Origin of the sequence: Pyxidicoccus caerfyrddinensis (genome assembly GCF_010894405.1) — a bacterium.
In the GTDB taxonomy this organism is placed as follows: Bacteria; Myxococcota; Myxococcia; order Myxococcales; family Myxococcaceae; genus Myxococcus; species Myxococcus caerfyrddinensis.
In genome coordinates, this window is sequence record NZ_JAAIYA010000020.1 from 115,344 (window position 1) to 173,014 (window position 57,671).

Sequence of the window (57,671 nt, forward strand, 5' to 3'; positions counted from 1 at the left end):
CGGAGCACGAGATGGGTGAGCTCCACGGGCTGCGCGCTGAAATCGAGGAGAGGCTCCGTCGCATGGCCCGGTCCGGGACGGGGAAGAAATCCGGAGGGCGGCGCCGCGGCCCCAGGCGGTAGGTCCCTCCATGACGCACCGCGCTCGTACTTCAGTCCAGCCAGTGCTGGGCGGCGTCGCTCAGCATCGGCTCGTACGGAATGACGGTGTTTCTTCCGTAGCCCGGAGGGCCTTGGCGGTCATGATTCCAGCCAGCCGGGCCAGGGGGGCACGCCGACAGGCGGTGCAGCTCCCCCCTTCGTCACCTCCCGGACAGCGCTCCATCCTGCCCAGCCACCACGGGGAGCACGTGCACTCCATCGCGGTGCATGACTTGGAGTGCGGGAAGGACGATGTCTTCGGGGAAGAGCGTCACGGCGCGGGATCGGTGGGTCGTGCTCCGCCGCCCAATGCCCAGAGCAAGGCCGAGGCGTACTGGCAGGAGGGGACCCGGTTGGAGCTTGCGTGCGCCGGGCGGGACTGGCCGTCCAAGGAGCAGCATGTCGAGGCGCTCCTCGGCCTCAAGCCCGAGCCGTGGATGCAGTCCTGGATGTACGAAACGACGACCGCCAATCTGGAAAAGCAGCTCACCACCAGGTCCGGGAAGCCTGAGACGGTGAATCAGCTCCAGTCCCTCATCCAGAAGCTCATGCCGAAGAAGGACTGAACAGCAAGGACCGAGGGACTCGTGCTGGACACGCTGAGGCGGTTTCCCTAGAAGGCTCGGCATCCGACACAACCGCCCAGACCTGCCGGGCGGCATGGAGGTGCCGAATGTTGCGTGCGTTCGTCAGCTTTGCCTCCGAGGACATGTGGGCCCGGGACTTCCTCGTCCGTCAGAGCCAGTTCAACGCCACTCCGTGGACGTTCACAGACAACTCCCTCCGGGAGGATCTCGATGATGCGACCTGGAAGAAGCACGTCCGCCGGCTGATCCAGAACAGCGACCTGCTGGTCCTGCTCATCGGCGAGGAAACGCACCTTGCGCACGGTGCCAGCTGGGAGGTGGGGTGCGCCCGGAAGCTGAGTCTTCCCATCTTCGGGATGCAGATCCGCCGGGATTCGCCAGGACGCATTCCGGACTGCATGCGCCGCATCCCGGTCATCGACTGGGACTTCAACAGCATCAGCGCGGAGCTCGACAGGGCCTACGCGTGGCACGAGGAACAGCAGCTCAGGAACACCGGGACGCGTCGCTGAGCCGCTATCCCGGGACCCACCGATGCGCCTTCCCGCTTTCAGCCCCCTGAACGTGACGCGGGTGCCGCTGCGGCTGTCCGAGGCGCGCGCCCTTGGCGAGGAGCATGCTTTTCGGAAGCACGGGATCAAGCTCGCGTCAGACGTCTGCGCGGACCTCCTCATCAAGGAAGCGCAAGCTCCGAGGGACGAGGCTTTCGACATCTTTCTCTCGCATAGCTACAGCGACCAGGAGGCCATCCTGCGCATCAAGCGCCGACTCCAGTCGCTCGGCTACAAGGTCTACGTCGACTGGGTCGAAGATGATGCGGAGCTGAGCCGGCTGTCGGTTTCGCGCAAGACGGCGGAGCGTCTTCGCCTGCGAATCCGGAATAGCAGATGCCTCCTGCTGGCCACCTCCGAGCACACGGACGAGTCCTTCTGGATTCCGTGGGAGCTGGGTTGCGCAGACGGGCACCACGGCAAGGTCGCAATCCTCCCCTATCTGAGAGAGGACGCGACGAGCAGCCGGTTCCAGCGACTCGAGTTCCTTCAGCTCTATCCCGTGGTGGATGAGGCTCGGTTGGAGGGGTCAACCAAGCGTCGGCTCTGGGGCAATCGCGCAGGCGATGAGTACGTCACGTTCGATGATTGGCGATCAGGTCGTCGGCTCCAATGGCGGCGCATCGAAGAGTGAGGCCGGTAGAGACGGCTCCTCGTGGGCTGGCCCCGAGGGGCTCCGGTTCATCTCCACCACGGCAGGCCATCGAACGCACGGACGACCATCTTCCCGTCCTCGACGACGAGGTTGCTCCGGCCGGCGAGGAACCGCTGATAGCTGTCTTCCTGAATGGGAAATGGCTAGAGACGTACGGAGTCATCATCCGCGGTCGATGCGAGCAGCTCGCCGTCTGGCGACCGCGCGACCCCCACACCTGCCCGTGATGCCCCACCAGGGTCATCATCCGCCCTGAGACAACCTCCCAGACATGGACGGCTGAGCCGCCCTGTCTGTTGAACCACTCGGAGTCCTCGGTGCCGGCGGCGACAAAGGCTCCATCCGGACACCACGGCACAGCCGACGCCCGCTGTCCTCCAGGGCCGTTCAGCAGTCTGTGCAGCCACGGTGGGCGAGCAGCCGGCGTACCACCAGCGCCTCGGTGCGATCAGCCGACGAGTAGGAGATGAAGACCTTCACTGGCATCACGCTTCTCCGACATGGGCTTGCAGTGACTCTTCTCACCGTAAAGAAGAGACACTACAGGGGAGCGTGGGAATGGAAATCGCACCCTGGTCCGCCGCCTCATCGAAAAGCAGAGGCTTTACCGGACCTCAGGTCAGGCAGCCTTGGACCGGCTCATGGAGGACCGCAGCGCCTCAATGGACTTGCGCAACCTGGCCAAGCTCCACAGCAGCGGTAGCGACCGTGAAGCAGGCCCGTGATGCGTACGTAAGGTGGGCCGGATTCTGCGCCGTGCCGCGATACTAGGTACCTTCGACCAGTGCGAGTAGCTCCTCGGGCTCCAAGCCCTTCCACTCGTACCGGAGGCGCTGTTCGTCCGCTTGCTGCACTGCGAGCTTCAGTCCAGGCACCTCCGGCAGGGATTCCGCGATCCTCCGGACCGCTGAGACCGCGGCCTGGGTTCCTCGCTGTTTCAGATTGCCCAGCAGCGCGTTGCGTAGCCCGGTGATCTGGAAGTGCTGCACATTCCTATTGTCCGCGGGAGGGAAGCGCCGCCAGAGCCAGACATAGAGCTCCGCGATGGCGTTCTCGTCGAGTTCTCCCACCAGTTGCAGTTGCTGTTCCCGCCGCGCCCTATAGACCTCGGAGCGCGTGAGGAGTTGCTCCCCGAACGCCGGATTTGCCTGCATCAGGGGCCAGAGGTGTGGCCAGGCGGCCTGCAGGGACGTGTTGAGCAGCGAGCTGGCCGCTTCGAGCTTCTTCTCTCGCTCCGCTTCATCGACCGCAGCACTCGATGCCCACCGCAGCGCCTGCTCGAACGCCTTCGGGCTTCGGGGCACAAGCTCGTTCAGCAGCACTCCCAGAGCCGATGGCTCCAGCGGCACGCCAGTTCCCAGCCAGTCCACCAGTGCATCCACAAGGCGCGGGTCCCAAAGACTCGCCAACTTCTTGAGGAGCGTGTAGACGCTCAAATTCTTGCTGGCCTTGTCCAGCCACTCCAGCACGGCCGAGATGAACGCCTCGGGGGCCCTGACATAGGCGTGCGCAACGAGGGTTTCTTGGACTGCCTTTTCCTTCCCATCCTGCTCCCAGGGCCAATCGATGACGAGTGGCACCCATGGAGTCCATTGCTCCGTCGGCCAGCCAGCGAGTACCTCTCGTTTCTGTGCCAGCAACAGGCGAAGCGCCCGGTACCCGGCAGTGGCCCAACGGTGGGACTCCCCAGTACCGAACCACTCGGCTGTGCGTGGCTCTCCGTCTCGCAGGTAGCGTTCTGCAGCGGAGATGCAGCGGGCTCGGAGGTTCTCATCGAGAGCCTCCCAGCCCGGCAGTGCTGAGAGGTTGGCCTGCAATTCGTCGTCAGTCTGCCACCTGCGTTTCTTGATCCGGCTCCGAGCCAACTCCAGGCTGATGCGGTGCCAGGCAATCAGATCGCCGGCCTCGAACCTTCCGAGCAGGTGCCTCACGCGGTTCTGGCTCGGAGGCTGATGCGCTCGTTCATCGCCGCGCCTTTTATTCTGGCTCTCGCGCTGCTGCTGCCGGGCTCGCAGGCTGGCGGCTTGGGGAGACCCGAGTTCGACCGCGTCCAGGCACCATGCGAACTGTCGTGCGAGCGAGGGAATTCGTTGCCGTACCTCCAGGATGAGGTCGACATGTTCCAAGTCGTCCAATGAGAATATGCCTTCGATTAGCTTCAACCATCGTTCGTGAAGCTGAGGATCCGCGGTCTGCTCCAGCTGCTGGGTCAGCCAGCGAAGGTCGCCACTGGAGATAAACGGCTCCCTGTTGATCAACCAGAGTCTGGGGTGTTCAAGTTGGCCTAACAACTCCTGCACCAAAATTCGCCGCTTGTCAGGCTCAGCCAGTAGTGGGTCAGGCGCTCGCCTGCGGTGCGTTGCATCCCCGAACAAGGGCCTATGCAGCTTTAGCCGGCTCAGGACCGAAACACCGAACTCCCGCAACACGCCCGGCGCATCAAGATGTTCCCAGGATTTGCGGAGAATGGCCTCGACCAGTGGATCGAAATAGAAACCATTTCCCCGACTCTCCACCCATCGAAGTGCCACTGGCAGGTCCTCGGGTTTGAGATGCTCCGCCACGTCTCTGTAAAGAAAACCAGCATAGGTGCCGAAATGATGCGTATTCCTCGGCGCTGACAGGAGCTCGAATAGCCCTTCGGCGGAGAGGTACATGGGCCACAGTATATGCAGGACCCTCGCCGCCAATTCCTTCTCTGGATCACCTTCGGTACGTAGAAGTGGCCTGAGGCTCTCGAAAGCCTCTTGATTGCCCATGGCACCCATCGCTTCGATACTTGCGCATCGGATATCCAGATTTTCTGACTCATCCAACGCCAGCTGAAGCAGGTCTCCCAATAACGAAGATTCTCCACATTCTCCAGCGATGTTGATCGCAATCACGCGAGCCAGAAAGCTCTTGCTCCGATCCTTGATGATGGAGGCCAATTGTAAGCCGAGGGAAGGGTGCTTCAAGAAGTCATATCTGTGCCGTAGCATATCCTCGAAGTCGGCGACTTCCTGCCTGTTGAGTTGCTCCAGCAACGACTCGACCAGCCTGGCCTTCAATGCTGTGTCGATGGTGGTTGCGGTGCTACGGAGCAGGAACTCGGGGGCGATGGGGACGAGCTCCTGGAAGAACTCAGGACTCATGCCCGCAAGCCAGCCCACCATTTCCTGGAGCGGGGGAATGATACGGAGCTTCCCGCTTGTGTCCGGCCGTAGGAGAAGTTCCTTGAGCTTCGTTGTGGTCATCCGTCGGGTGACCAGGAATCGAGCCGCGAGGAACTCAGGGAAGGTCCAATGGCTCCAGGTGACGAGCCGCTCGCTCGTTCCTCCCGTGAACAACCCTGTCTGGAGGGTCTCCCGGATATGCTCAGGCATGACCGGGACTGGCTTCCCTCCAATCTTCTCGTAGCCGTAGCTCAGCGCATCGAGAGTGGCGGATTCTTCCGGGGCACGGCTTGCATCCTGTCCGAGGTACATGGCCGGACGCTTGCAAAGCAGGGTCACCGCCGCGATCCGTTCCGCCAGCCGCAGGCGATGCGTTGACGGAAGCTTGCCATCGGCCTTCGAGGCGGCTCGGTCCAGACTGAACTCTTCGCAAAGACGCAAGCAGCCCTTTTCATAGAGTGCGCGCAGGCTATCTGGCAGCCGCCGATCCTCTTTGAACGAGGAAAGCAGTAGCTTGAGCGTGATTGGTTTGATGGCCAATGGGACGGCGTCCCGCTGCGTGACTGCCTTCAAGAACGCCTCGGGGTCGAAACCCTCGATCAGAGCGGCCTCGGCGACATCGACCCGTCGCAACGGTGCGATTTCGTAGGCCCCGAAGTGTTCTTTGCCCCACAGCTCCGGCAGCTCATGACTCAGCAACTCGGGCCATTCCGCCGTACGACATGCGATCCGCAGCCGCAGCCGCTTCACGGGACAACGTCCGAGCTCCGTCAGCAGGTTCCGGGCAACAGCCTGTATATGAATCAGGCATTCATCCAGGCTGTCCAGGAACAAATTCAGAGTGCCTTCGGAGTTCCGCCACGCCAGGAACCCCGCTGACTGGAAGAGGTACTTGTCGAGCAGTGCTTCGGAAGTGCATTCCTTCAAGTCGACCAGCAGGTTCTGGGACGAGTCGTCGTCACTCCCCTGGAACAACCCGGCATCAATCGACTTCAGGGCCGTGCTCTTTCCGGTGCCGGGCTCGCCCAGGAGCACGAGGCAGGGCAACTTGGAGATGGATTCGAACGGGAAGATTTTCGGGTTCCAGCCCGTCCAATCGTCACTCTCCGGATCCGGAAGGAAGCCGTCGAACGAGAGTCGAATCGTTTCCCCCCGAGGGAGCCAGAAGCGCTTCCCCCTGTAGCGGATGTCTGACACCGGAGTGCGCCTGCGAGAGGGTAGCCCGAGCGCCACCGCCACCGAGTCGAGCTGGGTAATCGGGTCATCGTGACGGGGAACTTCCTGGAACAGGGAGAGGAAGTCCGCGCCCGCGAATGCTCCGGGTTCGCCCAGTCGGAGGGGGAGGATTCGGAGCGCACCTGACGCCGCGTAGCGCTTCCGGGCCAGCTCGACCTCCTTCAACACCCACTCCGATGTGACTGACGCAGCCGAGAGCAGCACTAGGAAGTGCGTGCTCTGCTCCATCAGTCCCTGAACAAGATGCGGCTCCCATTCCGCCCCTATGGGGATGCTACGGGGGGCAATCCAGACTTCGGCGCCACGCTCGCGAAGGCCCAGATCGAGACTGCGGGCAAGGGCCGCGTCGCGCGGATCGCGCGTCGTATGGGAAATGAAGACCTTCGGAGTCGGAGCCATGTTCGCCGGAGCCCGGGGATGAGCACTTCGGGCAAAAGGTACTCCACGATGCCAGGAGAGGGAGCCCCTGCTGGACAGGTTCGGGTCACTTTTCTCGAAGGCTTCAGTCCGCTGGGTACACAGGACACTCGGCGGTACTCAATAGAGTCGGGGGATGATGAACTCGGGAGTCCCCTCGGGGACCCGCAGCGGGGCCGCAGGGTGCGCGACCCCGGAGCATGAGCCCGGGAAGTGGGATAGCCTCCCAACGCATGGACGAAGCCAGACGCGCACGGCGGGGACTGTGGGTCTTCTTTGCGGTGCTCGTTGTCCTCTCGGCGGTCTTCGAGTGGATGATCATCTTCCGGGTGCCGTTCCTGGACAGGACATGGAAGGTCGTCCTGCTGATGTGGTCGCCCGCCGTCGCGTCCTTCGCCGCGAGAATCGCGACGCGTGAGGGGTGGGGCGACCTGTCTTTCCGCCTCGGCGGAGCCGCTGGTCGGCGTGCCCTGCTGTATGCCTTTGGCTTTCCGCTCGGCGTGGGCGCGCTGGCGCACGGCCTCGCCTGGGCCACGGGGCTCGCCCTCTTCGACCCGCCAATGCAGGACTCCCTCGTGCTGCCGCAATGGGGGTGGACGGTGGAGAGCACCGGCGAGCCCGTGGTCCGGTTTGCGAAGCAACTCGCGTTGCACCTGACAGTGGGCACGGTGGTGGGGTGCATCTGGGCGGCGGGAGAGGAGATCGGCTGGCGGGGCTACCTCGCGCCGCGCCTGCTCGATGCGCGCGTGCCGTGGGGATTGGCGCTGAGCGGGCTCGTGTGGGGCCTATGGCACCTGCCGCTCATCCTCCGCCCGGGCGGCGACTTCGGCCCGAGCCGGTTCCTGACGGCGCTGCTCTTCGTCGTCCTGTTGATGCCGCTGGGAGTGGCCATGGCACGCCTGCGAATGGAGACGGGAAGCATGTGGCCTCCCATCGTGCTCCACGGTGTATGGAATGAGGCGCTCTCGGCGTTCGGGGCGGCGACGAACCCCACCGACAGCATCTGGCTGGGCGAGTCCGGCCTCCTCCTGGTGCCCGTGAGCCTGCTGCTCCTCGCGCCATTGCTGCACGGAAACTGGAGCGCGAGGCGGGCACCGGAGACCGTGCCCTACGCTAGCTTCAGCGCACGCTCGTAGCCTTCAAGCGCGCACCGTGTGCCTTCATGGGCTCGCGAGCCCCACCTCCACCATGGGGTGAAGAGGGCCCAGGTCAGCCACCGTCCCAGGAATTCTCAACCGCGTCGATATGGACCCGGCGTACGTGCATTCCCCTTGATACCGAACTGCCTGAGCACGGCCTCCATGCCTGGCATTGAGGGGGACTCCATCATGTCGATACCAAGAGCGGCCGCTCCACGCGGCCTGCTGTGCATGTTGTGCGCGCTGTCCTTCCTGTTGTTGGCCAGTTCCTGCTCCGAGGGAAAGGGAGGCACCGGAGAGCGCTCCGCGCTGCTTCTCGAAGGCCCCTTCGTCGCGGTGCCGCGCGAGCTGAGCACCGAGTCATGGGAGCGCCTGCGCGTGGGGCTCGGCGTGACTCCGGCTGCGCGCCCCGCGGACGGGAACGGGACGTTCTACCTGGCGCTCCGCAAGAAGGAATTGGGCCAGCGCTGGTTCATGTCCGCCCACCTGATACAGGACACCCCGGCGGACGTCTTCGGCAACGTCGCCTACACGCTGGGCGTGCGCGTGGTGTCCTTCCAGGTACAGAACGGCAAGCTGTATGCGTTCAACGTGGATGACACGAAGGTGCGCAGCGACCTCTACAAGCCCGACGAGGTCGTCGAGGCGTGGCCCATCATCACCGACGCGCCCGACTTCAACCGGCTGCCAGGCTCGGAGGACTACATCCTCTTCGACCCGGCCGCGGGCCTGGACCGCTTCGTGGGGATGGACAACCTGGACCTGACCTACGGCGCTGGCTTCGAGGTGGAGCTGGCCTTCGCCCGGCGCTTCCGGCGGCTGGACACCGGCATCGCCTTCGAGAAGCTCGTCACTGGCCACGCGGTGCCCTTCCTGAGCGACATCTCCGCGTCGCGAGTCACAGCGACGCTCTCCCTGGAGCTGCGGCGCTATCAGGAGGGTGAGGGCTACACGGCGCCACCGGCACCGCCGCTCGCGCACTACTTCCTCGGCAACCACCGGCTCATCCCCAACACCGGGGGCCTTGGCGAGGAGGCGCCCATGAAGTGGAACCTCCGGCCGGGGATGAAGCCCATCACCTGGGTAATCACCGACACGCTGGTGAAGACGCAGCAGGACCCTCGCTACCGCGACTACGACCTCGTCGGCGCGGTGAAGCGGGGCGTGGAGCTCTGGAACGGAGCGTTCGGCTTTCAGGCGCTCTCCGTCCGGCTGGCGCAGCCGGGCGAGTCCGTGGGCGACCTGGACCGGAACTTCATCCTCTTCGACCCGGACCTGTTCTACTCCACCGCCTGGGCGGACTTCCGCACCAACCCGAACACCGGGGAGGTCCTCGGTGCCAATGTGTACTTCCCCGTCGCCTGGGTGAACGCGGCGGTGAAGGCGGGAGGGGCGGCGCTCGCGACACCGGAGGGGGTGACGGCGCCCGGCCCCCGGCGCGTGCTGGCGTGGAATGGCATGGCCTCCGAGCGGCTGTGCGAGCTGGACTCCTCGGAGGCGCTGGCGGGGCCCGAGGGGGACGTGTCCGCACTCACGCAGGCGCTGCCACCCCTGACGCCCAAGCAGATCGTGGAGGGCATCATCACGAACGTGGTGATGCACGAGATTGGCCACACGCTGGGCCTGCGCCACAACTTCAAGGGGTCGCTGACGTTCCCCACCTCCTCGGTGATGGACTACACGTACAGGCAGGAGCAGCCCTACCGGGCCGACTCGGTGGGGCCGTATGACGTATCCGCCATCCGCTACCTGTACGGCCTGTCCTCCAACCTTCCGGAGGAGGCGTTCTGCACCGACACCGACATCGGGTATGACGCGGACTGCAACCGCAATGACGCCACGCCCAACCCGCTCGAGCTCTTCTACGGTGTGGCCTGGAAGGCGCAGCTGCGCGCGGCGCTGGAGACGGGCGCCGCGGCTCCGGCCGACGCGCTCCTCAACAGCGTGCTGCAGTACGTGCGCTGGGGCCGCTCCAATCAGGAGAAGCTGCGCGCCTGGGACATCGCGATGGAGGGATTGCTCGCCCCCATTCCGCCGGAGACGCTGGCGGCCTTCCCGGGTTATGGCGCCAGGGCGGATGCCCAGGCCCGGCGTGTCCTCCAGCGGCTGTACCTGGACAACACCATCGCCCGGGGCTTCTACCTGGCGGCGGACCCGCGGCCGAATGCGCTCTTCACTCCGGCGCTGCTGGCGCAGCTGCGCGGCAACCTGCTCGACCTGGACGGCGTGCGCACCCGCGCCACGCGCCGCGTGGCCATCGACATCCTGAAGAAGCTCCAGACGTACGAAGCCTATGCCGTGCTGCGCGAGGCCCGCGACGCCGTGGACGCGTCCCTGCCTGGACTGTCCGGACAGGCGCGCATGGACGCGGAGGACCTGGCCAGCCGCCTGCACCTGGCCACCTCGCCGTACTTCAACTGAAGGGTGGGCCCGCTCCACGGCTGCTGGAGCGGGCCCGCCGGTGTTTCACCTCACGCCGCGCCTCAGGTGAGCGACGGAGGCAGGACCCCCGGCGGTTGGCGCACGTGCGGGCCGCCTGGACTGCGCGGCCCGCTGCCTTCAGCCTGTCATCGTTCCTCTCACTCCGTGCGGTCCAGGTTGCCCATCGAGAAGCGCTTGCCGTCGAGGAAGCGCACCTGGTCCGGCTGGAACCAGAAGATGGTGGCGTCCCCCAGGGAGACGCCGTCCGGGACCTTCACGCTGCCCAGGACCTTCTTGCCCGCGACCACGACGAGCTCGGACTGGGCGCGCGGGGCCCCCTTCCATCCCTCCTTCAGCTCCTTGAAGCCGAGCTCGTTCTGCGCGGCCCTCGGGAGCACGTAGACGGACTCCGACACCACGGCGACCCCGCCCTTCAGCGGGATGCGATCCGCAAGGCGATGGTCCACCACCGCGCCCAGCAGGGTCTGCGGATCCGTGCCGTGCTTCGCGGCGATGGCCGCCAGCGCCGCTTCGGCTTCCTCCACGGCGGCGGCTGGCACGGACGGCTTGCGGTTCGCGGTGTAGCCCATGGCTCCTCCCAGGGTGACGGCGGCCAGCACGCAGCTCGCGAGCAGCCGGACGCCCCGTGTGTATGCGATTCTCTTCATGATTCCTCCTAGGGTACGGGCTTGGGGAAGACGCTGGTGGGAACGACGACGCTGGGCTGCTTCGTCGCCTTCATCTGCTCGTTGAGGGCATGCGGGTTGGGCACGACCTTGGTCTTGGTCACCCCCTTGTAGTTCGCCACGACCTCGCCATTTCCCGCAGGCAGCATGGTCGCCGGAACGCCGGTGGCCTGGCCCGCCTCCACCGCCAGCGTCGCGCAGTTGCGCTCCATCGTGTAGTAGCCCGGATGGGTCTTCGTGGCCTTGGAGAAGGCGATGCCCTTGTCGAACTGGGCTTTGGTGACCTCGAACTCGTACACCGTGGCGTCCCCCGTGAGCGGCCAGACTCCACTGCCCTTGAATGCGCCGAAGAGGAACTGCGGCCGGTCCCAGTCGCCCATCGAGCGCTCGGGACCGAAGCTCATCACCTCCGAAATGGTGCCATTGGGTGCTCGCCAGTAGGCGAACGCGTGTCCCGTGTCCGCGGTGACATCGAGCTGGCCCGAGGCGGTGATGGCCTTCGCCTTCGGCAACTCGATGCCGATACCGAACCGGTAGGTGCCGGTGGGGGCATTGAACGAGGGCGGCACCGGGGTGGCGGTCGTGGGCGCGGCGGGCGCCGCGGCTGTACCGTCGTCCTTCTTCGCCTTGCGGCCATCCGGGTCCAGGTACGCCTGCGGGTTGCTCCGGGCGTACGCGTACAGGTTGCACTCCGCGGGGCTCTCCACGCACTGCTCGGGCTGCTCCAGGAAGTACGGGTCCGGCGTGGTGAAGCGGTGGAGCGTGGCGTCGTAGTCGCGCAGGCCCATCCGGATGAGGCCCAGGTCGGCGTCGTACCCCTTGCCCACGTAGTCCAGCGCCGCCGCGGACGTCGGCGGCGTGGTGCGCTCGCCGAACGGAGAGGCCCAGCGCGGCGTGCCGTCGTAGTCCGAGAGCACCGTGCCCTTCCGGTCCGTGGCGAGCGGGCGGAAGACGTTGTTCTGGATGACGCCCATCAGCGTGCCGCCCAGCCGGAAGGGCCGCGTCAGCCCGGACGCATCCAGGAAGACGCTGCCGTCCAGGTAGGCCGCCAGCACCGCGTTGCCCTGGAGCTTCGCGATGCGCTGGCCGTGCTCGTCGTAGAGGAAGTCCCAGGTGTCCGTACCTCGCGTGGCGCGGGACAGGTGCCCGTTGGGGCCATAGCGCAGCACCAGGTCGCCCCGCTGGATGGTGCGTCCCAGCGCGTCGAAGGTGTGGGTGACGCCGCCCGACTCCAGCGTGCTGCCCGTCCGCACGAGCGTGCGCACGGCGCTGTTTTCCTGGATGCGAGTGGGAAGGCCCGTCGCGTCGTACTCGTACGCGCTCGCCGTCTCCGCATCCGTGCTGGAGGTGAGGAAGCCCTGCGCCGAGTAGCCCTGGGTCCGCGTGAGGCTGCTTGCCCCGACCTGGAGCTGCTCCTGGTCCACGAGGCCGCGCGCGCCGTAGTGCCACTGTGACGAGGACGAGAAGCCCGCGCCCGTGCGGCTGTAGCCCACCCGCGCCCGCGTCAGCGAGTCATGGGAGAAAGTCACCAGGCTGCTGCCCACCGACGCGCTCGCCAGCAGCCCCTGCGCGTTGTACGCGAGCGACGCCAGCGTGCTGCCGTTGAGGGAGATGGACCCCGTGCGCCCGTACGCGTCCGGCACGTCCTTCAGCGTGGTGCAGCTGAGCGGCGCGGTATTCACGGCGTCACGCACGCAGGTCGTCTCGCTCTGGACGGCGCCATCCTCGCGGTAGGCCAGCGTGGACTCCACCGTGCGCCAGCCCGCGAGCTGCACCGTGCGCTTCTCCAGCCGTCCGTCCGCGCGGTACTCGAAGGACTTGCGGAAGCCCTGTCCTTCCACGGCGGACAGCACGCCCGGGTGGGTGTGCTGCGTCGGCGCGTCCGGCGTCGCGCCGTCGAAGTAGAAGCGGTAGCTCTGCGTGGCGCCCGTGGTGCTGTCGGTGTGCAGCTCCAGCGTCTTGCGCCCGATGCCGTCGTAGGTGAGCTCCTCCTTGCGCTGCACCACGCCCCCGTCCGACAGGAAGCGCTTCTCGCTCAGCAGGCCCGTGGTGCCTTCGTAGGCGTACTCCACCGAGGCCAGCCCCTGTCGCTGCACGCGGGTGACGCGGCCGTAGCTGTCATGGCTGGCGAGGTGGCGCGCGCCCCCGGGCAGGGTGACGCCGCGCACGCGGCCCAGCGCGTCGTAGGTGTAGTCGTACCGCGCGCCCGCGGCGTCCGTGAACGACACCGGCTTGCGCGCCGCGTCCAGGCGCACGGTGGTGTGGAACGTGCCGTTCTCCACCGTCTCCTGCTCGAGGACACCCCCGACGAGACGCAGGTGCGTCTCCACGTGCTTCTCCACGTCGGCGTGTAGCTTCGAGGAGGACTCCGCCTCATGACCGAAGGCCGCCGCTAGCGCGGTGCCAGTCTGCTGGGTGCCCGCCAGCAGGTCCGTCTGGGTGAGGGTCTCCGGCGCGGTGGAGGCAGGCGCCGTGGGCCGCATGAAGGTGCGCGTCTCCAGCTGCGCCGGGTTGTGGGTGGTGACGCCGCCGAAGGCCCACCCCTCCGGGATGCGCTGGGCGGTGGCCAGGGCCTCGCCCGCGGCCGTCGTCCACTCCACCGACTCGAGCTTCGCGCCGGCCATGGCCTCCACCAGCGTGCTCACCTTCACCGACGCGGGCCGGATGGCCGTCGCGTACTGGTAGCTCCACACCGACTCCGGGTTGGCCTCGGTGGCCTGGCCCAGGCTGTCCCACCGCTTCCGCAGGCGCTCCTGCCCGTCGAAGCGGAAGAACTCGGTGTAGACCTTGCTGCCCGCCCGGCGCGTCAGGTCCAGCACCTCGTCCGTGAGTGCGTCGCGCGCGGTGGCCTCCGTCGTCGAGCCATCCGGCGAGGTGATGCGCTGGAGCAGCAGCGTCCCGGCCGCATGGTCGAAGTGCGTGGTGCCACGGCCCGGCCTGGAGATGTCGGAGAGGGTGAAGTCCGGCCCGTACGTCACGTCCTGCAGCGTGAGCGCGCCCTGGGGGCCCAGGCTCTCCACCTTCGTCGTCAGGCCCAGGTTGTTGCGCGTGACGCGGGCCTCGTGCCGGAAGTCCAGCGAGGCGTCCGGATGCTGGCCGATGAGGACGATGCCGTCCTCCAGGCAGTGCAGGTGCCCCGCGAGCCCGGACACCGTCGCCCGGTGCTTCTGCGTCGTCAGCGTGCCCTGGGACGTGTGGCGCACCACACGGGACGGGCAGAGCTGAGCCTCGTACTCGGCGTACTCCGTCCACTCCTCCAGCGGCGCGCTGCCCGTCTCCGCCGCCCACCGCGTGTGCTCCTCCTTCAGCCGCTTCCAGGCGACGCCCTCGTAGAGCGCGCCCTCGTACAGCCACGTCTGCTCCTGGCGCAGCCCCGGCGAGCGGCTGTCCCGGTGCGTGCTGCTCAAGGGCAGGCCGGTGCGCCAGGCGTCGTGCAGGAAGGTGGCGTCCTCCTGGCCCTGCGCGCCGGTCGTCGTCACGCGCTCGTAGCCCAGCAGGAACTTCCCCTCGGGGTGCAGCGTGGGCTGTGCGTAGGCGTAGTCATGGGACACCGGGGCCTGGCCCGACGCCTCCACCGTCAGCCGCGACAGCACGGACTGGCGCTGCCGCGCCCCCTCCACCGGTGGGCTCCACGCGTACTCCAGCCGGAGCACCGAGCCCCGGCCGTCATCCGCCGTGCGCATGAGGCCCGTGCCCGGCCCGTCCAGCGTGGCCACGAAGGCCTGCCCCAGCTTCACCGACGTGAGCTGGGTGCCGCCCGTGCCGGTGAAGTCCCCCACGACCACGGGGCTCGCGAGCCCGTCGAAGAAGTCCTGCACCGGGAGCCGCACCTCGGCGAACTCCGTCCCCGTGTTCATGAACAGCGCGGCGAAGCCCGACTGCCACAGCAGCAGGTCCGACAGTCCGTCCTTGTTGAAGTCGATGAACGCGGTCTGGTAGTCGAGCAGCCCGCTCACCTCGCCGCCGTACCAGAGGAGCACCGGCATGCCCTGGCCCACGCCCTCGAACTCGTACTGGCCCGTGCCGTACCAGACGACGAAGCCCGCCTCGTGGCGCGCCACCAGGTCCGCCTGCCCGTCGCCGTTCAGGTCCTGCACCCAGGTGCTGTTCGGGGTGAAGTACGGCATCAGGCCGCCGCTGCGCATGGCGCCGAAGGACGGCCCCCCCGTGCCCGCGCTCGTGTTGGGCAGCACGTCATAGCCGCCCTCGTACACGCGCAGCAGGTCCGGCCGCCGGTCCCGATTCACATCCACCAGCCGGGTGTTCGCGCCCAGCCCCCAGCCGCTGGAGAACGTCTGCTGCGTCAGCAACTGCCCGTCGCGCGAGCACACCGTCAGCGTGCTGGACGGGAAGCCGTCGTCCGCGCGCAGGTCCACGACCTGGTACGCGTCCGAGCCGGGCCACAGCTGCGCGAGGTGTCGCGGCTCATTGCCCACGGACTCCGCCGGCCGGCACACGCCCACCGTGCTCGGGCCGGGCGCGGGCAGTTCCTCCATGCGGAAGCCATTGCCCTCCTGCACGAACAGGGTCTGCCGCTGCGGGTGCTCCAGGTCCGGCCGGCCGTCCTCGTTGACGTCCAGCACCGTGGAGCGGAACGGCTGGATGGCGTCCGCGCCGAACTCGGCCATCACCCCGTCCAGCGCGGGGGTGCTCTGGAATTGGGCGGCCTGCAGCGCCTCCGTGGCCGTGTTGTACGTGTAGCGCGTGGGCGGGGGCTGCTCGCCGGAAGCGTACGTCTGCTGCACCCCGGCCAGCTGGTAGCCCGGCCCCAGGTCATCCTCCTGGTAGCTCAGCGTGTACCGCCAGCGCTCGCCCCAGGTGCCCGTGCCCGGGTTGCGCGAGCGCAGCACCACCTCATGGACGCGGCGGTCCAGCCGCGACGGCTCGCCGCCGCGGTAGTCCACGAAGGACCGGGCCAGCGTCTCGTACGTCCAGGTGAGCTCGTACTGGAAGGCCTCACCCCGCCCGCCGTAGCGCACGCTCTGCAGGAAGGGACGGCCGGAGTCGTTGAGGACGTAGCCCAGGCGCACCCCGCGCCCGGTGACGTCCCGGACCTCCTCCAGGTACCAGGCGTAGGTGCCGCGCGGCACGTCCACGCGCACCAGCGCGCCGAACGTCCACGTGCTGCCGTCCGGCAGCTTCGCCACCAGGGCGCTACCCGAGGCCACCATCCGCACCGGCGTGGCCATGCCGGCCGCGTACCAGGCCCCGTCCGCGCCCTTCACCATGCGGCCCCAGGGGCCCGTCAGGTCGTCGGTAGCGAAGTCCAGCTCGCCGCTCGCGCGCGAGCGCTGGATGTTGAGCGACGTCTGCCACCCCATGCCCCACTCACTCAGCCCTCCTTCAGGCGAGTACGTGGGGAACGCCTTCGCCAGCAGCGGCCCGCGGTCCTCCGGTGCGCTGAAGGGCGACGGCAGGCTGAAGCCGCCGCGACTGACATCCGCCGGCCCGAAGGCCGTCTGCGCATACTGCCCCACCAGCGAGCCACGCTTTGGCGCCGCCAGCTCCGGGGCCTGGACCTGGCTGTCCGTGAAGGGGTCGGACTGCGCATACCCCAGTGGGGACACCAGACACACGAATGCCACGGCCAGCTTCCGTAGCGTCGCCATACACACTCCCTGCGATGTTTGGATGGGACTTCAAGCGCACTGCACGAAGAAGGGAGGCGCCAGAAGCCCGGCGCCTCCCCGACTGCCTACGTCACTGCTCCTACTGGCAGACCAACGGCTGCGGCATGGCCGTCACCGTGCGCCGATCCACCTGCATCACCACCACCAGCTCCGAGGCTGCATCCAGCGGGTGGTAGTTGTTGGTGCGCAGGCCCGTCACGTCGAACCGCGCGGTGACGAAGGGAGACAGCCCGTCACCGCCCGCCGCCTGCTGGTTCTCCAGCCGGCTCAGCTCGAGGTTGTTGAAGTGGTTCAGCGCGTCGCCGGTCAGCCCGAAGAGGAGGCGGTTCTTGCCCACCCGCCACAGCGGGCCCTGCGTCTTGTCGTCCTCCACGAAGTACGTCTTGTTCCCCAGCGCGCCGGTGAACGTCAGCTCCGGCTCGAAGGTAGAGCTCGAGAGCAGCTGCAGGTTGTTCAGCGTCGTGTTGTCAGTGGTCGACGAGGTCGAGCGGACGAAGAAGAGCCCCATCCGGTGGAGGATGGGCGTGCCGTCCGTGCACTGCAGCGCGCCGCCGACAGCGCCGATGGCGGCGTAGACGTCCGCCGGCGTGAGCGTCACGGAGAAGGCCGCCTTGGGATTCGTGGCGTCCATCAGCGTCGTCCACACCGCCGTGGCCCGCTCCTCGCTGACCTTCGGCCAGGAGGAGGCCGCCCGGGCCGCCGCCGTCCTCGGGAAGCTCAGCGCCACGAGCGCGTAGTTGGGGTCCGGGTCCTGGAAGCGCCCGTCACCCAGCGCGGTGTTGATGCGGGTCACCGCGTTGAGCTCCAGGGTGGCCAGGTCCACGTACGGCTGCGTCCAGTCCGCGCGGATGAGCGCCAACAGGGCCGGGTCCGTCTTCAGCGCGCCCATGACGGCCGGGTAGCGCAGGTCCATGACGGGGTAGAGGTAGTCCGTCACCAGCACGGAGAGGTCCCGCGTGCTGTTGCGCAGCTTCTCACCGTCCAGGTTGCGCAGGCTCCACACCGGCACGAGTCGCAGCACGCGCCCGCGGGCCTCCGCGTTCTCCAGGGTGTCCGCCAGCGCCTTCATGTCCAGGGAGATGAGCTCCATCTGGCGCTCCACGTTGCGGATCTCCACCTTGCGCTCCATCCGCGCCAGCTCCTTCGCCACGAAGGTGTCGTAGAGCGCCATCAGCGTCGGCGGGAACTGCGTGAGGTTGCACGTGCTGGCGCAGGTGCCCGTCGCGGCGCAGCCCGTCTGAAGCCTGCAGGCCTCGTACAGGTCCGACTGGGCCGCCTGACGCCGGGCCGCCATGTCCTGGGACAGGATGCGGCCCTGACTGACCAGGGCGTCCGTGGCGGCGCGCATGTCCATCAGCACCTTCGCCATCGCCGGGGCCACCTGCTGGACCACGGTGCCGGCGGGTACCAGTTGCTGCACGTCCACGCTCAGCGAGTGCGCGGTGTCCGGGACGCACGCGCTCGCCTTCACGTCGTTGGCCACCAGGTAGAGGTCCACCTGCGGGCCCGTTGCGGGGGCACCTGCCCGAGCGCCGATGACGACCGTCGTCGAGGGCTGCACCACCTGGATGTCCCGGATGGCCTGGGTGTCGTGCTCCACCTGGACGAGCAGCAGCGAGCCCGCTGGCAGGCGGGGGAAGGGCGTTCCGTCCAGGCGGATGCCCGTGTTGTACGAGGCGCTCACGCGCTGCTCGGTGCCCGAGCTGCTGTCGCTCTGCGCGCGGATGCCCAGCTCGCCGCTGATGCAGGCCTCGGCGTATGCGTACACGTACGCCTCGGCGTGGACGACGAAGTTCCAGCCGCCACCGGACTCCACCCGTGCGCCCGCGCAGGCCCGCAGGGACGCGGAGGCCCCGGCGTACTTGGACGTGGCGTTGGAGTCCGCGTTGAAGGCGTTGTCCTGGATGGTCACCAGGTAGCCCTCCGAGCCCGTCAGCGCGCCGGCAACCCCGGCGCTGGGCTGCACCTTGCCGCTGCTCAGGGGCTTGTTGAGCTGTGCGCGCGACAGCGCGCACGTGGGGGCCCACTGGTTGCGCGCCGTGATGTTGATGATGTCACCGGCGCGGGCGGAGAGGCTCCAGGCCGCCCCGTTCTTCTTGACGGCGTAGTTTCCGACGGACGTCGGGTTCATCCACGACTCGAAGTAGGCCTCCGCCGCGGAGATGGACAGCTGCTCCACCGGGTTTCGGGTGATGGCCAGCTTCGCCAGGTCCGCCTGCTCCGCCTCGCTCGCGGTGTTGAAGGCCACGGCGAAGTCTCCGAAGGCGGCGTCCTCCAGCGCGGCGTTGGCGCGCAGCCCGGTCAGGTCCGACGCGAGCTGGTTGAACTGGGCGAGCTTCGCATCGAGCTGCGCCTGGATGCTGGCGCGCTGGTCCGCGTTGCCCATCTCCGCCAGTCGCGCCTGCACGTACTGGTCCCGGTTCGCCACGTAGTCGTTGCGGTCGTTGGTCAGGTTCTGGGTGCGGGTGGTGATGAGGCTGTCCAGCTGGTTGCGCTTCGTCTCCTGGATGCCCACGCGCAGGGAGTTGCGCGCGTCCAGCAGGAAGGTGCCGGACCTCGCGTAGCTGGAGATGCGCGTGTTGCCGTCCCGGACGAAGCGCGCGAGCGACACGGCCGGACGGGGCAGCGACGCGGGCGGCGTCTCGAGCAGCAGCTTCTTGTCATAGCCCGTCGTCACGCCGAACGTCTGGACCACCGCGGCCTCGAGGTCCGAATGCCGCCTCTGGAGCAGGTTGAACACCTCGCGCCAGTCCGCGCGTGCGGTCGGGGCGACCCCCAGCAGCGTGGCGGACGTCACCGCGCTCGACAGCGCCGTGGAGTCCGCCGAGGCGCCGAAGAGGCTCCACAGCTCGCTCACCTCCGTCTGGACGCCCGGAATGCCTCCGCAGGCCATGTAGCGGCACCCCAGGTCGTGCAGCATGCTGAAGTCCTCCATGCGGTCATGCAGGCCGTGCAGGCCGTCGCCCAGCAGCATGAGCAGGGGCGCGCCCGTCAGCGGCAGCGGGCCCGTGTTCGAGCCGTCCGTGGCGGTGAGGGCCGCCCGCAGGATGGCGCGGTCCGTGGCCAGGCCGGTGTTGAAGGGGTCCGCGGCGTTGAGCTGCGTGCTGTTCGTGGAGAGCAGGCCACCCGCGTACGCGGACCTCCAGAAGTCGCTGAAGACGCCGTCCAGGTCCTTCCACAGGGCGTCGGACTGCGGCTGGCCCGCGTAGGTGTTGTCGCGCAGCAGGCCGTACCACTGGCTCAGGTGTCCGAGCTTCTTCTGGAGGTCCGTCCGGTCGAGGTTGCCCTGCGCGTCGCGCGCGAGCGAGGCGAGGTCGTTCGTGACGAACACCCGGGAGATGTCGTGCCAGGCGTTGCGGTACTGGGGCTGGCCGCAGGTGAGCGCCGCCGCGCTCGCCGCCACGTCCATGCAGCGGTTCCACGCCAGGGCCTGCGTCTCCCTGGACACGTGGGCCAGGTTCATGCGGTGGCACATGGCGAGCTTCGCGTTGACGTCCGCGGCGCCGGAGCAGGTGCCCTCGGGCACGGGCGGCGTCCAGGTGTTGCAGTCGCTGGACGTGAAGTCGACGTCGTCGAAGTACTCACCGAGCAGGCCGTTGGCCGTGGAGCCCGGCGGGTGGAGCTGCGTGGAGGGAATGACCACCGCGGTCGTCGCACCGGGCGGCGTCCAGAGCAGCCGGGCCACCGAGATGTTGCCCTGGTCGAAGAACTCCATGCGGATGGGGTAGTGCTGGCCCGCGGTGAGCGAAATCGTCGCCGTGTAGGCCGTGGGTACCTGGGGGATCCACTGGTCCACGAGGAGCTGGTTGTTGACCCAGAGGCGGATGCCGTCGTCCGCCACCACCTGGAAGACGTAGCTGCCCGTCGCGGGCGCCACCACCTCACCCGTCCAGCGCGCGGAGAACGTATCCGGCGCGATGGCGTTCGTCGGAGAACCCAGGCCCCACTCGAAGTCCACGACGGGGTCGATGCGCTGCAGGCGGTTGAAGTCCGGGTAGCTGTTGTACAGGTCGAGGATGAAGGTCTGCTGGGCGGAGGTCAGGTTCCTGCCCTGCAGCTCGAAGAGCGTCTTGAACGCATCCACGAGGAAGCGCTTCTGGCTCGGGACGTCCACCGGCGGCGGCGTGGTGCCCGTCGCCCGGTTCCACTCGCCGAGCAGCTCGGTGTACTTCTGCGAGGAGCTGGAGAAGGGAATCTCGTCCGCGGTCATGCAGTTGGCGCGGTTCGGGTACTGCGAGCCCACGCGCAGGTCCGCGTTCGGGCTCACCGAGCCCAGCGTGGTGCCCGGCGCCGAGTACTTCACGCCGTAGCCCGCCACGGTGTCGCAGACGGCCGGGTTGTCCTCATAGCCGTTGGTCCCGGTGCGGCAGGCCGGGTAGATGGGAGCGCCATTGCAGGTGGTCTGGCCGCACATCGCGCTCTGGCTCGTCGTCCAGGGGGCCACCGGGTTGTTGTCGATGACGACGTTGCACTGCTGGGTGAAGGGCGTCCGGGTGATGTAGAGCTCGGGCGAGTTCCAGACCACCGTGCTCGAGCCGGTCGTGCGCGAGCCGGTCAGCGTCTCGCTCACCTTCACCAGCGCATTGAGTGAGAACTCCTGGCCCTGGGCGCGCCGGTTCGCGAGGATCTCATTCGCCACCTGCTCGCACGTCTTGGTCCACGTCGTCTCGCTCGTGTCGGAGCAGGGGGGCTTCTCCGAGAAGTCGCAGGTGCGGGTGTAGAGCGTACTGCCGCTCGCGGTCCCCGTGAACGTCAGTTGCTGGAAGCCCGACGGGTGGTTGCACGTGGCGTTGCACGCCACCTGCTCGTAGCCGATGGCGGCACCGCAATCCGGGTTGGGGGCGTGCTTGGGACACAGGTTGCGGTACTCCCAGGGGCCCGTGCACTTCAGCGAGTTGCCCGTGCCCACGGACGGCTCGGACGTCGGGCGGCAGGTGCTACCGCCCAGGTCCGCCTTGGCTGAAGCGAGCTCCTCGGTGTGCTCCGCCACTTCGGTTGCCGGGCCGCACGCGACCATCCAGATCGCGGCGCCCAGCGCCATCCATACACTTCTCATTGTCTGTCTCATTCACTCCTCGATGCGGTCAAGGCACAGACGACTCCCGACACGGCCGGTGCGGGATGCGCCGCCGTCAGGGAAATCGACACCGATGTCGGGTCCGCGCAGCGCCTGTGCGCTTTCGCGCGCACGACGACACGGGCGGCCTCGCCATGGAGCTCACGCGCCATGGCGCCCGCACCGCGACGCTGCCGTTTCCCTCTTGTCAGGCCGGACGCTTCTGAACTCGCGAGCCCCGGCGCTTTCGTTACGGGGAATACGAAAGGAGGGAGCTTCGCTGGTTGCGCTTTTTTCTCGGTCTAGCCGGCAACCATCCAGGCACGCTGCCTCCCAGCCCTCCGCCGGGCGAGGTTGCCCGTGGTAGAGCAGGGGCGATGAAGCGGTGGAACGTGGTGCTCGGGCTCGGACTCTGTGTATGGCTGGCGGCGTGCACGGCGCCCCCGGTGTCGAACCCCTCTCCTGGGGCCCTGACGTGGGTGACGGTGCCGGCTTCCGATGCTCGTCTGCAATACATTGGGCGGCGGTACAGCTCGGGTACGGGCGTCGTCTTCTCCCATCCCGGCGTGACGGTTCGCGCGCGCTTCTGGGGTGACGCGGTCCGGATGCGGCTCAATGACTTCGGCCTCGGCGGCGACGTGGGGACGAACTACTTCGATGTGAGCCTCGACGGAGCGCCGCCGAAGCTGCTCGCCGCCCGGAGCGGCGAGTCCACCTACGAGCTCGCCAGCGGGCTGGAGCCAGGGCTCCACACGGTGGAAATCCTCAAGCGCACCGAGTCCTCCGTGGGCCACACCGCGCTCGTCGCGCTCGAGGTCCACGGTGAGCTGCGGGAGCCGCCGGCCCGCCCCGGGCTGCGGATGGAGCTCGTCGGTGACTCCATCACCTGCGGCTATGGCACGGAGGTGGCCCTCATCCCGGACTCGCCGTCATGGAGGGCGCCGACCTTCACGTCGAAGAACGAGAACCCCACGCGGAGCTATGGCTGGCTCACGGCCCGCAACCTGGGCGCGGAGCTGGTGAACGTCTGTTATTCGGGCCACGGCGTGTACCGCAACCTGGACATGTCGACGTCGGACCTGCTGCCGGCCATCTACGAGCTCGCGGTGCCGGGCCAGCCCGCGGCCTGGGACTCCACGGGTTATTCGCCCGACGTGATTGTCATCAACGCCGGCACCAACGACGCCTTCGCCGGCTTCGGTACGGCTCAGTTCCTCCCCGACGAAGCCACGTTCAAGTCCGCGTACCGGAAGTTCCTCGCGCGCCTGCGCGAGCTGCACCCGAAGGCCCGCATCGTGTGCACGCTCGGCAGCATGACGGACGGGTACAAGCAGCAGGAAATGGACGGCACCGTGTCCTCGGCGCACGTCGGCGAGTGGGTCACCGACCTGGTGGCGGAGCGCAACCGCGCGGGGGATGAGCGCGTCTACCGCTACCTGATGGCCGTGCAGAACCCCGGAGTCGACGGCGTCGGTGAGGACTGGCATCCGTCGGCCGCCACGCACCAGAAGATGGCGGAGGCGCTGACCCGGTTCCTCCAGGAGACGGTGCTTCGCTGACGTCTCGGGGCGGTGGCGCGGGCATCGACAGCCCGGCGCGGCTCGCTTAGGAGAAGGGCCATGATTTCACTCCCCGAAGGCGCGTCGATGAAGGACTACCAGCGCTACATCCATGACCTGGAGGCGCTGCATGGCTGGCTGAAGGTGGACCTCGTCCACAACTGCTTCCTCATGGGCGAGGAGGTGGGCGAGGTCTTCAAGGCCGTGCGCCGCTACAACAAGCTCTTCGACGAGGGCGGGGCCACGCCCAAGGAGGAGGCCCGCGCCCAGCTCGGCGAGGAGCTGGTGGACGTCTTCAACTACCTGCTCGCCATCGCCAACCGCGTGGGCGTGGACCTGGAGCAGGCGTTCCGGGAGAAGAACGCCCGCAACCAGCAGCGGACCTGGAGCTGACCGCTCGCTAGGGGCTGGGCCGGCAGTAGCCCCGCGGGTAGGCGTAGCAATAGAAGCCGTCCGGGCACGGCGGCAGCGCGGGCCCGCACGGCGGCGGATTCACCGGCTCGCAGGCGCCGCGGAGCGTTCCCGTGCAGTAGTAGCCCGACGGACACGGCGGCAGGTTGGTGCCACACGCCTGGAGCGCTGACTGCTCCGTCTCACCGAGCGGCAGCTCCTCCTGCGCCTCCGTCCCTCCACAGCCCGACACCAACGCGCCCACAGCCAGCAACAACCCTCCGATGAAGCCCGTTCGCATGTGCTCTCCTGGAATGAATGATTTCCAGGCTGAGACGGTATGCGTGTTTCAACGCATCCACCAGGGGATGGGGCGCCCGGCTGGCTGCTCGCTCAGCCCAGCCGGGCGTGGCGGCCCTTCTTGTCGGTGCGGAGGGCGGTTCCTACTTTTGACGCCATATGAACGCACGACCCTTCAGAGGCAACGCGCTGCTGGTGTTGCTCGCGGTCACGATGGTCACCGGCTGTCAGAAGTACGACGTGCTCATCGAGAAGGACCAGGTGGCCGAGCAGCGCTGGGCGGACCTGGAGGCCGCGCTGCAGCGGCGCGCCGACCTCATCCCCAACCTGGTGAACACGGTGAAGGCCGCCGCCGCTTCGGAGAAGGAAATCCTCAGCGCCGTGCTGGAGGCGCGCGCCAAGGCCACCAGCATCCAGTTGAGCGGCGAGGACCTGCAGGACCCGGCGAAGGTGGCCGCGTTCCAGCAGGCCCAGGAGCAGCTGTCCGGCGCGCTTTCGCGATTGCTGGTGGTGCAGGAGAAGTACCCGGAGCTGAAGAGCAACGAGAACTTCCGCGCGCTGCAGGTGCAGCTGGAAGGTACGGAGAACCGCATCCTGCGCTCGCGCGAGCAGTACAACGCGGCGGTGCGCGACTACAACACGGAGCTGGGCAAGGTGGGCGGCTCGGTGGTGCGGCGCGCCACCGGTGGCACGTTCAAGCCGCGTGAGTACTTCCGCGCTTCGCCCGCCTCGCAGACGGTGCCGCAGGTGAACTTCTGATGCGCCCGGTGGCGGCATCCCGCGCGGCCGCCGGAGCGCTCGCGCTGCTGCTGTGCGCGGGTGTGGCCCAGGCCTTCACCCCGCCGCCCATCCAGGGACACATCACCGACACCGCGGGCGTGCTGGATGCCCAGCGGCGCGCCGCGCTGGAGCAGCGCCTCGAGCAGCTGCGCACGCAGTCCGGCTACGAGGTGGCCGTCTTCTTCACCAACTCGCTCGAAGGCGAGACGGTGCAGGACGCGGCGTACACCACCTTCAACACCTGGAAGCTGGGCCAGAAGGGCGCGGACAACGGCGTGTTGCTGCTGGTCGCGCCCAACGAGCGCGCGGTGTGGATGGAGACGGGCAAGGGCGTGGGCGGCGAGCTCACGGACGTGCAGGCCTACGACATCATCAAGCAGTACATCGCGCCGCGGCTGAAGGCGGGTGAGTACGACGCGGCGGCGGAGGATGGCAGCAATGCCATTGCGCAGACCCTGACGGGGCAGCCGCTGCCGGGCGCCGCGGCCCTGCCTCGCCAGACGCCCGTGCGGCGCGAGCCCCAGGGGAGCGGCGGCGTGGGGGGCTTCGGCTGCCTCATGGTGGCCTTCTTCATCTTCTTCATCTTCGCCATGCGCGGCGGGGGACGGGGTCGCGGCAGGCGGCGCGGCATCATCCTCGGCGGCTGGGGCTGGGGCGGCGGTGGAGGCTGGGGTCGCGGCGGTGGTGGCGGCGGGGGGGGCGGCGGCTTCAGCGGCGGCGGTGGCAGCTCGGGCGGTGGTGGCGCGGGCGGCAACTACTAGGGTGTTCCGCTCACGCGGAGCTGGCGGTGGGTCTCCTGCCGCGGGTTCCCCCCGTTGAACGCGCGGGCCAGGCCCGCATCGCGACCTCCACGATGCCGAGGAGCTCGGCTTCGTCCGCGCCGTCCTGGGCCTGCACCGTCATTCCCTGGAGGACGGCGCCGAAGTCATCCAGCATCCTCGGGGCACGCTGCTGTGGGACGCCGGCCTCGGGGACAAGCTGGCCGCGCTCCCCGACGGCGAGGAGCCCGTGCCGGGCTCGCGCTTCCGCGTCTCCGCGACGCTGGTGTCCCAACTGTCGAAGCTGGGGCTGAAGCCTTCCGACGTCGACTTCGTCTCGTTCTCGCACCTGCACGCCGACCACGCCGGCAATGCCCCGGCCTTCGCGTCTTCCACGTGGCTGGTCAACGCGGCCGAGCTCGCCTGGGCGCTGGGGACGCCCACGCCGATGGGCGTCGACCCGCGCCTGGTTCGTGGCCATGCAAAGGACAAGACGGTCTCCATCACCCTGGACCACGACGTGTTCGGCGACGGCTCGGTGCGCATCCTGAAGACGCCGGGCCACACCCCCGGCCACCAGGTGCTGATGGTGCGGCTGCCGCGCACGGGCCCCGTCATCCTGTCCGGCGACCTCTTCCACGCGCGGGAGAACTTCGACAAGTCGCTCGTCCCTCCGTTCAACGTGAGCCGCTCGGAGACGCTCGCGTCCATCGACCGCGTCCACCGGCTGATGCGCAACACCGGCGCCCGGCTCGTCGTGCAGCACGAGCCCGGGGACATCCAAACACTGCCGGCGTTCCCCGCGTATCTGGAGTGAGCGCGCCAGTTGGCAGGTGACACACGCCCTCCATTTCGGCCGCTGGGCAGGCGGCTCGCGCGCTAGCCTGTCCCGGAAGGACTCGCTCGGGCCGCGCCTGCTTCGGGGCTTCGGCCGCATGGAGGCATCATGGGTGGAGTGGCTCGAAAGCTGGCGTGGGTGCTGCTGGCCATCGCTGGCGCAGTCAGCCTGGGCACGGTGGCCCTTCACCGGGGGGAGAGCATCAACGCCATCTGGCTGGTGGTGGCGGCCGTCTCCGTCTTCCTCATCGGCTACCGCTTCTATGGGCGCTTCGTGGCACAGAAGGCCCTGGGCCTGGACGCCACGCGAGCCACCCCGGCCCACCGCCGCAATGACGGCCTGGACTACGTGCCCACGGACCGGTGGGTGCTCTTCGGCCACCACTTCGCCGCCATCGCCGGAGCGGGCCCGCTGGTGGGCCCCGTGCTGGCCGCGCAGATGGGCTACCTGCCCGGCACGCTGTGGATTCTCGCTGGCGGGGTGCTGGCCGGCGCGGTGCAGGACTTCGTCATCCTCTTCCTGTCCGTCCGCCGCGACGGCAAGTCGCTGGGCGACATGGTCCGTATGGAATTGGGGCCGGCCGCGGGCGTGACGGCGATGATTGGCGTGTTGATGATCATGATGATCATCCTCGCCGTGCTCGCGCTGGTGGTGGTGAAGGCGCTGACGCACAGCCCCTGGGGCACCTTCACCGTCGCGATGACCATTCCCATCGCCGTGCTGATGGGCGTGTACCTGCGCTACGTCCGCCCCGGCCGCGTGCTGGAGGTGTCCGTCGCCGGCTTCGTGATGCTGATGCTGTCCATCTGGCTGGGAGGCCGCGTCGCCGAGCACGCGTACTGGGGCCCGCTGTTCAACTTCGACAGCACGGCGCTGGCGTGGATGCTCATCGCCTACGGCTTCTGCGCCTCCGTGCTGCCGGTGTGGCTGCTGCTCGCCCCTCGCGACTACCTGTCCACCTTCCTCAAGATTGGCACCGTGCTGCTGCTGGCGGTGGGCATCATCCTGGCCGCGCCGCAGCTGCGGATGCCGGCCCTCACCCGCTTCGTGGACGGCAGCGGTCCGGTGTTCTCCGGCAGCCTGTTCCCGTTCCTGTTCATCACCATCGCCTGCGGGGCGGTGTCCGGCTGGCACTCGCTCATCTCCTCGGGCACCACGCCGAAGATGCTGGCCAGCGAGGCGGACGCGCGCGTGGTGGGCTACGGCGGCATGCTGATGGAGTCCTTCGTCGCCATCATGGCGCTCATCGCCGCGTCGGTGCTGGACCCGGGCGTGTACTTCTCCATGAACTCGCCGCCGTCGGTGATTGGCACCACCGTGGAGGAGGCCTCGCGGACCATCAGCCAGTGGGGCTTCGTCATCACCCCGGAGGTGCTCAGTCAGACGGCCCGCGACATCGGCGAGTCCTCCATCCTCTCCCGCGCGGGTGGCGCCCCGACGCTGGCGGTGGGCATGGCGCAAATCCTCCATGGCCTGGTCTCCGGCGAGGGGATGATGGCCTTCTGGTACCACTACGCCATCCTCTTCGAGGCGCTGTTCATCCTCACCACGGTGGACGCGGGCACGCGCGTGGGCCGCTTCATGATTCAGGAGCTGGCCGGACTCGTGTACGCGCCGCTGAAGCGCACGGAGTCCTGGGCGGCGAACATGATTGCCACGGCCCTGTGCGTGGGGGCCTGGGGCTACTTCCTCTACCAGGGCGTGGTGGACCCGCTGGGCGGCATCAACACGCTGTGGCCGCTGTTCGGCATCGCCAACCAGATGCTGGCGGCGATTGCCCTCACGCTGGCGTCCGTGGTGTTGGTGAAGATGAAGCGCGAGCGCTACGCCTGGGTGCCCGCGATTCCCGCCGTGTGGCTGGTCATCTGCACGCTGACGGCGGGCTGGCAGAAGGTCTTCGGCGGCGACGTGCGCGTGTCCTTCCTGGCCCATGCGCGCGCGTTCTCCGCGGCGGCGGCGGAGGGGAGGGTGGTGGCGCCCGCGAAGTCCGTGGAGGACATGGAGCGCATCATCCACAACGACTACCTGGACGCCACCCTCACCGGACTGTTCATGCTGCTGGTGGTGGCCACCGTCCTCTTCGGCCTCCGCGCCGCGCTGACGGCCCGCCGCTCGCCGGTGCCCACGGACCGGGAGACGCCGCCGGTGCCCCTCGCCGTGGAGGCCCGCTGACATGGCCGCCACCTGGACATGGCTGGAGCGTGGCTGGCGCCGCGCGGTGCAGACCGCCCGGCTGATGATTGGCGTGCCCGACTACGACACCTACGTCGCGCACATGCGCCGGCACCACCCGGAGCGGGAAGTGATGAGCTACGCCCGCTTCTTCGACGAGCGGCTCCAGGCCCGCTACCGCGGGGGCGGCGGTCGCTGCTGCTGAAGGTCGTTGGAATGGAAAGCATTCCGCCCGGTTGCGACTCCGGTTGCATTGCCTCGCTTTGAGGGGCCCAGCACCCTACGCTGGCTCGCGCGACGGAGGTTCGCACCGCGTGGGTGGTCCGCGGAGGGGGAAAGCACTCATGAGTCCTGATGCGACGTCGGAAGGCGTGCCCGCGGTTTCGCGGAGCGCGGGCGGGCGGCTGCTCGCGGTGGATGCGATGCGGGGCACGGTGATGCTGCTCGTGTTCCTGTCACACTTCGCGGACGGGTACCTGTACCGCCTGGGGGCGGACGCGGAGCACCTGCGCGAGCGGCTCAACCTCCTCACCCGCATGGCCTCGCCGGGCTTCATGCTCATCAGCGGCCTGATGCTCGGGCTGCTGTACGCGCGCGGCCCCGAGCGCTTCGACACCGTCAAGCGCCTGCTCCAGCGCCGGGGCCTCTTCCTGCTCACCGTGGGCCACGTCCTCATCGTGCCCACCTGCCGCTTCTGGGCGGACGAGCCCTGGTACCTGCTGCGGGTGCTGCCGGTGACGGACACCATCGGCCTCGCGCTGCTCGTCGGGCCCTCCCTGGTGACGCGGCTGGGAGGCCCGGCGCGCGCGCTGCTCGGCCTGGGGCTGTTCGTCGTCAGCTGGATGCTCAGCCTGGAGTGGTGGCCGCACTCGCTAGCGGCGGAGACCTTCAAGGAGGTGCTCTTCGGACAGCAGCACCTCACCGTCCTCGTCTCCGGCTTCCCGGCGATTCCGTGGCTGGGCTTCTATCTGTTCGGCAGCCTCTTCGGGGAGTGGCTGGGGACGCGGGGGCGCGCGGACGTGGTGCGCGTGGCCCGGCGCTTCCAGTGGGTGGGCGTGGGGATGGGGGCCACCGGGGTGCTGCTGTCGGCGGTCCACTTCTGGCTGCGGCGCCTGGGCGGCGAGCAACTGGTGGGCGGCGCGGCCGAGGCCCTGTCCGAGCTCACCGCACATGCCCAGAAGTACCCGCCGGGGCCGGCGTACCTCGCCCTCTATGGCGGGGCCGTGCTCTCCGGGCTGGGGTTGTTGATGCGCGCCGAACAGCGCGGCTGGCTGCTGCCGTACATGCGCTGGGCGGGCGTCATCGGGCGCCACTCGCTCTTCGCCTTCCTGCTCCAGTTCTACGTGTACTTCCTGGGCATCTACTCCCTGCGCCTGCCGTACACGCCGCTGTGGCCGCTGGTGTTCCTGGCCACCGTCGCCCCGCAGTGGGGCGTGCTGTGGGCCTGGGACGTGCGGGAGGCCCGCTCCCGGGTGCGCCCTCCGGTGCCCGCGGGGGGCGTCTAGCAGGGAGGGGAGCCGCCAGGCGTCCGACATCCGGGGCCGCCCGGCCTCCCGGGAAGGGGGTCGGGCTGACAGGCGCCCGCAACACCCTCGTGGAAGGGGGCCTGTTACTGATAGGCAGTCAGCCCATGATGGAATTGCTCCAGAAGCTCCTCCACCTCATCCGAGACCCCGGGCCCCTCATCGAGTGGGCCGGCTATCCGGGCCTGTTCCTCATCATCTTCCTGGAGACGGGCGCGCTCATCTTCTTCCTGCCGGGCGACTCGCTGCTCGTCACCGCGGGCCTGTACGCGGCGAAGGGGGACCTCAACATCTGGTTGCTCAATGTGCTGCTCATCCCCGCGGCCATCATCGGCGACGCGGTGAGCTACCAGATTGGCAAGCGGGGTGGCGCGGCGCTCTTCAACAAGCCCGACTCGCGCCTGTTCAAGCCCGAGTACCTCCAGCGCGCGCACGAGTTCTACGAGCGCCACGGTGGCAAGGCCATCATCATCGCGCGCTTCATGCCGCTGGTGCGCACCTTCGTGCCCGTGGTGGCCGGCGCCGCGAAGATGCCCTACCGCCGCTTCGCCACGTACAACATCGTCGGCGGCGCGGCGTGGATTCTGTCCATGTCCTTCACGGGCTACGTGCTCGGCAGCATCATCCCGAACATCGACAAGCACATCGAGAAGGTCATCATCCTCGTGGTGCTCGTGTCGCTGTCGCCCGGCATCTGGGAGTTCGCGAAGGCGAAGCTCGCGGCCCGCCGCGCCGGCCGCGCGCCCAGCGCCTGAGCCCTGAAGCAGGTACCGGGGGCACGCGAGCCTTGAAAGCGGCTCCGGTGCCCCCGGCCCTTATGCGGCTACCGCACGCGGACGGCGTCGGCCATGACGACGTAGCCCGTCGTCGTCCAGCGGCTCAGCTGCACCTTGTTCCAGCCCGCGGGGAAGCTCCACGTGCCGAGCGTGTTCCACTGCGCGCCGTTGACCTGCTGGTTGACGGACACGGTGGCCAGGTTGGTGCCCGAGGCGTTGGTGATGATGAAGGGCGCCGTCGGAGAGCGGTTGGTGCCCGCCACCCACCACGCGTCGATGGTCTTCGTGGCCGCCGCCGGCAGGTAGAAGAAGAACACCGCCGGGTCGGAGAGGGCCTGCGTGGAGGCGTAGTAGTAGCCGCTGCCGTAGTAGCCGGCGCTGGTGCCGGCGGCCCAGTTGGCGGACAGCTGCACGTAGCCCTTCGTGGTGTCGTTGTTGGCGTTGTGGCTGTCGATGACCAGGTCCGTCGACGTGCCCCCGCCTGACGTCCACAAGTACGTCACGTCCACCCAGTCGTTGTTGCTCATCCCCAGGTCCGTCCAGAACGAGCCGTCCGCGATGTCGATGCCCGCGGGGTTGGCGGGCCGGCGTCCGAACTGGTCCAGCCCGCCGTTGAAGCCGTCCTGGTACGCGGCCTGCGCCTCGGGCTTGCCCTGCGGCAGCGTCTTCCACATCTCGCGGACACTGGAGGGGTTCCAGTAGTCGTCCTTCGTGTTCCACGGCCCCACGTCCCACACGGACGTCGTCGTGCACTTCGCCGTCTTCGAGTAGCAGACCCGTACCTGGTACTCGGAGCCGCCGTTGGACGCGAGAGCCCGCCGCGAGGGCAGCGCCACGAAGCGGTCATTGCTCTTGATGACGTGGCCGTTGGCGGTGGTGCCGCCCACCAGGCCCTCGCGCGTGGCGTAGATGCGGTAGGTCAGCGGCGCCAGCGTCTGGACGCCCTCCGCCTCGGAGGTGCCGCCCTCCAGCGTCCCCTCCAGCGCTACGTCCCGCACCACGGGGCCCCGGCCGTGCTCGTCCGCCACGAGCGCGAGCCGCACCTGCACCTCCGTGCCGGCGCGGGGCAGGCGCACGGCCTCGCCCTCGCTGGAGGTGCTCCACTCACTCCAGGCGCCATTGGCGAGGCGCACGCGGACGTCCACCTCGACGCCCGTGCCCAGGAAGGACTTCGCCTGGACGAGCGGACGGACGGTGTCCACCGGCTGCTCCAGCCTGCGGGCCGGGAAGGTGTAGAGGCCCGTGAGCCGCAGCAGGCCTTCGCGGCGACGCATGACGGCGTTGGGCTCATACAGGAGGCCGTCCCGCGTCCGCACCAGGTCGCTGGAGCCCTCACCCGAGGCCAGGTCCTCCGTCCAGCTCACGGCGCCGGAGCGCCCGGGCTCGGACGCGCGGAGGGACTCCGGGGCGGGTTCGGCGAGCGCGGCGCCTCCCCCCAGCGCGACTCCCACCACCAACGTCATCAACGTCGACCGCAACCTCGAGCGCATGCACGGGCTCCTTGGAATGGAGATTCACGAGAAAGCTACATTCCAAGGATTGCCGTTTAATTCTCTCTTTGTCTCCTAAAATGAGAAACCGGACAACGAGCCGGTGAGGCGCCGGGTGACGCTGCGCAGCTGCTCGGCGGACTGGCGCATGGCGTCCACGGCATTCACGGCGTCGTTGGTGGTGGTGGACAGCTCGCGGACGGCGGAGAAGATCTGTCCCACGCCCTGGTGCTGCTGCTCCACGGCGGTGGCGATGCGGCGCAGGCCGCTGCCGGACTCCTGGAGGATGCGGGTGAGCTCCTCCAGCCGCGTCTCGCCCGTGCGCACCTGGCCGAGCCCGTGCTCCACGTGGGTGCGGCCCTGCTCGGTAATCTCCACCGCGGCCTTCACCGCCTCGGTGGTGGCCTCCAGCTGCTCGCGCACCTCGGCGGTGGCTCGCACGGAGCGGTCCGCGAGGGAGCGAATCTCCGTGGCCACCACCTTGAAGCCCCGGCCCTTCTCGCCCGCGCGCGTAGCCTCGATGGCGGCGTTGATGGCCAGCATGTCGCTCTGCTTCGCCAGGTCCCGCACCGTGTCGGTGACGGCGGACACGCGGGCGCTGCGCCGCGCGAGGTCCTCCACGCAGCCGCTCATGCGGTCGAACTGCACGTGGATGTCCTGGATGCCCTGGAAGCTGCCGGCCAGCGCCTCCATGCCCGAGCGGCCCACGGCATCCGCCGTCTCGGCGGAGCGGAGCACCTCGGAGGCCTGGTGGGCGGCCACGTCGGACATCTGGCGAATCTCCTGCGCGCGGGCGCTCGCCTGGGCCACGGCGTCCGCCTGGCGGCTCACGCTGCGGTTCTGCTCGTCCGCGGCCAGGGCGAGCCGCTCCACCGCCGCGGCCGTCTCCTGGCCGGCCTGGTGCACCGACACCAGCAGCTCGCGCAGGCGCGCCACGGTGTGGCCGAGCACGCGTGACAGCTCACCGAGCTCGTCCCGCTCGTCGGTGGCGATGCGGGTCGACAAGTCGCCCCCGTCCACCTGCCGCGCGGCGGCCACCAGCGCCTGCAGCGGGCGGGTGATGGAGCGGCGCACCGCGATGCTGACGGCCCAGAGCAGCAGCCCGAGCACCACCCCCGCCACCATGAGCGCCTGGCGCGTGCGCGCGAGGCCCTGCTCCACCGAGCGCTCCAGCTCGCTCGAGCGCAGGCGCAGGCTGTTGGCCGCCGCCTCCAGCTGCTCCGTCATCCGCGCGTAGCGCCGGGTGGGCGCCCCGTCCACGAAGGCCGCCACCGCCGCCACCCGCCGCTCATGCGGGGCGGCGAAGACCTGCTCGTGCAGTGCCTTCGTGTACCCGCCCCAGGTGCCGCGCGCATCCTCCAGGTACAGCCGCGCGTCCGGCGCTTCCGCCACGGAGAGCGCCGCGGCGAAGCGCGCGTCCACGCCGGCCGCCACTTCCTCCCATTGTCCCTGCAGCTGCTTCTGTCGGTCGGCCGACGTCGGCAGCAGCATGAGGTGGAGGACGGCGCGCGCCGCGCTCAGCTCCCCCAGCAGGGCCTGCACGGTGTCGTACGTGCGGGCGTGGCGCGAGAGCTGCCCGTACACCGTGCCGCCCACCCGGAAGCGCTCCAGCGTGGAGACCTGCACCGCGTGGCTCGCCACGAAGGCGGCCAGGATGACGACGGTGAGGAGCATCAGCTTGCTGCGGACTTCGAGGCGACGCAGGAGCGGCATGGAGGGGGCTCAGCGGTCCGCGCGAACGGGGACGAAGGTCCGGGCCACGAGCGCCTGGCCGGGCGGGGACATGACGAAGTCGAGGAAGGCGCGCAGGGCGCCCTCGGGCACGCCGCGCGTGGCGAGCACCAGCGGGCGTGAGAGGGGATAGTCCGCGGTGCGCACCGTGGCGGGCGTGGCCTCCACGCCGTCCAGCGCCAGCCGGCGCACGCCCTCCACCCCCTGCGAGAGCGAGAGGAACGTCACCGCGTCGCGGTGCGCGGCCACGTAGCGCTGGCAGTCGTTGGGGTGGGGGATGACGCGGCCGGGGCCGAAGCTCGCGCCCTCCATCACCGTCTCGCGGAAGAAGTCCACGGTGCCGGAGCCGCTGGAGAGCTCCACCGTGACGCGCTCCACCGGCCCGTCGTGCCCGCCCAGCTCGCGCCAGTTCTTCACCTCGCCGGTGAAGAGCGCCTTCACCTGGGCGCGCGTGAGGGCCTTCACCGGGTTGTCCGGGTGGACCAGCACCGCGAGCGCGTCGTACGCGAAGATGACGTAGTAGGGGTCTCTGGCCTTCTCCGTGCTCTTCGGCGCACGAGCCAGCCCGGCCAGGTCCGCCTGCCCCTCCAGCACCATGCGCATCCCCGCGCTGGAGCCCACGTAGAAGCGCGCGTCCACCGGCACGCCCCCGGCGTCCACGAAGCCCCGGCTGAGCGCCGGCAGGACGGTGTCGCTGATGGTGCCGGAGCCCGCATAGGCGAGCGTTGATGGCGGGCGCGCGGCCTGCTCGCAGGAGGTGAGCAGGAGGAGCGCAGCGAGGGCGGCGGGCCAGGACCGCGCGGACGCGCGTGGAGGCTGCGGGACGGGGGGCGGCAAGGCGGCGCGGAGTGTATGGACCCCGGCCGTGTGGGAGGAAGCAGACGGAAGCGGTGTCTTCCCCAGGGGACAGGGCGCAGGGCCGTCGAGGGGCAGGCGAGCAGGCGCGAGGAGAACGGCTCTCTCCGGATACTCGGTGCAACAGGGTGCATTTTGTAGCTCGGTGGCGCTCCGGCACTCGTCTGCGGGAAGAGATGTCCCTACGCTGGAGGTCCCCCTCGTCGGAGGTTGCGTATTCCTCCCTTGTCACCCCAGACGACTCTCCCGGGCTGGCACGACATCCTCGTGCGTCACCTCGAACCGCTCCTCGGAGCCTTCACCGCCAAGATGGCCATCCAGACGGCATCCCTGCGTACCCTCAAGCGTCCTCCCGAGCAGGTCACCCTCGAAGACCTTCCGCAGCTGCTCGAAGGTCTGAAGCCGATGCTCAACACCTTCATCGGCGCCCTGCACACCAAGGTCATCCTGACCGAGGTCTCCACCTCCCTGGCTCTGGGGAAGCCGCGATGAGCGCGCCTCAGATGGGTCGCGCCACCGGGAGCGTGGCGCCGTGGTTCGTGGGTGCCGCCGTCCTCCAGCTTGCCCACCTCGCCGCCGCGGCCACCTCGCTCGGCGCGCCCCACCAGCTCCAGCTGGTGCACGACGTCGCGGGCTGGGCCAGTGGCCTGCTGGCCGTCTGCGGGACGCTGATGGCGGTGGGCTCGTTCGCGTCGGGGGACTACCTGCGCAAGGTCTGGGGCGGCATCGCCGCCGGGGCCACGCTGTCGCTGGTCAGCACCGCGCTGCGCAGCTACTGGCTGCACGCGGTGCCGGACGTCCCCTTCACCGAGTCCCCGCTGCTGCCGTACCGGATGGTCGTCGTGGTGCTGGCCAACCTCTGCAACGCGTATGGCCTCATCCTGCTGGCGATGACGTACCGGCAGTCCGGCCTGCAGCCGCCGTCCAGCGCCCGCTCGAACGCGCTGTGGGCGGTGACAGTCATTGCCGCGCTGGCGGTGGGCCTGCCCTCGCTGCTCACCGGCGTGAAGGACATGGGGGCGAGCTCCAGCGCCACCATGTCCGCCGTCATCAGCCTCGCGTCGACGCTCGCGGACATGACGACCATCGGCCTCATCGCCCCCATCCTCGGCGTCGCGTACATGCTGCGCGGCGGGCGGCTGGCCTGGGTGTGGTGGGCCATGGGCGTGTCCGGCGCGATGTGGCTCTTCTACGACGCGCGCACGTGGCTCGCGCCGCTGCTCCCCGGTGAGCCGGCGCACGGCGTCGAATTGCTGCGCACCCTGCGCACCTCGGGGCTCGTTCTCCTCGGGCTCGCGGGCTGGCTGCAGCGCTCCGCCCTGGCCCCGCAGCCGGCCGCGTCCACGGCGGCCTCCCTGCACATGTCCTGAGCCGCGACGGGAAGCAGCCGTGACACGGGGCCGGTCCCCTCCCGAGAGGAGGAGGCCGGCCCCTTCATTTCCGCTCAGCTTCGCGCGAGCCGTTGCCGCAGATGCGCGTCCACCGAGTACAGCCCCGGCCCGACGGTGAGCATCACCACGGCGATGACCAGGTACACGAGGGCGGGCTCATAGCTCGCACCACCGCCCTGGGCGACGAACGGGTCTCCCCGCGCGAAGGCGTGGAAGGACACCGCGACGGCCATCGTGAAGAAGATGCCGAGCGAGGCCAGCGGCACCAGCGCGCCCAGAATCCACGCCAGCCCTCCGCCGAACTCCGAGAGCGCCGCGAGCGCCTGGAAGAGGCCGGGCACCGGTGCCTCCGGCCCCATCCAGTGGAACGGGTTCTGGATTTTGGACCACCCGTGCATCATGAACGCGACACCCACGACGAGGCGAAGCAGCAACAGCCCGATGCTCGCCAGCTTCGGCGGGGGTGGGGGGAATAGCGATGCGAGCTTCATGTGCCTCCCTTGGAAGGTGCGCCCGGTAGTGTAACTCAAGGGCGCGTGCAGGAGCGCCCGCCGCCCGCGTGATACATCATGTCCTGGTAGACGACCTGGCCCAGGATGGGTGTCGCGCTCTGGATTCGCTGGACGCTCTGCCCATTGCGCCGCAGATCGAACACGGGCGTGGTGCCGGGCACCATGGGCACCGGGAAGGCCGTCACTCCCGCGCTCGTCACGTCCAGCGTCCTCACGTCGCTGCCCTGGGTGATGACGAGCTGGCCGGGCTCCTTGAGGAAGGCGAGCAGCTCCACCTGGTTCGACGCGGGCGTACCGCCTCGCAGCCGCATGGCGCGCGCCGTCTGCCGGCTGGTGTCGTAGGGCGCGTCGGTGCGGTGCTCGCGATGCGTGTAGTAGAGCGCGTCGCGGAGGATGGTGGGCCGCCGGCCGAGCTTGAACCAGGTGGTGTAGTACGCAATCCAATCCATGATGACGTAGCCCCGCTCCCGCGACGCCGTCATCCAGGACTCCGTGTAGTCCGTCAGCGTGAGCAGCGTCACCCAGTCCGCGTCGCCCTCGATGGCCTTCTCGAACTGCGAGCGGAACGCCAGGCTGTTCTGGGCCTCCCAGTAGACGCGGCTGCTGTCGACGCTGTCGGTGAGCTTGTGCCGCACGTCCTCGAAGGCGACGGGGGACATCCAGTACTTCCCGCGCCGGTGCGCCTCCACGCTCCAGCGGCGCATGTTCTCCGCCGAGGCGGCCGTGCGCTCGCCCCACGTCGAGTAGCCGGCGACGAGGTCGTTCCAGTCCGCGTACTTCGTCGTGTCCCCCGTGTAGGGCAGCAGCGGCCAGTAGGTGATGGAGATGCCCTGGGCGGCGAGCCTGTCCCGCAGCGTGGCCCAGAACGACAGCGGCTTGCGCTCGGGCGAGAAGCTGGCGAGGACGATGCTGCCGTCGAGCCGGTACACCGAGGGGTGATTGGCCACGCCGGCAATGGTCGTCACCAGCCCGTCCGTCGTCCCGCTAGCTTCCGTGGGGAAGTCCGGGCTGAGGACGATGCGGAAATCGGGGTCCACCGCCGCGGCCGCGGCGAGCATGGTGGGCAGCTGGTTGTTCCGCGTGTCCGAGGAGACGCGGTACGGGTGCTCGTAGATGAAGCCGTCGAGCCCGGCGGCAATCGCGCGCCGCACCTCCACCTCGAAGTCCCGCTGTCGCCAGGCGCTGTCGGCCCAGGGCGCGCGGGGCAGGGGCCTGTCGCGCATCAGCCCACCGATGGAGGCGTACTCCCCATTCCGGGCCTCGGGCGTCAGCCAGCTGAGCCAGTGGTCCGAGGCGGGGTCGGCGTTCTCAATCGAGATGGGGAAGATGGGGTAATAGAAGCCGAAGACCTTCTTGGGAGACGCGCGCAGGACGCTCGTCGCGGGCAGGTCGAAGGGGTAGCAGGAGGAGATGGGTGAAGGCGCCGGCTCGACGGTGGCGCTCAGCTCCAGGTCGAACCGCAGGTCGGACGAGCTCGCCGCGGCCTGGTGCAGCTCGACGGCGAGGACGTTGGTGCCGGTGCGCAGCGCCTCCGTGCTGATGGATTGGGCGAGCCACGTGGTCTCCTCCGCCGGCTCGGCGACGGTGGCGGACGCCAGGGTGCGGTAGCCGACCGTGCCAGCGGGCAGGTTGCTGCGCAGGACCTCGGCGCCGTTCAGATAGACGGCCACGCCATCATCTCGCTGAAAGCGGACGAACAGCGCGCTGACGCGCGAGGCTTCCTCCACGGTGAAGGACTTCCGCAGGTAGGTGGTGATGTGCTTGTTGGTGGCGCTGGTGCCGAAAGACACCGTGGTGGCGAGGTCCGCCTCGGCATAGCCCAGCGGCGCGGCTCCCTGGGCCCACGTCCCGTCCGCGAAGCCGGAGGCGGTCCAGCCCGTGCCGAGGTCCGCGCCCGTGTCCAGGTACCGCCATGTGTCACCCGCCGCGACGAGCACCGTCGCCAGCGTGGGCGCGGCCGCTGTCATGGACGGCGTCGTTGTCTCGGAGGCGGCGGTCTCCTGCACGGACTCCTCGGGCGCGCCCGTGCAGGACAGCGAGAGCAGGGGAACGAGCAGCAGCGCGGCGGCGCGAGTCGTGGAGAAGCACGGTGGTGTGCGCATCGGTGAGGCCTCGGGGGGGGCGTTCGCCCTGGGGGTGGGCGAAGCGAGGGGTTCCCTCCCGGGACACTCGCGGAGGCCGGATGGCGCGCTCAGTCGTGACGATTGTCGTGGCTGAAGTGCAGGCCATTGAAAGCGCACGCTTCAAGCCCCACTGAATCAATCCTTTCAGAACAGCCACTTTCTGCCGCTGTCAGGGTGGGCGCCTTGACGTGGAATGAAGAACGGGCGTCTGCTTTCACGATGCTCAATCAAACCCACGAGTATCAGTCCTGCATCCAGAGCAGTGAGCGCGTCGCGTGGAAGATCGACGACCTGTTGCCGAAGGACACCGCGCTGGATTTCACGCGGCGTTTCCTCTCGGATGCCCTGACGGGGACGGAGGGCATTCGCTGTCTCAGCGCGGGTGAGAAGCTGATGCTCAACCAGATTCGCTCCAACAGCTACGCGCACCTGTTCCTGTTCCTGGAGGAATACGCCGTGGCCCTGGCGGCGCAGCGCGCCGGGCTCGAGCTGCATGGGAATCCGACGCACATGCGCGCGCTGCTTCGCTTCAGCGAAGAGGAGCTCAAGCACCAGCAGCTCTTCGCGCGCTACACCGAGACGTTCGCCCGCGGCTTCAAGATTGCCCCGGCGCTGCTCGACAATCAGGTCGCGGTGGCCAAGGCCATCATGTCGAAGTCGAACCTGGGCGTGCTCTTCTTCAACCTCCACATGGAGCTGATGACACAGCAGCACTACGTGGAGACCATGCGCGACAACGAGCGCGAGTCCTTGGACCCGCTGTTCCGCAACATGCTCAAGCACCACTGGCTCGAGGAGGCGCAGCACACGCGGCTCGACTTCCTGGAGGCGCAGAAAATCATCGACCAGGCGCCCGACACGGTGGAAGCGGCCATGAATGAGTACGCGGAGCTGCTCCAGGCGCTGCGCGGCACGCTGAACGCGCAGCTCCAATTGGACCTCCAGACCTTCGAGAAGGCGGCGGAGCGGACCTTCACCGAGGCGGAGCGGAAGGAAATCTTCGACGCCCAGGAGCGCTCGTACGTCTGGGGCTTCATCGGCATGGGGATGAAGGCCCCGCTCTTCCTCTCCCGCCTGCGCACGCTCTCACCCTTCGCGGAGAAGCGCGTCCTCGAGCTTGCGCCGGAGTACTACTGCAACTGAGGCGCGGGCCTCAGACGACGTTCTTCAGGTGGACGTCGAGGTGCGAGTCGCTGGTGCCCAGGGTGCTCGCGTCATCCGTGGGGATGACGTAGCCCTGGGCCTCGCCGACCTGCTTGCGGAAGTAGTCCACCACCTGGGCGTCCTGCACATTGGCGGTGGTGGTCTTCTTGAGGCCATACACCGCGCCGCTCGCGTCCCGCGCCTTGACGGAGTCCGGCGCGGAGGCGACGAAGTTGTCGAGCGTGCCGGACTTCCGGCCGCCCTTCTCCGGCTGGATGGTCATGCTGGCGTTGTGGCCCTCGATGTAGCTCACGTCGTAGTAGGTCTGGTTGGCGCCGCCGTTGAACTTCACCTCACCGAGCGTCGCCGCCGCCCCGTCGCCCGCGTTGCTGCGGAAGTTGCCGGACCAGCCCTGGGGGAAGGACACCGTGCGCTTCTCGCCCGGGGCCAGGGTGAGCGAGTCCACCGGCTTCTCGCCCGCGTTGGGCGTGAACTGGACGGTCATCGGCTTCGTGCCGTCGTTCTGGAAGGTCATCGTGTTGCCCACCTTCGGCGCGTTGCCGGGCGAGGAGATGGCCTGCGACTCGGCGACCGGAGCGCCCTGCGCGGGCGGAGCGGCCCGGGGGGCGGAGGCTAGCGGCGCCGCACCGGACGACGGGACGCCCGCCTCACTCGGGGCGCCCTCGCCTCCCAGCACGCGCAAGGCCTGGCTCAGCACCCGCGCCAGCTGCGTGAGCGCGTCGTCGACCGCCGCCACGCTTCCCGCCTTCTTCGTGTCCAGTGGCGAGTCGAAGCCATCCGTCGCGAGCATCCGCCGCAGCGCCGCGCCCGGCTCCTGCCGCGAACCCTGGACGTCCGACGGGCCCTGGGGGCGAACCGGGCGCGACTCGAAGCTGGAGGTGCGTGCGGAGGAAGGGCAGCTGACGGAGGCGCGGGAGAGCGGGGGCAGGCTCATGGCGGGATTTCCTCGGGGGAAGGAGACCCGCCTGACTAGAGCAGGACGCGTGCCATGCCCCGCGCCCGGCGCGAACCGCGTCCTTCAGAGGAGGATCGTGAGGCGCCGCGACTGCGTGGGCGCCGTCACCCTGGTCACTCCAGTTACCACCCGGCCTCTGGAGTGACCACCTGCGCGAGCCCTAGCTGGACTCGCTCGAGCTGAGGCGCTTGCTGCCGATGCCACTGCCCTTGCCGAGGCTCTGCGTCTGCTCCGCGTTGCTCCGGGAGAGGGCCTCGCGCTGCGCGTCCGTCGTCACGTCCGGCCGGTTCTGGAGCAGCAGCATGCCGCCGTTGTTGTGGTGCTGGATGCGCGCCACGTCCATGGCCTTCAGGAGGTCCTTCGCCCCCACCCAGTACGTGCCGTTGACGGGGTCCTTCACCCGGAACTTGTCGTCCATGGGGTCATGGCTGAGCTCCCCGTGGTTGTACCCGTCGATGGTCACCCAGTGCAGGGCGCCCGTCTCCTGCTTGCGCTGCTCGGGCGGAAGCGCGGAGTTGGCGAGCGTGGTGGAGTCCACCATGGCCATGCCGAACTGGCCCGCCTTCAGCGCGTCGCTGATGGCATTGGGGTCGTAGTTCGTCAGCCCCTTTGTCACGGCGACGCCCATGGAGCCCAGCATGGCGCCCATCTCCTCGGGGCGGGCGCCGTCCGCCAGATTCACGTCGAACCGGTCCTGCACCGCCCGTTGGGCCGATGCCGCCGTGGCGCGGACCTCGTCGCGTTTCTGGTCCACGGAGGCGGGCCCCGCGCCCTTCGCCTTGTTCAACTGCGTGAGGCTCGCCTCGCCGCAGTCGGTCTCCGTGGTCTGCGCGACGGCCGAGTCGTCGCCGCGCCACTGCTGTTTCGCCTGCGCCTCGGCCGCCTCGTCCACGGGCTGGGAGCTGGGGGAGTTCGCCAGCCGCGCCGGGGGCACGCTCAGCGCGGGCAATTCCCTCCGGGTCGCGGCGGCCCGCTCGAAGGTGTCCCGGTGGTACGCCGAGGGCCCTGCCGCTGGTGTCTCGGGAGACTTCGCGGGGGCCGGAGCGGGGGACGTCCTTTCGAAAGAGCGGACTCGCAAGGAAGTCGTCAGGGGACTCAGGTGTGGGGAGAGCTTCACGCTGATGGCCGCCTCAGGCAGGGGGCGCAGGGGGGAGCGCCGGGGAATCATCTGCCCAGGACTTTTATCGTTTCCCGAAAAAAGTCGATAGCCCTGGGGGCCTGGGTGTGGGGTGCATCCGATATATGCGGCTACACTGCGGGCCATGCAGGACAGGGATGATTGGGGCTCCGCGCCCGACGTGGCGCCAGAGCACACGGAGACGCAGTCGGCAGTCGCCGCGCCTCCTCCGCCACGCACGGGCCCGAACACGGCGCCGACGCCTTCTCCCGGAGGGCCTTCCGGGCTGCAGCGGCCGGGGTCCGAACGGGTGGGGCGCTTCATCCCGCTGAAGGTGTTGGGGCAGGGCGGCATGGGCGTGGTGTACGCGGCCTATGACCCGGACCTGGACCGGAAGGTGGCGCTCAAGCTGCTGCGCGTGACGGGCGAGGGCGCGGACCTGGAGGCAGGGCACGCGCGGCTGCTGCGCGAGGCGCAGGCCATGGCCCGCATCTCCCACCCCAACGTCATCCCCGTCTTCGAGGCGGCCCCGTGGGACGGCCAGGTCTACGTCGCCATGGAGCTGGTGGACGGGGGCACGCTGCGCGACTGGATGCAGGCCAAGCCCCGCTCCTGGCGCGAGGTGCTGGAGAAGTACCTCGCCGCGGGGCGGGGGCTGGTGGCCGCGCACGCGGCGGGGCTGGTGCACCGCGACTTCAAGCCCGCCAACGTGCTGGTGGGGCGCGATGAGCGCGTCTTCGTCACCGACTTCGGCCTCGCCCGCGCGGTGGGTGACACCACTCCGGAGGAGGCCGTGCCCGGAGTCCTCGCGGGCCGCTCCCCCTCACTGCACGAGCCGCTCACGCAGTCCGGCGTGGTGATGGGCACGCCGGCCTTCATGTCCCCGGAGCAGTTCCGGGGCAGCGCGGTGGATGCGCGCTCGGACCAGTTCAGCTTCTGCGCGGCGCTGTACCGGGCCCTCTACGGGCAGCGTCCCTTCGACCCGGAGCAGCTCTCGCGAGCCGCCGCGGCGCTGAAGCCGAAGGAGCCGAGGGCACCGGGGGCGACGGTGTCACTGGATCGGCCCGGGACGGCGCAGCCCGCGTCCCCCATCCAGGAGCCGCCCCGCGACGCGAAGGTGCCCGCCTGGGTGCGGCGCGCGGTGATGCGCGGGCTGTCCCTGGAGCCGGAGGGCCGCTTCGCCTCCATGGAAGCGCTGCTGGAGGCGCTGTCGCAGGAGCGGCTGCTGTCGCGGCGGCGCAGGCGGCTGGGTCTCGGTGTGGCGCTGGCGGGCGTGCTGGGCGTCGTGGGCGCGGGCACGTGGTGGAGCTCGCAGGTGTGCGCGGGGGCGGAGGGGCTGGTGGCGGACACGTGGGGCCCGTTGGCGCGGCAGCGGGTGTCGGCGGCCTTCGCGGCCACGGGCAGCCCGGTGGCCGGTGAGCTGGCCCGGCGCGTGGGCGACGCGCTGGACGCCTATTCGGGGGCGTGGGCGCGGCAGCACACCGAGGCGTGCGAGGACACGCGGGTGCGGCAGGTGCAGACGGAGGCCCTGCTGTCGCAGCGGGTGGTGTGCCTGGAGCGGCGGCGCAAGGATTTGCGGGCGCTGGTGGACGCGCTGGCGGGAGCGGACCGCGCGGGCGTGGAGAAGTCGCTGGACGCCGTGTACGCGCTGCCCTCGCCCAACGACTGCGCGGACCTGGAGGCGCTGTCCGGCCAGCAGCCCCGGCCGGCGGACCCGGAGCGGCGCGCGGAGCTGGAGCGGCTGGAGGGCCAGGTCTCCGAGGTGAAGGCGCTGCTGGATTTGAGCCGCTTCAAGCCCGCACGGGAGCAGGCGGCGGCGCTGGAGCCGAAGGTGCTGGCCACGGGCTACCTGCCGCTGCTGGCCGAGCTGCGCTTCCACCTGGGCTGGCTCCAGGCAGTGCTGGGCGAGAAGGAGCAGGGCGCGGGGCTCTTGGAGCGCGCAGTGTTCGACGCCGAGGCGGGGCGGGCCGACCGGCTGAAGGTCTCCGCGCTCAACAAGCTCCTCTACGTCGAGGGTGAGCGGAAGCGCTTCGAGAATGCCGCGCGCTGGGCGCAGCTCGGCGAAGCGACGCTCCAGCGGCTCGGCGGGGACGCGGTGTTGGAGGGCGACCTGCTGGTGAATCAGGCCAACCTCGCCCTCATGCGCGAGGACCCCCAGGCGGCGCGCGCCCTTTTGGAGAAGGCGTCCGAGAAGCTCTCGCGGGCGTTGCCGCCGGGACACCCCAAGCGGGCCCGTGTGGCCTTCACGCTGGGACGCACGCTGCTGGAGTCGGGCGCCGCCGCCGAGGCGAAGCCGGTGCTGGAGGAGGCCCTCCGCCAGACGGAGGCCGCTGTGGGCCCCCTGCACGCGGACGTGGCGCGCCGGCACCTGGCCCTGTCCATGGCGCTGCGCGAGCTGAAGGAGTTTCCCCAGGCGCTGGAGCATGCCCGGGTGCTGGTGGGCCTCCAGCGGACGCTGCTCGGCAACGAGCACCTGGCCGTGGCCGAGGCGCTGGACGAGGAGGGCATGAGCCTGCTCGCGCTGAAGCGCTACGACGAGGCGCTAACGGTGTACGAGGAGGCGCTGGCCGTGAAGCGCCAGCAACTGGAGGAAGGCGACGAGGACCTCCAGTACTCGTACGACGGCGTCGGCCAGGCGCTGCTGGGCCTGGGGCGCACGCGCGAGGCGCTGGAGCCGCTGCGTCGGGCCGTGTCCTTCACGGAGGCCCAGGAGGACTCGCTGGGCGAGTCGGGCTTCGCGCTCGCGCATGCGCTCTGGAAGGAGGGGCAGTCGCAGGAGGCCCGTGCCGAGGCCACCCGCGCGCAGGCGCACTTCACTGCGTCCGGGCGCGCCGCGCAGGCCGGAGAGGTGCAGGCCTGGCTCGACTCGCTTCCCGAGGACACACCTCCACCGCCGCCCGCGCCGGCTCCGAAGAAGCAGCGGCTGCGGTAAGTCACTCGTCCGCGTCGCGGGCGGAGAGCCCGTGCTTGTGGAGCAGCTTGCGCAGGTAGAGCCGGGCAATGCCGGCCTCGCGCGCGGCGCGGGAGATGTTGCCGCCGCAGCGCTCGATGAGGCCGCGCAGGTAGTCGCGCTCGAAGCCCTCGATGAGCCGCTCCTTGGCTTCCTTGAAGGGCAGGTCCAGCGAGGCGGTGCGCTCCATGGCGGGGGTGGAGGCGCGCTCCATGTCCGGCAGGGCCTCCTCGCCGAGGTTCACCACCTGCTCCACCACGTTGCGCAATTCGCGCACGTTGCCCGGCCACGGGTACTGGAGGAGCAGCGCGCGCGTCGCATCCGACAGGGCGCCGGTGGGACGGCCGAGCCGCTCCAGTACGGTGTCGATGAGCAGCGGCACGTCCTCCGGCCGCTCGCGCAGCGGGGGCAGCGTCACGCGCAGCACCGCGAGCCGGTGGAACAGGTCCGCGCGGAAGCGGCCCTCCTGCACCGCCTTCTCCAAATCCACGTGCGTGGCGGCCAGCACCCGCACGTCCAGGGCCCGGTAGTCATTGGCGCCCACGCGCTTCACCTGTCGCCGCTCCAGCACGCGCAGGAGGCGGGGCTGGACTTCGGGTGGTAGCTCGCCCACCTCGTCGAGGAAGACGGTGCCTCCGGCGGCGCGCTCGAAGGCGCCCGCGCGGTCCGCCTGCGCGCCGGTGAAGGCGCCCTTCACGTGGCCGAAGAGCTCGGACTCGATGAGAGTGGGAGCGATGCCGGCGAGGTCCACGATGACGAAGGGGGCGTTGGCGCGCGGGCCCTGCGCGTGGATGGCCTCCGCGCACAGCTCCTTGCCGGTGCCCGTCTCGCCCTGGATGAGCACGTCCGCGCCGCCCGGGGCCAGGCGCTCCAGCAGGGTGAAGACCTCGCGCATCCGCCGGCTTTCGCCCACGAGCCCGCCGAACCGGGTGCTATCGGACGGGGGGATGACGCGCTCGCGCGAGCTCTCGGGCACCAGCTTCAGCTCGGTGGAGCCCAACCGGAGGACCGCGCCCGGACGCACCTCCAGCTCGGAGAAGCGCATGCCCTCGCAGAAGGAGCCGTTGTGCGAGTCCAGGTCGGTGGCCTTCACGCCGCCCTCGGACACGTCCAGGCGGAGGTGCTGCCGCGAGATGGCCTTGTCATTGAGGACGATGTCGCACTCGGGGGACTTGCCCAGGCGGTACTCGCCGGGCGCCAGCGGGTGGCTCCGGCCCACCTGGGGCCCGGACAGCACCAGCAGCTTCAGCCGCGTCGGGCCGGACCGGGCCTTCATGAGGGAGACCGTGGGGTCTCCGCCCTCCTGCTCGTCGTCGTCGGGTGCGTGCGCCACGATGCGCAGGTTACCACTCCCGGGCGAGGCGCCACCCGAGGCGTTCCGGACCTCGCGCGGCTCCGTCGCTCAGTCGCCCAGCTTCAGGCGCTTCGTCACCTCCACCACGCGCTCCCGGATGAAGCGGATGGCCTCGTCGTCCTCGACGGCGCCCCGCCAGAGCAACTCCATGGCCGTGCCCCCCAGGGGGAGCGGCACCGCCGTCGTCTTCAGATGCGGGCGCAGGGAGAGGATGTCCCTGGCAACCATGAGGGGCACCGTGGCGAGCAGGTCGCTGCCGTCCAGCAGGGCCCCGATGCTCTGGAACGTCGGCACCGACACCCGCACCCGACGCTGGACGTCGAAGTGGTCCTCGACGACGCCGCGCAGGTCTCCGTTGTAGGAGACGATGATGTGCTCGTGCTCGAGGTAGCGCTCCAGGGTGAGGCGCCTGCCAACGCGGGCGTGGCGCGGGTCGAAGAGACACACGAAGCCCCCCTTGAGGAGCGCCAGGCGCCGGGTGCCCGCCGGCAATTCGTCGGCCACCGTCACCGCGAGGTCCACCGCCGAGGTGGTCAGCGCGTCGGCGACGGTGCGGAACTGCACCGGGAGCACCACGAGCCGCATGCGCGGCGCCTCCGTGGCGAGGATGCGGAGCAGGGGCGGAAGCAGCAGGGCCTCGTTCACGTCCGACAGGCCGAGCCGCACCGTGCGCTCACTCGTCTTCGGGTCGAACGTCGCCGGTGTCAGCGCGGCCTCCACGAGCGCCCCCAGGTGCGGCCGCGCCGAAGCGAGCAGGCGCTCGCCGCGCGTCGTCAGGGCCAGCCCACGTCCCGCGCGGACGAAGAGCGGCGCGCCCACCGTGGAGGCGAGCCGCCGCAGCGCCGCGCTCACGGCCGGCTGCGTGAGGTACAGGCGGCTCGCCGCCGCCGTGACGCTGCCCGCCTCCGCCACCACGACGAAAACCCGGAGGAGGTTGAGGTCCAGGTTCCTCCCATAGATGTCATTCATGCGTGAGATGCATCCTATTCAATGGATTTCAGCATGGCGAATGATGAATCTCCCTCTCACACGGAGGGACGACACATGGGTACGAACGAGTCGAAGCAGGCGCAGCGCACGGTGAAGCTGGGTTCCACGGGCCCCGAGGTATTCCCGCTCGGGCTGGGCTGCATGGGCATGTCGGGCATGTACGGCGCGACGGATGACGCGGAGAGCATCCGCACCATCCAGACGGCCATCGACCGGGGTGTCACGCTCATCGACACCGGGGACTTCTACGGGATGGGCCACAACGAGATGCTCGTGGGACGCGCCATCGTGGGCCGGCGCGAGAAGGTCCAGCTCTCGGTGAAGTTCGGGGCGCTGCGCGGGCCGGACAACAGCTGGGGCGGCATGGACACGCGCCCCGCGGCGGTGAAGAACTTCGTGGCCTACAGCCTGAAGCGGCTGGGCGTGGACGTCATCGACATCTACCGCCCCGCGCGGTTGGACCCGGCGGTCCCCATCGAGGACACCATCGGCGCCATCGCGGACCTGGTGAAGGCGGGCTACGTGCGCCACATCGGGCTGTCGGAGGTGGGCGTGGAGACCATCCGCCGCGCGCACCGCGTGCACCCCATCGTGGACCTGCAGATTGAGTACGCGGTGTCGACCCGCGGCCCCGAGGCTGAAATCTTCCCCGTGCTCAAGGAGCTGGGCATCAGCGCGACGCTCTACGGCGTCCTCTCGCGCGGGCTGCTGTCCGGGAGCAAGCCGCAGGGGAAGGGCGACTACCGCGCATACCTGCCGCGCTTCACCGGCGCCAACGGCGAGAAGAACGAGGATGTGGTGGCCGCCATCCACCGCTTCGCCCAGGAGCGGAAGCTGACGCCGGGGCAGCTCGCGATTGCCTGGGTGCTCGCGCGCCAGCCGGCCTTCGTGCCCGTGGTGGGCTCGAAGACGGTGGCGCAGCTCGATGACGCGCTGGGCGCGCTGTCCCGTCCGCTGTCGAAGGAGGACGCCGCGGCCCTGGAGTCGCTGGTGAAGATCTCCGGCGACCGCTACGGGGAGGAGCAGATGCGCCACCTCGACAGCGAGCGCCGGTAGCGCGGCGCTCGGTGGGCGCGTGGGCTCAGGCCGCGCTGGGGGCGAAGACGCGGAGGCGGTGGCCGTCCGGGTCCAGCGCGACGAAGGTGTGGCCGAAGTCCAGGTCCGTCGGCGCCTGGGCGATGGGCAGCCCCCTCCCGCTCCAGTCGGCATGCATGGCGCGGACGGCGTTGGCATCCGCGACGGCGAAGGCCAGCTCGGCGCCCCCGCCCGTCGCCTTGGCGGCGGGCTCCACCGTGTGCTTGGACCAGAGGCCGAGCATCACCCCCGACGACAGGGCGAACATCGCGAAGGTCGGCGAGGACTCGACGGCCGGACGTCCCAGCAGGCCGGCGTAGAAGGCGGCGCTGGCGGGAGGGCTGTCGACGTAGAGCAGGACGAAGTTGGGGTCGGTCATGACGGTTCTCCGAAAAGGAAGGGTTGGCAGCTGTGCCGGGCAGGGCGACCTGTCCGGCGGCGAGACCCTTCTTAGGGGAGGCCCCTGTCAGATTCTGTCAGCAGCGAGCAGGGGCTACTGCGGGGCGACGCGCTCGGCCTCGCGCCACTCGCGCAGGAGCACCTGGCGCCGGCGGGGGTAGCCCGCCTCGGACGGCTTCAGCGCGGTGAGGCGGTCCGCTCGGAAGTGGCGGAAGCCCTGGCGCAGCTCGCACCACGCGACGATGACGCGCACGCGGTCGAAGAAGCCGAGCGCGAAGGGCCAGATGGTGCGCGTACTCTCCGTGTCCTTCAAATCACGGTAGGTGATGACCAGCTTGCGCTCCGCGCGGATGGCCTGCCGGACGACGCCCAGGTCCAGGTTCCCGGACACGATGGGCTCACCGGGGCCGACGAGCAGCGTCGTCGAGTCGAGCTCGTCCCGCAGGTCCGCCGGCAGCACGGCGGCAATCTTGGCCAGCGCGTCGCGCGCGGCGAGTCCTAGCCGGTCATCCGCCCGGTGCGCCACCCACCGCGAGCCGAGCACCAGCGCCTCCAGCTCGTCCTCGGAGAACATCAGCGGAGGGAGGGTGAAGCCGGGGCGGAGGACGTACCCGAACCCCGGCTCCCCCTCGATTCGAGCGCCCTGCGCCTGGAGGCTGGCGATGTCGCGGTAGAGCGTGCGCAGGCTGATGCCCAGCTCGGCGGACAGCGTCGCGCCACTCACGGGAGTCCGTTGCCGGCGGAGGAGCTGGAGCAGGTCGAGCAGTCGTTCGGCGCGGGACACGCGGAGAGCATAGTGCCTCTGGGAGCCCTCCGCGCGGGCGGCCCCTATAGGGTGTTGATGAAGGCGATGATGGCCACCCGCTCGTCCTCGAAGAGGTAGTTCGCGAAGAGGTCCCGTGCGGCCTTGCCCTGGCCGGCATGGGCGAGGATGGCGTCCCGGACGTTGTGCGCGCGGCCGTCATGCAGGAAGCGGGTGCGGACCCGCGCGCCCCAGAGCGGTGCCGTGCGGATGTCGTTGGCCCCGGCCCCGTTCTGCACGATTCCGTCGCCCAGCGGGCCCATGTCGTGCAGGAGGAAGTCCGAGTAGGGGAAGAAGGTCTTCTTGTTGAGGGCGGCGATGCTGTTCGTGCCCGTGGTCAGTGACGGCTCGTGGCAGTCGGTGCAGCCAATCCAATAGAAGAGGTCCTCGCCGTCGATGGAGTCCGGGGTGCTGGGGCCGCGGGGCGGCGGGGCGTGCAGCTGCATGAAGTCACGGAACTTCAGCATGTCCACGTCGCCCTCGTCCTCGGGGCCCTGGGAGTCGGGCACGGGGTCGCAGCTCGCGAGCAGCTCGCAGTCTCCATTGGGGCAGTTGTCCGTGGGGAAGATGGACGAGGTGATGCCCATCTCGTTGAGGTAGGCGTCCGCGGCGAAGACGAGCAGCGAGGGGACCTGGGCCTTCCAGCCGAACTTGCCGACGGTCTTCTTTCCCAGCGGCGGGTTGTCCACCAGGTTGGCCCGGCCCGCGGTGCTCGGGTAGTACTGGCGCTGGACGCTGGCGAGGTTGAGGAAGGTGCTGTCCGGCACCGCGTCCACGAGCCCCAGCCCGAAGAGCGGCGTGGTGAGCCGGCCCGAGACGACGTTGGCCGCGGCGGGCACCACCTCTCCGGTGAAGTTGCACAGGGGCGACGTCTGGCCGATGCCGGTGGTCTGGATGAGCGAGCCCCCGTTCTGCGCCAGCGGGTCGAAGCTGCCGTCCGCGTTCTTCTTCCCGAAGCGGGTCTCCACGATTTCCCCCGCGCCGCCAATGGCCCCCTGCACATGGCACGTCGCGCACGAGTTGCCGTTGAAGACCGGGCCGAGGCCGTCCGAGGCATCCTCCTCCTCCTCGAAGGCGAGGCGTCCCTCCTGGAACAGGGCCAGCTGCGCCGTGGTCAGCCCGGGGAGCCCGCTCTCGAAGGTGGCCGTCACCACGGCGGAGGATTGCTCGGCCACCTCGGAGCCCGGGTCTTCACCCATACTTCCGGTGCTACACGCCAGGCTGAGACTGAGACATCCAATAGACACGACGAGACTGCTCGAATGCCAGTTCGGGCTCATGGGTCTTCCTCTGTGTGCGTTTGGAGATACGGCCGTCGCCCGAGCTGTGCGGCGTGTATTCAGGGTCGACGAAGAGGCGACGAGGACCGGCGGGGATGGCTGGTTTACTCGTACGGTGTGTGAATTGTCAAAGCGCGACCGTGTCGATAAATGTAGTTGCAGTCGCGGATATTGAGAAAATACATTTAACTATGGTAATCTTGGAATAGCCGGCCCGGTGGCCGGTCCACACACCCCGAGGAAACACACCCGTGAAAATGAGGACCTTGATCATCAGTCTGTCGCTGGGCGGCCTCCTGGCTGCCTGCGGCGGCGCGCCCGAGGAAATGCCGACCGACACCGAGACGCCGGTCGGCGAGACGGAGCAGGGCATCTGCGAGGGCTACGACAACGGCGCGCGTCACTGCACGTTCAAGTGCACCGCGAACGACTTCCGCCACTGGTACGGCTACAACGACGTCGCGTGGGGCCAGTGCCACGACGTCGCGGTGCGTGACTGCGGCCGCGAGCCGTACAGCGTCTGCTGGAGCATCCCGTGATGCGGCACGTCATCCTGGGTCTGGTGTCCGCGGTCCTCCTCGCCGCCTGCGGTGGTGCTCCCGAGGGCACGGAGGAGACGGCGCAGCCTTCCACCGAGCTCCCCGACCGTTCGTTGTCCGTCCTGACGCGCGACCGCGTCGAGGGCGAGGTCAACGCGCTGTGGACCGCCAACTGTGCCGGCTGGGACAGCGGCGGCCGCACCTGTTCGTGGAAGTGCCGCAGCTCCAGCGAGTGGATGTGGGCCCTCCAGTCCGTCGCGTACGGGCAGTGCAACGCCTACGCGAACAACTTCTGCGGCTATGACGCGTACAAAACCTGCTGGAGCAGCAACTCGCACCCGTAGGCCGTCCCGCTGAAACATGAGGCCCGGACTCTTCGTGAGCCCGGGCCTTTCTTTTTGCCGCATTGCGCCACGTCTGTCTTTGCAGACGAGGGCCCGTCTTGCCCGTCCGGTCTCCAGGGAGGGCAAGGCTGGTGCCTTGGACTCGTATTTCTTGAACACGGTAGTTTTTCAGTCCCCGCACCCCCGGAGCCGTGATGACGCGTCCCATCCCCGAGCCAGACACCCGCAACGGTTCCACCCGAGAGCCCATCGCCATCGTCGGCATCGGTTGCCGTTTTCCGGGCGGTGCGCACAGCGGGCCCGCGTTCTGGAAGTTGCTGTGCGAGGGGTTCGACGCGATTGGCGAGGTGCCGTCCGACAGGTGGTCTCCGACGAACTTCTTCGACCCGGACCCGCGCACGCCGGGGAAGACGGCGGTGCGGCTGGGCGGCTACGTGGACCAGCGCATCCAGTTGTTCGACGCGGCGTTCTTCGGCATCTCCCCGCGCGAGGCGGCGTGCCTGGACCCGCAGCAGCGCCTGCTGCTGGAGACGGCCTGGGAGGCGTTCGAGGACGCCGGCATCGTCCCGGAGACGCTGGCGGGCGGCGACACGGGCGTGTTCTCCGGCGGCTTCATGCAGGACAGCGCCAGCGTGCAGATGGGCTACCTGAACCGGGACCTCATCGGGCAGCACACCAGCGTGGGCGCGTCCCTCACCATGCTGTCCGCGCGTCTGTCCTACGTCTTCGATTTGCGCGGGCCCTGCATCAGCGTGGACACGGCCTGTTCCTCGTCACTGGTGGCCACGCACTACGCCGTCCACGCCCTCTGGAACGGTGAGTGCTCGCAGGCGCTCGTCGCGGGCGTCAACGTGATGATGAACCCGGCGGTGCCCATCGCCCTCACCAAGGCCGGCTTCCTCTCGCCGGACGGGCGGTGCAAGGCCTTCGACGCGAGCGCCAACGGCTACGTGCGCAGCGAGGGTGCGGGCGTCGTCGTCCTCAAGCCGCTGTCCGCCGCGCTCAGGGACAAGGACCGCGTCTACGCGCTCATCCGGGGCAGCGCGGTGAACCAGGACGGGCGCTCGGACGGCATCACCCAGCCCAACCAGGAGGCGCAGGAGGCCCTTCTCCGCGACGCGTACAGCCGCGCCGGCATCTCCCCGCACGAGGTGCAGTACGTGGAGGCGCACGGGACGGGGACGCCCGTGGGTGACAAGACGGAGGCCGGCGCGATTGCGGCGGTGGTGGGCGCGGGCCGCGAGCCGGGCACGCCCTGTGTCGTCGGCTCGGTGAAGACGAACCTGGGCCACATGGAAGGGGCCGCGGGCGTGGGCGGGCTCATCAAGGCGGCGCTGGCCCTCGAGCACCGCCAGATTCCCCCGCACCTGCACCTGCACAACCCCTCGCCGCACATCCCGTTCGACAAGAACAACCTCCGCGTTCCGAAGACGCTCGAGCCCTGGCCGGCCACGGACGGGCCGCTGCTCGCGTCCGTCAATTCCTTCGGCTACGGAGGCACCAACGCGCACGTGGTGCTGGAAGGGCCCCCGGAGCAGGCGGGCGCGGCAAGGGCCGGCGCGGCGGCGTCGGAGTGGCTCATCCCCATCTCCGCGAAGAAGCCGGAGGCGCTGAAGGCGTACGCGGCGGCGCTCGCGGCGTGGGTGCGGGAGCGGCGCGAGTCCGGCGGCCTGACGCTGGAGGACCTCGCGTACTCCGCCAGCGTCCGGCGCAGCCACCACGAGCAGCGCGGTGCCCTGGTGGTGAAGTCGCTCGACGACGCGGCGGCGCAGCTCGACGCCTATGTGGGCGGGGACGAGAGCGTGCTCGCCGCGAGCGGCCGCGTGGCGCCGGGCAAGGCGCCCAAGCGCGTCTTTGTCTTCACCGGCATGGGGCCCCAGTGGTGGGGCATGGGCCGCGAGTTGTACGAGACGCACCCCGCGTTCCGCGCGGCGGTGGACGTGTGTGACGCCGCCTTCAAGCGGCTGGGCTCCACGGGCGTCCTCGCGTCGCTGCTCGCCCCGGAGTCCGCCGCGCGGATGGACGACCCGTACGTCGCGCAGACCACCAACTTCCTCGTGCAGGTGGGACTCACCGCGGTGTGGAAGGAGCTGGGCGTGCGGCCGGACGTCGTCGTCGGGCACAGCGCGGGCGAGGCCGCCGCCGCGTACTGCGCGGGCGCGCTGTCATTCGAGGACGCCGTGCGCGTGTGCCACCACCGCTCGCAGCAGCAGGCGAAGACGGCGGGGCAGGGGCGCATGCTGGCCGTGGGCCTGTCCGCCGAGGAGGCCAATACCCTCATCGCGTCGCACCCGGAGGTCTGCGTGGGCGCCATCAACGCGCCCGCCTCCGTCGCGCTCTCCGGCGCCACGGCGGCGCTGGAGTCGGTGGCCCGTATCCTGGAGGAGCGGCAGGTCTTCAACCGCTTCGTCCCCGGCAACGTGCCCTACCACAGCCCGAAGATGGACCCGCTGGAGGCGGACCTGCGGCAGGGGCTCGCCGGGCTGAGCCCGCGCGAGGCGGAGGTTCCGCTGTACTCCACCGTGCTCGGTGAGCGCGTCCGGGGCGACGAGCTGGATGCCGGCTACTGGTGGCGCAACGTCCGCGAGCCCGTGCGCTTCGAGGCCGCCGTCGGGCAGATTGTCGCGGCCGGCGGGGAGGGCTACCTCTTCATCGAGGTGGGCCCCCACCCGGTGCTGTCGATGGCGATTGCCGCCTGCCTCAAGCAGCACCAGCGCACCGGCGCGGCGGTGCCCTCGCTCCACCGGGAGCGGCGCGAGCAGGCCACGCTGCTCACGTCGCTCGGGCGCATCTTCGTCGCGGGCGGCCGCATCGACTTCGTCCGGCAGCATTCGGAGGGCGCGCGCTTCTTCCCGCTGCCCGCGTACCCCTGGCAGCGCGAGCACTACTGGCTGGAGTCCGCAGCGTCCATCCAGGACCGGCTCGGCACGCCGGGCCACCCGCTCTTGCGCCGCAAGCTGGCCGCGTCGACGCCGACGTGGGAGGCCGAGCTGTGCACGGGGCTGTTGCCGTACCTGCCCGACCACAAGGTCCAGGGGCAGGTCGTCTACCCGGGCGCCGCCTACGTCGACGCCGCGATGGCGATGGAGCGCGCGGTGTCCGGCGCCACCAGCTTCACGCTGGAGCGGCTGGACATCCGCACCGCGCTCGTCGTGCCGGCGGCGCAGAGCACCGTGCTGCGGATGACGCATGAGCCAGAGACGGGGACGTTCCACATCCACTCGTATCAGCGCGGCGACGAGCGCTCGTGGTCGCTCCACGCCACGGGCCGCCTGCTCAAGCAGCCTGTCGCGCCCCAGCGCGGCCGGTTCGACCTGGCGGCGCTCCAGGAGGCGTGCCGGACGAAGCTGGAGGCGGGGTGGATCTACGCGTCGCTGGAGCGCAGCGGCTTCCAGTACGGGCCGTGGTTCCAGGGCATCCACGAGCTGTCGTGCAGCTCGAATGGCGAGGCGCTGGCCCGCATCGAGCTGCGCACGAAGCCCGAGGACGATGCCGCGCACTACATCCTCCACCCGGCGCTCCTGGACGCGTGCTTCCAGACGCTCGTGGCCACCATCTCCGAGGGCGGGCAGAACCTCGACCCGTCCGCGACGTACCTGCCCGTGGGCATCCACGAGATTCGCGTCAACCGCCCCGCGACAGGGAAGCTCTGGGCCTATGGCCGGTTCAGCTCGCGCACGGAGTCGGAGGTGCGCGCGGACCTGTGGATGATGGATGAAGCCGGTGAGGTCATCGCCGAGCTGCGGGGCGTGCGGGCGCGCGCGCTGCCCAAGCCAGCCCGGCAGGCGGCGGTGACGGACGACTGGTTCTATCAATTGCGGTGGGAGCCGAAGGCGCTGGAGCCTGTCGTGGAGGCACCGGCCGCCGGCACCGAGCCCGAGCGCTGGCTGCTGTTCTCGGATGGCTCGCCGCTCGCGCGGCAGCTCGACGCGGCGCTCACGGAGGCGGGGCGGGCGCCCATCCTGATTACGGAGGGCGACGCCGAGGCCCGCCTGGGCGAGCGCCACTTCCAGGTACGTCCGGGCGAGGCGGGCGACATGCACCGCCTCATCGCGGAATTGGCCGCCGACAGGCGGACGCTCCATGTCGCGTACCTGTGGTCGCTGGAGCTGCCGCTGGCTTCGCGGCCGCTCAGCATCACCGGCATCGACGGCTGTGGCCGCATCCTGCCCATCATCCAGGGACTGGCGGGGGCCACCTCCGTTGGGACGCACCGGATGTGGGTGCTCACCCAGGGCGGGCAGCGCGTGCGCGACGAGCGGCTGGAGCACGCGGCGGCCTCGCCGCTGTGGGCCATGGCGCGCATGTCGAACGTGGAGCACCGGCAGCTTCGCTGCGTGTGCCTGGACCTGGACCCCGCGAGGGCCGACACCGCCGGCCAGCTTCCCGACGTGCTGCGGGAGTTGCTGCACGGTGGTGAGGAGACGGAGGTCGCCCTCCGGGAAGGCGCCCGCTACGCCGTGCGGCTGGAGCGGATTGCCCCCGGCGCGCCCGAGCGCTTGGAGCCTGTCTCGCTCGACCAGGTGTCGGTGACGCTCAAGCCGCCGTCCCAGCGTGGCAGCCTCGCGGGCGTCACGTTCGAGCGCTCCGCGCGCGTGCGTCCCGGCCCGGGACAGTTGGAAATCGAGGTGCACGCCGCGGGGCTCAACTTCAAGGACATCGCCAAGCTGCGCGGCATGCTGAGTGACACGGACCTGGACGCGAGCTACTTCGGGCGCCGGCTCGGCATGGACTGCTCCGGTGTAGTGACGGCCGTGGGGGAGGGTGTCACCGGCTTCGCCGTCGGGGACGCCGTCGTCGGCGTGGCGCCGGGGTGCCTCGCGTCGCACGTCATCGCCCGCGCCAGCGACGTGTGGCGCAAGCCTCCCGAGCTGAGCTTCGAGGACGCCACGGGCCTGGGGCCCTTCGTCTACGCCATCTACGCGCTCGGCCACGTCGGCCGCCTGCGCGCGGGGGAGACGGTGCTCATCCACTCGGCCGCGGGTGGCACGGGCCTGGCGGCGGTGCACTGGGCGCGACACCTGGGCGCGGAGGTGCTGGCCACGGCCGGCAGCCCGGAGAAGCGCGCGTACCTGGAGTCGCTCGGCGTGAAGTGCGTCATGGACTCGCGCTCGCTGTCCTTCACCGACGAGGTGATGGAGTACACGAAGGGGCGCGGCGTCGACGTGGTGCTCAACACGTTGATGGGCGAGGGGCTGCGGCGGAGCCTGTCGGTGCTGGCGCCGCTCGGTCGGTTCGTGGACCTGACCTACTTCGGCAACCAGCGCTTCGAGCTGGCGCCGCACACCTACCCGCGCAACGTGTCCCTGCTCGCCGTGGACGTCGACTCGCTCTTCGTGCACCGGCCGCAGGAGACGGCGGCGCTGCTGGCCGAGCTGGCGCAGGCGTATCAGCAGGGCATTGCCCGGCCGCTGCCCGTCACCGTCTTCCCGCCGTCGCGGATGACGGAGGCCTTCGGACACCTGGCGGAGCGGAAGAACATCGGCCGCGCCACGGTGAGCATGCGCTCCGGTGAGGTCCGCGTCCCGCCGAGCAGCGACGTGGGGCTGCGTCCCGACGCGACGTACCTCATCACCGGCGGCCTGGGCGGCTTCGGCCTCGCCACGGCCCGCTGGCTCGTGGAGCACGGAGCGCGTCACCTGGCGCTCGCGGGCCGCACTGGTGCGGCGACGGACGATGCGAAGCGCGGCGTGGCGGAATTGGAGCAGCGGGGCGTGGTGGTGAAGGTCCTCCGCGCCGACGTGGCGCGCGAGGAGGACGTCGCGCGCATGCTCAGGGAGTCGGAGGAGGGCATGCCTCCGCTGCGCGGCATCATGCACGCGGCCGCCGCCT

The 57,671-nt window shown here is 69.5% G+C and carries 40 protein-coding genes (2 of these 40 cut by a window edge); 23 read left to right on the forward strand and 17 right to left on the reverse strand.

Annotation, left to right across the window (positions count from 1 at the left end):
• The 4 genes from G4D86_RS37050 to G4D86_RS37065 form a co-directional block, all read left to right on the forward strand.
• A protein-coding gene (locus G4D86_RS37050) for a hypothetical protein (protein ID WP_163998922.1) crosses the window boundary here: on the forward strand, nucleotides 1-122 show its end. The gene continues 298 nt to the left of window position 1, outside the view; 122 of the gene's 420 nt are visible here — the last part of the coding sequence; its start codon lies off the left edge, out of view; the stop codon is at nucleotides 120-122.
• A gap of 119 nt (nucleotides 123-241) precedes the next feature.
• On the forward strand, nucleotides 242-706 hold the full coding sequence (locus G4D86_RS37055; RefSeq protein ID WP_163998924.1) for a hypothetical protein: 465 nt from the start codon (nucleotides 242-244) through the stop codon (nucleotides 704-706).
• Nucleotides 707-813: 107 nt separating this feature from the next.
• Nucleotides 814-1,239 (forward strand): TIR domain-containing protein, encoded by a 426-nt coding sequence (locus tag G4D86_RS37060; RefSeq protein ID WP_163998926.1) that lies wholly within the window; start codon nucleotides 814-816, stop codon nucleotides 1,237-1,239.
• Nucleotides 1,240-1,261: 22 nt separating this feature from the next.
• Nucleotides 1,262-1,912 carry a toll/interleukin-1 receptor domain-containing protein gene (locus G4D86_RS37065; RefSeq protein ID WP_163998928.1) on the forward strand — a complete coding sequence of 217 codons (651 nt, stop codon included), beginning with the start codon at nucleotides 1,262-1,264 and terminating at the stop codon, nucleotides 1,910-1,912.
• Between the two features lie 788 nt (nucleotides 1,913-2,700).
• Here the strand turns inward: G4D86_RS37065 and G4D86_RS37070 are convergent.
• The gene (locus G4D86_RS37070) at nucleotides 2,701-6,723 is read right to left on the reverse strand and encodes an NACHT domain-containing protein (RefSeq protein ID WP_163998930.1); all 4,023 of its coding nucleotides are present in this window, start codon (nucleotides 6,721-6,723) and stop codon (nucleotides 2,701-2,703) included.
• 251 nt (nucleotides 6,724-6,974) lie between these two features.
• Here G4D86_RS37070 and G4D86_RS37075 point away from each other — a divergent pair, with 251 nt between their 5' ends.
• Both G4D86_RS37075 and G4D86_RS37080 read left to right on the forward strand, forming a co-directional pair.
• Complete coding sequence (locus G4D86_RS37075) at nucleotides 6,975-7,877, forward strand: CPBP family intramembrane glutamic endopeptidase (protein WP_163998931.1); 903 nt, start codon at nucleotides 6,975-6,977, stop codon at nucleotides 7,875-7,877.
• Between the two features lie 192 nt (nucleotides 7,878-8,069).
• Nucleotides 8,070-10,301 (forward strand): zinc-dependent metalloprotease, encoded by a 2,232-nt coding sequence (locus G4D86_RS37080; RefSeq protein WP_163998933.1) that lies wholly within the window; start codon nucleotides 8,070-8,072, stop codon nucleotides 10,299-10,301.
• Nucleotides 10,302-10,459: 158 nt separating this feature from the next.
• On the opposite strand, the gene G4D86_RS37085 is transcribed toward G4D86_RS37080, so the two are convergent.
• The 3 genes from G4D86_RS37085 to G4D86_RS37095 form a co-directional block, all read right to left on the reverse strand.
• The gene (locus tag G4D86_RS37085) at nucleotides 10,460-10,969 is read right to left on the reverse strand and encodes a hypothetical protein (protein WP_163998935.1); all 510 of its coding nucleotides are present in this window, start codon (nucleotides 10,967-10,969) and stop codon (nucleotides 10,460-10,462) included.
• 8 nt (nucleotides 10,970-10,977) lie between these two features.
• Nucleotides 10,978-16,596 (reverse strand): RHS repeat-associated core domain-containing protein, encoded by a 5,619-nt coding sequence (locus G4D86_RS37090; protein WP_163998937.1) that lies wholly within the window; start codon nucleotides 16,594-16,596, stop codon nucleotides 10,978-10,980.
• 100 nt (nucleotides 16,597-16,696) lie between these two features.
• Complete coding sequence (locus tag G4D86_RS37095) at nucleotides 16,697-21,673, reverse strand: PA14 domain-containing protein (protein ID WP_163998939.1); 4,977 nt, start codon at nucleotides 21,671-21,673, stop codon at nucleotides 16,697-16,699.
• Nucleotides 21,674-22,050: 377 nt separating this feature from the next.
• Here G4D86_RS37095 and G4D86_RS37100 point away from each other — a divergent pair, with 377 nt between their 5' ends.
• Nucleotides 22,051-23,232 (forward strand): SGNH/GDSL hydrolase family protein, encoded by a 1,182-nt coding sequence (locus G4D86_RS37100; protein ID WP_163998940.1) that lies wholly within the window; start codon nucleotides 22,051-22,053, stop codon nucleotides 23,230-23,232.
• 60 nt (nucleotides 23,233-23,292) lie between these two features.
• Nucleotides 23,293-23,625, forward strand: coding sequence for a MazG nucleotide pyrophosphohydrolase domain-containing protein (locus G4D86_RS37105; RefSeq protein WP_163998942.1), 333 nt, complete (start codon nucleotides 23,293-23,295; stop codon nucleotides 23,623-23,625).
• 7 nt (nucleotides 23,626-23,632) lie between these two features.
• Here the strand turns inward: G4D86_RS37105 and G4D86_RS37110 are convergent, their stop codons facing one another.
• Nucleotides 23,633-23,923, reverse strand: a complete 291-nt coding sequence (locus G4D86_RS37110; protein WP_163998944.1) for a hypothetical protein — start codon at nucleotides 23,921-23,923, stop codon at nucleotides 23,633-23,635.
• Between the two features lie 158 nt (nucleotides 23,924-24,081).
• Between G4D86_RS37110 and G4D86_RS37115 the strand changes: the two genes are divergently transcribed.
• The 7 genes from G4D86_RS37115 (at nucleotide 24,082) to G4D86_RS37145 (ending at nucleotide 30,748) form a co-directional block, all read left to right on the forward strand.
• The gene (locus G4D86_RS37115) at nucleotides 24,082-24,681 is read left to right on the forward strand and encodes a LemA family protein (protein WP_163998946.1); all 600 of its coding nucleotides are present in this window, start codon (nucleotides 24,082-24,084) and stop codon (nucleotides 24,679-24,681) included.
• A complete protein-coding gene (locus G4D86_RS37120) occupies nucleotides 24,681-25,463 on the forward strand; it encodes a TPM domain-containing protein (RefSeq protein ID WP_163998948.1) in 783 nt (260 codons plus the stop codon). The genes G4D86_RS37115 and G4D86_RS37120 overlap by 1 nt, the downstream gene beginning before the upstream one ends.
• A 166-nt stretch (nucleotides 25,464-25,629) precedes the next feature.
• Complete coding sequence (locus G4D86_RS37125) at nucleotides 25,630-26,277, forward strand: N-acyl homoserine lactonase family protein (protein ID WP_275899191.1); 648 nt, start codon at nucleotides 25,630-25,632, stop codon at nucleotides 26,275-26,277.
• A gap of 129 nt (nucleotides 26,278-26,406) precedes the next feature.
• Entirely contained in the window at nucleotides 26,407-28,470 is a 2,064-nt protein-coding gene (locus G4D86_RS37130) for a carbon starvation CstA family protein (protein ID WP_163998950.1), read from the forward strand.
• Between the two features lies 1 nt (nucleotide 28,471).
• The gene (locus G4D86_RS37135; RefSeq protein WP_163998952.1) at nucleotides 28,472-28,675 is read left to right on the forward strand and encodes a YbdD/YjiX family protein; all 204 of its coding nucleotides are present in this window, start codon (nucleotides 28,472-28,474) and stop codon (nucleotides 28,673-28,675) included.
• 139 nt (nucleotides 28,676-28,814) lie between these two features.
• Entirely contained in the window at nucleotides 28,815-29,975 is a 1,161-nt protein-coding gene (locus tag G4D86_RS37140) for a heparan-alpha-glucosaminide N-acetyltransferase domain-containing protein (protein ID WP_163998954.1), read from the forward strand.
• Between the two features lie 125 nt (nucleotides 29,976-30,100).
• The gene (locus G4D86_RS37145) at nucleotides 30,101-30,748 is read left to right on the forward strand and encodes a VTT domain-containing protein (protein ID WP_205520039.1); all 648 of its coding nucleotides are present in this window, start codon (nucleotides 30,101-30,103) and stop codon (nucleotides 30,746-30,748) included.
• Nucleotides 30,749-30,816: 68 nt separating this feature from the next.
• On the opposite strand, the gene G4D86_RS37150 is transcribed toward G4D86_RS37145, so the two are convergent.
• From G4D86_RS37150 to G4D86_RS37160, 3 genes are all read right to left on the reverse strand, one after another.
• Nucleotides 30,817-32,259 (reverse strand): golvesin C-terminal-like domain-containing protein, encoded by a 1,443-nt coding sequence (locus tag G4D86_RS37150; RefSeq protein WP_163998955.1) that lies wholly within the window; start codon nucleotides 32,257-32,259, stop codon nucleotides 30,817-30,819.
• Nucleotides 32,260-32,334: 75 nt separating this feature from the next.
• Nucleotides 32,335-33,972, reverse strand: a complete 1,638-nt coding sequence (locus G4D86_RS37155) for a methyl-accepting chemotaxis protein (protein WP_163998957.1) — start codon at nucleotides 33,970-33,972, stop codon at nucleotides 32,335-32,337.
• 9 nt (nucleotides 33,973-33,981) lie between these two features.
• On the reverse strand, nucleotides 33,982-34,827 hold the full coding sequence (locus G4D86_RS37160; RefSeq protein WP_163998959.1) for a phosphate ABC transporter substrate-binding protein: 846 nt from the start codon (nucleotides 34,825-34,827) through the stop codon (nucleotides 33,982-33,984).
• 285 nt (nucleotides 34,828-35,112) lie between these two features.
• Between G4D86_RS37160 and G4D86_RS37165 the strand changes: the two genes are divergently transcribed.
• The gene (locus G4D86_RS37165) at nucleotides 35,113-35,337 is read left to right on the forward strand and encodes a hypothetical protein (protein ID WP_163998960.1); all 225 of its coding nucleotides are present in this window, start codon (nucleotides 35,113-35,115) and stop codon (nucleotides 35,335-35,337) included.
• On the forward strand, nucleotides 35,334-36,215 hold the full coding sequence (locus G4D86_RS37170; RefSeq protein WP_163998962.1) for a hypothetical protein: 882 nt from the start codon (nucleotides 35,334-35,336) through the stop codon (nucleotides 36,213-36,215). Before G4D86_RS37165 ends, G4D86_RS37170 begins: the two co-directional genes overlap by 4 nt.
• Before the next feature lie 74 nt (nucleotides 36,216-36,289).
• On the opposite strand, the gene G4D86_RS37175 is transcribed toward G4D86_RS37170, so the two are convergent.
• Together G4D86_RS37175 and G4D86_RS37180 are read right to left on the reverse strand one after the other, a co-directional pair.
• Entirely contained in the window at nucleotides 36,290-36,727 is a 438-nt protein-coding gene (locus tag G4D86_RS37175; protein WP_163998964.1) for a DoxX family protein, read from the reverse strand.
• Between the two features lie 35 nt (nucleotides 36,728-36,762).
• Nucleotides 36,763-38,850 (reverse strand): endo-1,3-alpha-glucanase family glycosylhydrolase, encoded by a 2,088-nt coding sequence (locus G4D86_RS37180; protein ID WP_163998966.1) that lies wholly within the window; start codon nucleotides 38,848-38,850, stop codon nucleotides 36,763-36,765.
• 240 nt (nucleotides 38,851-39,090) lie between these two features.
• Between G4D86_RS37180 and G4D86_RS37185 the strand changes: the two genes are divergently transcribed.
• Complete coding sequence (locus G4D86_RS37185) at nucleotides 39,091-40,014, forward strand: diiron oxygenase (RefSeq protein WP_163998968.1); 924 nt, start codon at nucleotides 39,091-39,093, stop codon at nucleotides 40,012-40,014.
• A 10-nt stretch (nucleotides 40,015-40,024) separates the two neighbouring features.
• Here G4D86_RS37185 and G4D86_RS37190 read toward each other — a convergent pair whose 3' ends face one another.
• Nucleotides 40,025-40,969 carry a glycoside hydrolase 64/thaumatin family protein gene (locus tag G4D86_RS37190; RefSeq protein ID WP_163998969.1) on the reverse strand — a complete coding sequence of 315 codons (945 nt, stop codon included), beginning with the start codon at nucleotides 40,967-40,969 and terminating at the stop codon, nucleotides 40,025-40,027.
• A 181-nt stretch (nucleotides 40,970-41,150) separates the two neighbouring features.
• Nucleotides 41,151-41,939 carry a hypothetical protein gene (locus G4D86_RS37195; RefSeq protein WP_163998971.1) on the reverse strand — a complete coding sequence of 263 codons (789 nt, stop codon included), beginning with the start codon at nucleotides 41,937-41,939 and terminating at the stop codon, nucleotides 41,151-41,153.
• A gap of 478 nt (nucleotides 41,940-42,417) precedes the next feature.
• Here G4D86_RS37195 and G4D86_RS37200 point away from each other — a divergent pair, with 478 nt between their 5' ends.
• Nucleotides 42,418-45,039, forward strand: a complete 2,622-nt coding sequence (locus G4D86_RS37200) for a serine/threonine-protein kinase (protein WP_240360674.1) — start codon at nucleotides 42,418-42,420, stop codon at nucleotides 45,037-45,039.
• Between the two features lies 1 nt (nucleotide 45,040).
• Here the strand turns inward: G4D86_RS37200 and G4D86_RS37205 are convergent, their stop codons facing one another.
• Both G4D86_RS37205 and G4D86_RS37210 read right to left on the reverse strand, forming a co-directional pair.
• On the reverse strand, nucleotides 45,041-46,333 hold the full coding sequence (locus tag G4D86_RS37205; RefSeq protein ID WP_163999046.1) for a sigma 54-interacting transcriptional regulator: 1,293 nt from the start codon (nucleotides 46,331-46,333) through the stop codon (nucleotides 45,041-45,043).
• A 126-nt stretch (nucleotides 46,334-46,459) separates the two neighbouring features.
• Nucleotides 46,460-47,380 (reverse strand): LysR family transcriptional regulator, encoded by a 921-nt coding sequence (locus tag G4D86_RS37210; RefSeq protein ID WP_163998975.1) that lies wholly within the window; start codon nucleotides 47,378-47,380, stop codon nucleotides 46,460-46,462.
• Nucleotides 47,381-47,455: 75 nt separating this feature from the next.
• Between G4D86_RS37210 and G4D86_RS37215 the strand changes: the two genes are divergently transcribed.
• Entirely contained in the window at nucleotides 47,456-48,457 is a 1,002-nt protein-coding gene (locus G4D86_RS37215; protein WP_163998977.1) for an aldo/keto reductase, read from the forward strand.
• 25 nt (nucleotides 48,458-48,482) lie between these two features.
• On the opposite strand, the gene G4D86_RS37220 is transcribed toward G4D86_RS37215, so the two are convergent.
• The 3 genes from G4D86_RS37220 to G4D86_RS37230 form a co-directional block, all read right to left on the reverse strand.
• The gene (locus G4D86_RS37220) at nucleotides 48,483-48,854 is read right to left on the reverse strand and encodes a VOC family protein (protein ID WP_163998978.1); all 372 of its coding nucleotides are present in this window, start codon (nucleotides 48,852-48,854) and stop codon (nucleotides 48,483-48,485) included.
• Between the two features lie 114 nt (nucleotides 48,855-48,968).
• A complete protein-coding gene (locus G4D86_RS37225) occupies nucleotides 48,969-49,658 on the reverse strand; it encodes a helix-turn-helix transcriptional regulator (RefSeq protein ID WP_163998980.1) in 690 nt (229 codons plus the stop codon).
• A gap of 44 nt (nucleotides 49,659-49,702) precedes the next feature.
• The gene (locus G4D86_RS37230) at nucleotides 49,703-50,875 is read right to left on the reverse strand and encodes a di-heme oxidoredictase family protein (RefSeq protein ID WP_163998981.1); all 1,173 of its coding nucleotides are present in this window, start codon (nucleotides 50,873-50,875) and stop codon (nucleotides 49,703-49,705) included.
• 338 nt (nucleotides 50,876-51,213) lie between these two features.
• Here G4D86_RS37230 and G4D86_RS37235 point away from each other — a divergent pair, with 338 nt between their 5' ends.
• The 3 genes from G4D86_RS37235 to G4D86_RS37245 all read left to right on the forward strand — a co-directional run.
• The gene (locus G4D86_RS37235; protein ID WP_163998983.1) at nucleotides 51,214-51,495 is read left to right on the forward strand and encodes a hypothetical protein; all 282 of its coding nucleotides are present in this window, start codon (nucleotides 51,214-51,216) and stop codon (nucleotides 51,493-51,495) included.
• The gene (locus tag G4D86_RS37240) at nucleotides 51,495-51,839 is read left to right on the forward strand and encodes a hypothetical protein (RefSeq protein ID WP_163998985.1); all 345 of its coding nucleotides are present in this window, start codon (nucleotides 51,495-51,497) and stop codon (nucleotides 51,837-51,839) included. Before G4D86_RS37235 ends, G4D86_RS37240 begins: the two co-directional genes overlap by 1 nt.
• Nucleotides 51,840-52,033: 194 nt before the next feature.
• Nucleotides 52,034-57,671, forward strand: the 5' portion of a protein-coding gene (locus G4D86_RS37245) for a type I polyketide synthase (RefSeq protein WP_163998986.1). 1,673 nt of this gene lie beyond the right edge of the window; only the first 5,638 of its 7,311 coding nucleotides appear in the window; the start codon lies at nucleotides 52,034-52,036; its stop codon lies beyond the right edge, outside the window.

Excerpts from the sequence above, each read along its gene's own strand:
- G4D86_RS37055 (WP_163998924.1), top strand. The coding sequence starts at position 242 with ATGATTCCAGCCAGCCGGGCCAGGGGGGCACGCCGACAGGCGGTGCAG.
- G4D86_RS37060 (WP_163998926.1), top strand. The coding sequence starts at position 814 with ATGTTGCGTGCGTTCGTCAGCTTTGCCTCCGAGGACATGTGGGCCCGG.
- G4D86_RS37065 (WP_163998928.1), top strand. The coding sequence starts at position 1,262 with ATGCGCCTTCCCGCTTTCAGCCCCCTGAACGTGACGCGGGTGCCGCTG.
- G4D86_RS37070 (WP_163998930.1), bottom strand. The coding sequence starts at position 6,723 with ATGGCTCCGACTCCGAAGGTCTTCATTTCCCATACGACGCGCGATCCG.
- G4D86_RS37075 (WP_163998931.1), top strand. The coding sequence starts at position 6,975 with ATGGACGAAGCCAGACGCGCACGGCGGGGACTGTGGGTCTTCTTTGCG.
- G4D86_RS37080 (WP_163998933.1), top strand. The coding sequence starts at position 8,070 with ATGTCGATACCAAGAGCGGCCGCTCCACGCGGCCTGCTGTGCATGTTG.
- G4D86_RS37085 (WP_163998935.1), bottom strand. The coding sequence starts at position 10,969 with ATGAAGAGAATCGCATACACACGGGGCGTCCGGCTGCTCGCGAGCTGC.
- G4D86_RS37090 (WP_163998937.1), bottom strand. The coding sequence starts at position 16,596 with ATGGCGACGCTACGGAAGCTGGCCGTGGCATTCGTGTGTCTGGTGTCC.
- G4D86_RS37095 (WP_163998939.1), bottom strand. The coding sequence starts at position 21,673 with ATGAGAAGTGTATGGATGGCGCTGGGCGCCGCGATCTGGATGGTCGCG.
- G4D86_RS37100 (WP_163998940.1), top strand. The coding sequence starts at position 22,051 with ATGAAGCGGTGGAACGTGGTGCTCGGGCTCGGACTCTGTGTATGGCTG.
- G4D86_RS37105 (WP_163998942.1), top strand. The coding sequence starts at position 23,293 with ATGATTTCACTCCCCGAAGGCGCGTCGATGAAGGACTACCAGCGCTAC.
- G4D86_RS37110 (WP_163998944.1), bottom strand. The coding sequence starts at position 23,923 with ATGCGAACGGGCTTCATCGGAGGGTTGTTGCTGGCTGTGGGCGCGTTG.
- G4D86_RS37115 (WP_163998946.1), top strand. The coding sequence starts at position 24,082 with ATGAACGCACGACCCTTCAGAGGCAACGCGCTGCTGGTGTTGCTCGCG.
- G4D86_RS37120 (WP_163998948.1), top strand. The coding sequence starts at position 24,681 with ATGCGCCCGGTGGCGGCATCCCGCGCGGCCGCCGGAGCGCTCGCGCTG.
- G4D86_RS37130 (WP_163998950.1), top strand. The coding sequence starts at position 26,407 with ATGGGTGGAGTGGCTCGAAAGCTGGCGTGGGTGCTGCTGGCCATCGCT.
- G4D86_RS37135 (WP_163998952.1), top strand. The coding sequence starts at position 28,472 with ATGGCCGCCACCTGGACATGGCTGGAGCGTGGCTGGCGCCGCGCGGTG.
- G4D86_RS37140 (WP_163998954.1), top strand. The coding sequence starts at position 28,815 with ATGAGTCCTGATGCGACGTCGGAAGGCGTGCCCGCGGTTTCGCGGAGC.
- G4D86_RS37145 (WP_205520039.1), top strand. The coding sequence starts at position 30,101 with ATGATGGAATTGCTCCAGAAGCTCCTCCACCTCATCCGAGACCCCGGG.
- G4D86_RS37150 (WP_163998955.1), bottom strand. The coding sequence starts at position 32,259 with ATGCGCTCGAGGTTGCGGTCGACGTTGATGACGTTGGTGGTGGGAGTC.
- G4D86_RS37155 (WP_163998957.1), bottom strand. The coding sequence starts at position 33,972 with ATGCCGCTCCTGCGTCGCCTCGAAGTCCGCAGCAAGCTGATGCTCCTC.
- G4D86_RS37170 (WP_163998962.1), top strand. The coding sequence starts at position 35,334 with ATGAGCGCGCCTCAGATGGGTCGCGCCACCGGGAGCGTGGCGCCGTGG.
- G4D86_RS37175 (WP_163998964.1), bottom strand. The coding sequence starts at position 36,727 with ATGAAGCTCGCATCGCTATTCCCCCCACCCCCGCCGAAGCTGGCGAGC.
- G4D86_RS37180 (WP_163998966.1), bottom strand. The coding sequence starts at position 38,850 with ATGCGCACACCACCGTGCTTCTCCACGACTCGCGCCGCCGCGCTGCTG.
- G4D86_RS37185 (WP_163998968.1), top strand. The coding sequence starts at position 39,091 with ATGCTCAATCAAACCCACGAGTATCAGTCCTGCATCCAGAGCAGTGAG.
- G4D86_RS37190 (WP_163998969.1), bottom strand. The coding sequence starts at position 40,969 with ATGAGCCTGCCCCCGCTCTCCCGCGCCTCCGTCAGCTGCCCTTCCTCC.
- G4D86_RS37205 (WP_163999046.1), bottom strand. The coding sequence starts at position 46,333 with ATGAAGGCCCGGTCCGGCCCGACGCGGCTGAAGCTGCTGGTGCTGTCC.
- G4D86_RS37210 (WP_163998975.1), bottom strand. The coding sequence starts at position 47,380 with ATGAATGACATCTATGGGAGGAACCTGGACCTCAACCTCCTCCGGGTT.
- G4D86_RS37215 (WP_163998977.1), top strand. The coding sequence starts at position 47,456 with ATGGGTACGAACGAGTCGAAGCAGGCGCAGCGCACGGTGAAGCTGGGT.
- G4D86_RS37220 (WP_163998978.1), bottom strand. The coding sequence starts at position 48,854 with ATGACCGACCCCAACTTCGTCCTGCTCTACGTCGACAGCCCTCCCGCC.
- G4D86_RS37230 (WP_163998981.1), bottom strand. The coding sequence starts at position 50,875 with ATGGGTGAAGACCCGGGCTCCGAGGTGGCCGAGCAATCCTCCGCCGTG.
- G4D86_RS37235 (WP_163998983.1), top strand. The coding sequence starts at position 51,214 with ATGAGGACCTTGATCATCAGTCTGTCGCTGGGCGGCCTCCTGGCTGCC.
- G4D86_RS37240 (WP_163998985.1), top strand. The coding sequence starts at position 51,495 with ATGCGGCACGTCATCCTGGGTCTGGTGTCCGCGGTCCTCCTCGCCGCC.